The organism is Ottowia sp. (genome assembly GCF_035444425.1).
Classification (GTDB): domain Bacteria; phylum Pseudomonadota; class Gammaproteobacteria; order Burkholderiales; family Burkholderiaceae_C; genus Ottowia.
On sequence record NZ_DAOMOQ010000016.1, the window covers coordinates 1 to 54308 of the forward strand.

The 54308-nt window shown below is 70.0% G+C and carries 56 protein-coding genes and 1 pseudogene (1 of these 57 running past the window's edge); 32 read left to right on the forward strand and 25 right to left on the reverse strand.

What is annotated here, in order from left to right:
• Positions 1–150: 150 nt before the first annotated feature.
• The 3 genes from PK606_RS08165 to PK606_RS08175 form a co-directional block, all read right to left on the reverse strand.
• Positions 151–780: an SCO family protein gene (locus PK606_RS08165; RefSeq protein WP_324562618.1), complete on the reverse strand. Its 630-nt coding sequence runs from the start codon at positions 778–780 to the stop codon at positions 151–153.
• 75 nt (positions 781–855) lie between these two features.
• Entirely contained in the window at positions 856–1212 is a 357-nt protein-coding gene (locus PK606_RS08170; protein WP_324562620.1) for a DUF2946 family protein, read from the reverse strand.
• Between the two features lie 94 nt (positions 1213–1306).
• Positions 1307–2101 carry an enoyl-CoA hydratase/isomerase family protein gene (locus PK606_RS08175; protein ID WP_324562760.1) on the reverse strand — a complete coding sequence of 265 codons (795 nt, stop codon included), beginning with the start codon at positions 2099–2101 and terminating at the stop codon, positions 1307–1309.
• Between the two features lie 86 nt (positions 2102–2187).
• On the opposite strand from PK606_RS08175, the gene PK606_RS08180 reads away from it, so the two are divergent.
• The 4 genes from PK606_RS08180 (at position 2188) to PK606_RS08195 (ending at position 4360) form a co-directional block, all read left to right on the forward strand.
• Entirely contained in the window at positions 2188–2949 is a 762-nt protein-coding gene (locus PK606_RS08180; RefSeq protein ID WP_324562622.1) for an enoyl-CoA hydratase/isomerase family protein, read from the forward strand.
• A gap of 7 nt (positions 2950–2956) precedes the next feature.
• Positions 2957–3628, forward strand: a complete 672-nt coding sequence (locus PK606_RS08185; RefSeq protein ID WP_324562624.1) for a glutathione S-transferase family protein — start codon at positions 2957–2959, stop codon at positions 3626–3628.
• Positions 3629–3660: 32 nt separating this feature from the next.
• Complete coding sequence (locus PK606_RS08190; protein WP_324562626.1) at positions 3661–4074, forward strand: VOC family protein; 414 nt, start codon at positions 3661–3663, stop codon at positions 4072–4074.
• Positions 4075–4219: 145 nt separating this feature from the next.
• On the forward strand, positions 4220–4360 hold the full coding sequence (locus PK606_RS08195; protein WP_502920807.1) for a MarC family protein: 141 nt from the start codon (positions 4220–4222) through the stop codon (positions 4358–4360).
• Between the two features lie 64 nt (positions 4361–4424).
• Here the strand turns inward: PK606_RS08195 and PK606_RS08200 are convergent.
• Positions 4425–4883 (reverse strand): annotated as a pseudogene (locus tag PK606_RS08200) (EamA family transporter); the annotation flags it as partial.
• 281 nt (positions 4884–5164) lie between these two features.
• Here PK606_RS08200 and PK606_RS08205 point away from each other — a divergent pair.
• Entirely contained in the window at positions 5165–5371 is a 207-nt protein-coding gene (locus tag PK606_RS08205) for a dodecin (protein WP_324562629.1), read from the forward strand.
• A gap of 20 nt (positions 5372–5391) precedes the next feature.
• Here the strand turns inward: PK606_RS08205 and PK606_RS08210 are convergent, their stop codons facing one another.
• Positions 5392–6441, reverse strand: a complete 1050-nt coding sequence (locus PK606_RS08210; RefSeq protein WP_324562631.1) for a fumarylacetoacetate hydrolase family protein — start codon at positions 6439–6441, stop codon at positions 5392–5394.
• Between the two features lie 182 nt (positions 6442–6623).
• Between PK606_RS08210 and PK606_RS08215 the strand changes: the two genes are divergently transcribed.
• Positions 6624–6905, forward strand: coding sequence for a BTH_I0359 family protein (locus tag PK606_RS08215; protein WP_324562632.1), 282 nt, complete (start codon positions 6624–6626; stop codon positions 6903–6905).
• Positions 6906–7030: 125 nt separating this feature from the next.
• Here the strand turns inward: PK606_RS08215 and PK606_RS08220 are convergent, their stop codons facing one another.
• Entirely contained in the window at positions 7031–8122 is a 1092-nt protein-coding gene (locus PK606_RS08220; RefSeq protein ID WP_324562634.1) for an AbrB family transcriptional regulator, read from the reverse strand.
• 61 nt (positions 8123–8183) lie between these two features.
• On the opposite strand from PK606_RS08220, the gene PK606_RS08225 reads away from it, so the two are divergent.
• Complete coding sequence (locus PK606_RS08225) at positions 8184–9038, forward strand: ChaN family lipoprotein (RefSeq protein WP_324562636.1); 855 nt, start codon at positions 8184–8186, stop codon at positions 9036–9038.
• Here PK606_RS08225 and PK606_RS08230 read toward each other — a convergent pair.
• Complete coding sequence (locus PK606_RS08230) at positions 9032–9517, reverse strand: YXWGXW repeat-containing protein (RefSeq protein ID WP_324562639.1); 486 nt, start codon at positions 9515–9517, stop codon at positions 9032–9034. The genes PK606_RS08225 and PK606_RS08230 overlap by 7 nt on opposite strands.
• 172 nt (positions 9518–9689) lie before the next feature.
• Positions 9690–11300, reverse strand: coding sequence for an AMP-binding protein (locus PK606_RS08235; RefSeq protein ID WP_324562641.1), 1611 nt, complete (start codon positions 11298–11300; stop codon positions 9690–9692).
• Positions 11301–11413: 113 nt separating this feature from the next.
• Here PK606_RS08235 and purU point away from each other — a divergent pair, with 113 nt between their 5' ends.
• Positions 11414–12265: a formyltetrahydrofolate deformylase gene (gene purU / locus PK606_RS08240; protein ID WP_324562643.1), complete on the forward strand. Its 852-nt coding sequence runs from the start codon at positions 11414–11416 to the stop codon at positions 12263–12265.
• Positions 12266–12406: 141 nt separating this feature from the next.
• Here the strand turns inward: purU and PK606_RS08245 are convergent, their stop codons facing one another.
• Positions 12407–13108, reverse strand: coding sequence for a YggS family pyridoxal phosphate-dependent enzyme (locus tag PK606_RS08245; protein WP_324562645.1), 702 nt, complete (start codon positions 13106–13108; stop codon positions 12407–12409).
• Positions 13109–13199: 91 nt separating this feature from the next.
• On the opposite strand from PK606_RS08245, the gene PK606_RS08250 reads away from it, so the two are divergent.
• Genes PK606_RS08250 through PK606_RS08260 form a run of 3 tightly spaced genes read left to right on the forward strand, consistent with a single transcriptional unit; the run spans position 13200 to position 16370 of the window.
• Positions 13200–14243, forward strand: a complete 1044-nt coding sequence (locus PK606_RS08250; RefSeq protein ID WP_324562648.1) for a type IV pilus twitching motility protein PilT — start codon at positions 13200–13202, stop codon at positions 14241–14243.
• A gap of 44 nt (positions 14244–14287) precedes the next feature.
• Positions 14288–15424: a PilT/PilU family type 4a pilus ATPase gene (locus tag PK606_RS08255; RefSeq protein ID WP_324562650.1), complete on the forward strand. Its 1137-nt coding sequence runs from the start codon at positions 14288–14290 to the stop codon at positions 15422–15424.
• A gap of 28 nt (positions 15425–15452) precedes the next feature.
• Positions 15453–16370: an NAD(P)-dependent oxidoreductase gene (locus PK606_RS08260; protein WP_324562651.1), complete on the forward strand. Its 918-nt coding sequence runs from the start codon at positions 15453–15455 to the stop codon at positions 16368–16370.
• 36 nt (positions 16371–16406) lie between these two features.
• On the opposite strand, the gene PK606_RS08265 is transcribed toward PK606_RS08260, so the two are convergent.
• The 3 genes from PK606_RS08265 to PK606_RS08275 form a co-directional block, all read right to left on the reverse strand.
• Positions 16407–17153 carry a BON domain-containing protein gene (locus PK606_RS08265; RefSeq protein ID WP_324562653.1) on the reverse strand — a complete coding sequence of 249 codons (747 nt, stop codon included), beginning with the start codon at positions 17151–17153 and terminating at the stop codon, positions 16407–16409.
• Positions 17150–17749: an SIS domain-containing protein gene (locus PK606_RS08270; RefSeq protein WP_324562655.1), complete on the reverse strand. Its 600-nt coding sequence runs from the start codon at positions 17747–17749 to the stop codon at positions 17150–17152. The genes PK606_RS08265 and PK606_RS08270 overlap by 4 nt, the downstream gene beginning before the upstream one ends.
• A gap of 109 nt (positions 17750–17858) precedes the next feature.
• Complete coding sequence (locus PK606_RS08275; protein WP_324562762.1) at positions 17859–18236, reverse strand: YraN family protein; 378 nt, start codon at positions 18234–18236, stop codon at positions 17859–17861.
• A 30-nt stretch (positions 18237–18266) separates the two neighbouring features.
• On the opposite strand from PK606_RS08275, the gene rsmI reads away from it, so the two are divergent.
• Positions 18267–19190: a 16S rRNA (cytidine(1402)-2'-O)-methyltransferase gene (gene rsmI, locus PK606_RS08280; RefSeq protein WP_324562658.1), complete on the forward strand. Its 924-nt coding sequence runs from the start codon at positions 18267–18269 to the stop codon at positions 19188–19190.
• A gap of 150 nt (positions 19191–19340) precedes the next feature.
• Here the strand turns inward: rsmI and PK606_RS08285 are convergent, their stop codons facing one another.
• Together PK606_RS08285 and PK606_RS08290 are read right to left on the reverse strand one after the other, a co-directional pair.
• A complete protein-coding gene (locus PK606_RS08285; RefSeq protein WP_324562660.1) occupies positions 19341–19772 on the reverse strand; it encodes a carboxymuconolactone decarboxylase family protein in 432 nt (143 codons plus the stop codon).
• A 34-nt stretch (positions 19773–19806) separates the two neighbouring features.
• On the reverse strand, positions 19807–21021 hold the full coding sequence (locus tag PK606_RS08290; protein WP_324562662.1) for a YbfB/YjiJ family MFS transporter: 1215 nt from the start codon (positions 21019–21021) through the stop codon (positions 19807–19809).
• Positions 21022–21093: 72 nt separating this feature from the next.
• On the opposite strand from PK606_RS08290, the gene PK606_RS08295 reads away from it, so the two are divergent.
• The 4 genes from PK606_RS08295 (at position 21094) to PK606_RS08310 (ending at position 26377) form a co-directional block, all read left to right on the forward strand.
• Positions 21094–21999, forward strand: coding sequence for a LysR family transcriptional regulator (locus PK606_RS08295; protein ID WP_324562664.1), 906 nt, complete (start codon positions 21094–21096; stop codon positions 21997–21999).
• 213 nt (positions 22000–22212) lie between these two features.
• Positions 22213–22890 (forward strand): response regulator transcription factor, encoded by a 678-nt coding sequence (locus PK606_RS08300; RefSeq protein WP_324562666.1) that lies wholly within the window; start codon positions 22213–22215, stop codon positions 22888–22890.
• Positions 22891–22913: 23 nt separating this feature from the next.
• Positions 22914–24686, forward strand: a complete 1773-nt coding sequence (locus PK606_RS08305) for a hybrid sensor histidine kinase/response regulator (protein ID WP_324562667.1) — start codon at positions 22914–22916, stop codon at positions 24684–24686.
• Between the two features lie 299 nt (positions 24687–24985).
• Entirely contained in the window at positions 24986–26377 is a 1392-nt protein-coding gene (locus PK606_RS08310) for a hypothetical protein (protein ID WP_324562669.1), read from the forward strand.
• A 63-nt stretch (positions 26378–26440) separates the two neighbouring features.
• Here the strand turns inward: PK606_RS08310 and PK606_RS08315 are convergent, their stop codons facing one another.
• The 3 genes from PK606_RS08315 to PK606_RS08325 are packed head-to-tail and all read right to left on the reverse strand — an operon-like array spanning position 26441 to position 29478.
• On the reverse strand, positions 26441–27688 hold the full coding sequence (locus PK606_RS08315) for a spore maturation protein (RefSeq protein ID WP_324562671.1): 1248 nt from the start codon (positions 27686–27688) through the stop codon (positions 26441–26443).
• Positions 27689–27709: 21 nt separating this feature from the next.
• Positions 27710–28519: a YecA/YgfB family protein gene (locus PK606_RS08320; protein WP_324562673.1), complete on the reverse strand. Its 810-nt coding sequence runs from the start codon at positions 28517–28519 to the stop codon at positions 27710–27712.
• A gap of 47 nt (positions 28520–28566) precedes the next feature.
• On the reverse strand, positions 28567–29478 hold the full coding sequence (locus PK606_RS08325) for a DMT family transporter (protein WP_324562675.1): 912 nt from the start codon (positions 29476–29478) through the stop codon (positions 28567–28569).
• Between the two features lie 95 nt (positions 29479–29573).
• Here PK606_RS08325 and PK606_RS08330 point away from each other — a divergent pair, with 95 nt between their 5' ends.
• Positions 29574–31661 (forward strand): acetoacetate--CoA ligase, encoded by a 2088-nt coding sequence (locus tag PK606_RS08330; protein WP_324562677.1) that lies wholly within the window; start codon positions 29574–29576, stop codon positions 31659–31661.
• 139 nt (positions 31662–31800) lie between these two features.
• The gene (locus tag PK606_RS08335) at positions 31801–32667 is read left to right on the forward strand and encodes a glycine zipper 2TM domain-containing protein (RefSeq protein ID WP_324562679.1); all 867 of its coding nucleotides are present in this window, start codon (positions 31801–31803) and stop codon (positions 32665–32667) included.
• An 8-nt stretch (positions 32668–32675) separates the two neighbouring features.
• Here the strand turns inward: PK606_RS08335 and PK606_RS08340 are convergent, their stop codons facing one another.
• The 4 genes from PK606_RS08340 to PK606_RS08355 all read right to left on the reverse strand — a co-directional run bounded on the left by PK606_RS08340 (position 32676) and on the right by PK606_RS08355 (position 35547).
• A complete protein-coding gene (locus PK606_RS08340; protein ID WP_324562681.1) occupies positions 32676–32999 on the reverse strand; it encodes a chaperone modulator CbpM in 324 nt (107 codons plus the stop codon).
• A gap of 17 nt (positions 33000–33016) precedes the next feature.
• Positions 33017–33979 carry a DnaJ C-terminal domain-containing protein gene (locus PK606_RS08345; RefSeq protein ID WP_324562683.1) on the reverse strand — a complete coding sequence of 321 codons (963 nt, stop codon included), beginning with the start codon at positions 33977–33979 and terminating at the stop codon, positions 33017–33019.
• A 118-nt stretch (positions 33980–34097) separates the two neighbouring features.
• The gene (locus PK606_RS08350) at positions 34098–35003 is read right to left on the reverse strand and encodes a DMT family transporter (protein ID WP_324562685.1); all 906 of its coding nucleotides are present in this window, start codon (positions 35001–35003) and stop codon (positions 34098–34100) included.
• A gap of 34 nt (positions 35004–35037) precedes the next feature.
• Positions 35038–35547: a flavin reductase family protein gene (locus PK606_RS08355; RefSeq protein WP_324562689.1), complete on the reverse strand. Its 510-nt coding sequence runs from the start codon at positions 35545–35547 to the stop codon at positions 35038–35040.
• A gap of 144 nt (positions 35548–35691) precedes the next feature.
• On the opposite strand from PK606_RS08355, the gene PK606_RS08360 reads away from it, so the two are divergent.
• Positions 35692–36486 carry an alpha/beta fold hydrolase gene (locus PK606_RS08360; protein ID WP_324562691.1) on the forward strand — a complete coding sequence of 265 codons (795 nt, stop codon included), beginning with the start codon at positions 35692–35694 and terminating at the stop codon, positions 36484–36486.
• 18 nt (positions 36487–36504) lie between these two features.
• Here the strand turns inward: PK606_RS08360 and PK606_RS08365 are convergent, their stop codons facing one another.
• Together PK606_RS08365 and PK606_RS08370 are read right to left on the reverse strand one after the other, a co-directional pair.
• Complete coding sequence (locus PK606_RS08365) at positions 36505–36927, reverse strand: universal stress protein (protein WP_324562693.1); 423 nt, start codon at positions 36925–36927, stop codon at positions 36505–36507.
• Positions 36928–36996: 69 nt separating this feature from the next.
• Positions 36997–37845 (reverse strand): metallophosphoesterase, encoded by an 849-nt coding sequence (locus PK606_RS08370; protein ID WP_324562695.1) that lies wholly within the window; start codon positions 37843–37845, stop codon positions 36997–36999.
• A gap of 162 nt (positions 37846–38007) precedes the next feature.
• On the opposite strand from PK606_RS08370, the gene PK606_RS08375 reads away from it, so the two are divergent.
• The 5 genes from PK606_RS08375 (at position 38008) to PK606_RS08395 (ending at position 42341) form a co-directional block, all read left to right on the forward strand.
• Positions 38008–38595, forward strand: a complete 588-nt coding sequence (locus PK606_RS08375) for a bactofilin family protein (RefSeq protein WP_324562697.1) — start codon at positions 38008–38010, stop codon at positions 38593–38595.
• Between the two features lie 22 nt (positions 38596–38617).
• Positions 38618–39367, forward strand: a complete 750-nt coding sequence (locus PK606_RS08380) for a hypothetical protein (RefSeq protein ID WP_324562700.1) — start codon at positions 38618–38620, stop codon at positions 39365–39367.
• A 6-nt stretch (positions 39368–39373) separates the two neighbouring features.
• Positions 39374–41062: a GMC family oxidoreductase gene (locus PK606_RS08385; RefSeq protein WP_324562703.1), complete on the forward strand. Its 1689-nt coding sequence runs from the start codon at positions 39374–39376 to the stop codon at positions 41060–41062.
• A 104-nt stretch (positions 41063–41166) separates the two neighbouring features.
• Entirely contained in the window at positions 41167–41865 is a 699-nt protein-coding gene (locus PK606_RS08390; protein ID WP_324562705.1) for a tellurite resistance TerB family protein, read from the forward strand.
• Positions 41866–41933: 68 nt separating this feature from the next.
• Positions 41934–42341 carry an MliC family protein gene (locus tag PK606_RS08395; protein WP_324562708.1) on the forward strand — a complete coding sequence of 136 codons (408 nt, stop codon included), beginning with the start codon at positions 41934–41936 and terminating at the stop codon, positions 42339–42341.
• A gap of 99 nt (positions 42342–42440) precedes the next feature.
• Here PK606_RS08395 and PK606_RS08400 read toward each other — a convergent pair whose 3' ends face one another.
• A complete protein-coding gene (locus PK606_RS08400) occupies positions 42441–43538 on the reverse strand; it encodes an NAD(P)-dependent alcohol dehydrogenase (protein ID WP_324562713.1) in 1098 nt (365 codons plus the stop codon).
• A 141-nt stretch (positions 43539–43679) separates the two neighbouring features.
• Between PK606_RS08400 and PK606_RS08405 the strand changes: the two genes are divergently transcribed.
• From PK606_RS08405 to badI, 5 genes are all read left to right on the forward strand, one after another.
• Positions 43680–45155, forward strand: coding sequence for an NAD-dependent succinate-semialdehyde dehydrogenase (locus tag PK606_RS08405; RefSeq protein WP_324562715.1), 1476 nt, complete (start codon positions 43680–43682; stop codon positions 45153–45155).
• 282 nt (positions 45156–45437) lie between these two features.
• Entirely contained in the window at positions 45438–46499 is a 1062-nt protein-coding gene (locus PK606_RS08410) for a universal stress protein (RefSeq protein WP_324562716.1), read from the forward strand.
• Between the two features lie 268 nt (positions 46500–46767).
• The gene (argG, locus tag PK606_RS08415; RefSeq protein ID WP_324562718.1) at positions 46768–48120 is read left to right on the forward strand and encodes an argininosuccinate synthase; all 1353 of its coding nucleotides are present in this window, start codon (positions 46768–46770) and stop codon (positions 48118–48120) included.
• A gap of 269 nt (positions 48121–48389) precedes the next feature.
• Positions 48390–49148 carry a TSUP family transporter gene (locus PK606_RS08420; protein ID WP_324562720.1) on the forward strand — a complete coding sequence of 253 codons (759 nt, stop codon included), beginning with the start codon at positions 48390–48392 and terminating at the stop codon, positions 49146–49148.
• An 84-nt stretch (positions 49149–49232) separates the two neighbouring features.
• Positions 49233–50015, forward strand: coding sequence for a 2-ketocyclohexanecarboxyl-CoA hydrolase (gene badI / locus PK606_RS08425; RefSeq protein ID WP_324562722.1), 783 nt, complete (start codon positions 49233–49235; stop codon positions 50013–50015).
• A 447-nt stretch (positions 50016–50462) separates the two neighbouring features.
• On the opposite strand, the gene alr is transcribed toward badI, so the two are convergent.
• Positions 50463–51560 carry an alanine racemase gene (gene alr, locus PK606_RS08430; RefSeq protein ID WP_324562724.1) on the reverse strand — a complete coding sequence of 366 codons (1098 nt, stop codon included), beginning with the start codon at positions 51558–51560 and terminating at the stop codon, positions 50463–50465.
• Between the two features lie 277 nt (positions 51561–51837).
• Here alr and lplT point away from each other — a divergent pair, with 277 nt between their 5' ends.
• The 3 genes from lplT to PK606_RS08445 all read left to right on the forward strand — a co-directional run.
• A complete protein-coding gene (lplT, locus tag PK606_RS08435; protein ID WP_324562726.1) occupies positions 51838–53109 on the forward strand; it encodes a lysophospholipid transporter LplT in 1272 nt (423 codons plus the stop codon).
• Positions 53110–53111: 2 nt separating this feature from the next.
• On the forward strand, positions 53112–53972 hold the full coding sequence (locus tag PK606_RS08440) for a DMT family transporter (protein WP_324562728.1): 861 nt from the start codon (positions 53112–53114) through the stop codon (positions 53970–53972).
• Positions 53973–54078: 106 nt separating this feature from the next.
• Positions 54079–54308, forward strand: the beginning of a protein-coding gene (locus PK606_RS08445) for a glutathione peroxidase (RefSeq protein WP_324562731.1). It continues 256 nt past the right edge of the window; only the first 230 of its 486 coding nucleotides appear in the window; it begins with the start codon at positions 54079–54081; the stop codon falls past the right edge of the window.

Sequence of the window (54308 nt, forward strand, 5' to 3'; positions counted from 1 at the left end):
TTTGCTGCGCCACGGTGGCACGCACCCAGGCGTCGGTGACGCTGACCTGGGCATGTGCCGCCGCCGTGAGGGCGATGGCGGTGAGGGCGAAAGCAATGCGTTTCATGATGAACTCCTTGAGAAAGAAAAAACGAGCGAAGAACCAGCTGGTCAGGGTTGGGGAATCAGTTGCGCGATGTCGTGCGCGTAGTCCTCGGCGGTCTGGTCGTGCCGCAGCACCAGGCGCAGGCGCCCGGACGGATCGAACACGTAGGACTGGGTCGAGTGGTCCATGGTGTAGCTGCTGCCGGTCGGCACCGCCTTGTAGAACACCTTGAACTCGGCGGCGGTGGCCTGCAGCGCCTCGGCATCGCCGCGCAGCGCGACGAAGCTGGGGTCGAACGAGGTCACGTAGTCACGCAGGACCTGGGCGGTGTCGCGCTCGGGATCGACGGTGACGAAGATCATCTGCAGGTGCTCACCGTTGGCGCCCAGCAGGCGCTTGACCTCGGCCGCACGCGCCAGCGCGGTGGGGCAGATGTCGGGGCATTGCACGAAGCCGAAGAACAGCATCACCACCTTGCCGCGAAAGTCGGCCAGCGTGCGCACCTGCCCGTAGACATCCGGCAGGCTGAAGTCGCGGCCGTAGTCGGCGCCGGTGAGGTCGAAGCCGCGAAAGCTGGGCTGCTTTGCGGCCGGACTCAGGCGGTCGCAAGCCGTGATGGCCGCGCCGCCCAGCGCGGCCAGGGTGATGGCGGACAGGCGCACCAAGGCGGTGCGGCGGCCCCTGGTCTGGTCCATGGTGATCTCCTGAAAGCAAGAAAGCGACGCTGAATCAGGCGCCACGGGCGCCGTCAGCTACGAAACCGGGAGCAATCAGGAGAAGGACGGCGGCGCGCGCGCTTGCCAGGGCAGCGCGGCCGCAGAGGGCAGCGGCGCCAGCGCCAGCACGGTCCAGCCACGTGCCGGCAGGCGCGGCGGCTGCGGTGCCACGAAAGGCAGCGGCGGCGGTGCGGAAGCCACCAGACACAGCGGGCAATCCAGGTGGCTGGCGCCCAGTTCGACTGCGCCGTCGTCGCCGAGCACCATGAGCTTGACCTGGCCATCGCTGGCACAGACCAGTTCCATGGCCTGCGGCTGGATCAACGGCGACGCAGCCGCCACGCCCAGCGCCAGCACGAACCACGCCAGCACGAAGCGGACGAGGTGGCGGGCGCGGCGCAGGGATTCCATCGCGCGGCCATTATGGACGACTTGCCGCACGGGTAATTGCCCGAGATCAATTCCGCCAGGCCCGAGCGGCGATGGCGGGTTCGTTCACACCTTCTCAGTACTTCGGCGTGCGGCGCTCCCGCAACGAGGCCACGCCTTCCTGCACGTCGGGGCCGGCGAAGCCCATGAATTCGAGCGCCAACGAGGTGTCGAACGAGGGCCCGGCCTGGCGGTACCAGTTGTTGAGCGAGTACTTGGTCCAGCGGATCGCGGTGGTGCTGCCGGCAGCGAGCTTGTCGGCCACCTCGTAGGCCTTGTCGAGCAGTTGTTCGTCGTCGACGGCAAGCGACACCAGGCCGATGCGCTCGGCTTCCTCGCCGGTCACGGCCTCGCACAGCATCAGGTAGTACTTGGCCTTGGCCATGCCGCACAGGATCGGCCAGCAGATCGCGGCGTGGTCACCCGCCGCCACGCCCAGGCGCGTGTGGCCGTCGACGATCTTGGCCGACTTGGCCGCGATCGAGATGTCGGCCAGCAGCCCCGCCACCAGCCCGGCCCCCACGGCCGGACCGTGCATCGCGCTGACGATCGGCTTGTCGCAGTTGATGACGTTGTAGACCAGGTCGCGCGCCTCCTTCCACACGCGCGAGCGCACGCCGAAGTCGGCCGCCATGTCCTGCACCAGCGCCAGGTCGCCACCGCCGGAAAAGCCCATGCCTTCGCCGCGCAGCACCACGGCGCGAACGCTGTCGTCCTTGTCGACGTCACGCCAGATTTCCGACAGCTCCCAGTGGCCGTCATGGCCGGCGGTGGGCAGCTTGCCGTTCTTGGCCTTCATCTGCAGATCCAGCACGTCGCCATTGGCGCCGCGGCGACTGATGTTGAAGGTCTGGTAGCGGCTGTAGTCGATGGCGGGGGCGCGCATGCGGGTCTCCTCGGTATGTCAAGATGGCTGATCGTAGCCGCACGCCGGCGCACGTTCCGCACACCCCGAGCATGAGTTTCGCCACCCTGCACCGCGACGGCAGCGTCAGCGTCGTCACCCTGAACCGCCCCGAGCGCCTGAACGCCGTCGGCCTGGCGCTGCTGCAGGATCTGCACGCCGTGCTGCGCACCGCGCAGGACGATGCCGACACGCGCGCCATCGTGCTGACCGGCACCGGCCGCGCCTTCTGCGCCGGCGCCGACCTCAAGGACACCGCCTCGGCGGACAGCGCCGCCGGCCTGGGCGCTCGGATGGCCGAGGCGACCCAGCGCATCACCCAGGCCATCACCGGCGGACCCCGGCTGGTGATCGGCGCCATCCACGGCTACGCGGTCGGCGCCGGGCTGGAATGGCTGCTGAACTGCGACCTGGTGGTGGCCAGCGAGGACCTGATCGCCTTCTTCCCCGAGATGCAGCTCGGCCACTTCGTCACCGGCGGCGTCACGCACCTGCTGCCGCAGGCCCTGGGTCACCAGCGCGCGATGGAACTGCTGGTGCTGGGCGAGAGGCTCTCGGCCGAGCGCCTGCGCGCGCTGGGCCTGGTCAATCGCGTGGTGCCACCCGACCGGGTGCTGCCGACGGCGATGGATCTGGCGCGCAGCGTGGCCGAGCGCTCGCCGCTGGCCACGGGCCTGCTCAAGCAGGCGCTCATCGGCGCGTCGGGTGCACTGGCTGCGGCGCTGCAAGTCGAGCAGGTGGGCGCCACGCGCTGCTTCGACGATCCCGACACCGTGCGGCGCAGCGCGGCCTCGTCGAAGCCCGACCGTGCCTGATCCGCACATGAACTACACGCTGCACCACTGCGTCGATGCGCGCTCGTTCCGCACACTGTGGATGCTGGAGGAACTGGGCCTGCCCTATGAGCTGCGCATGCTGCCGTTTCCGCCGCGCGCATCGGCGAAAGACTACCTGGCGCTCAACCCGCTGGGCACCGTGCCGCTATTGACAACGGCCGAGGGCGTGCGCTTGACCGAGTCGGCCGCCAGCTGCCAGTACCTGGCCGCGCGCCACAGCCCCGGCGTGCTCGACGTGGCCGTACACGAAACCGGGTACGCCGCCTACCTGAACTGGCTGCACATGAGCGACGCCACGCTCACCTTCCCACAGACGCTGGTGCTGCGCTATGCGCGTTTCGAGCCGCCCGAGCGCCGACAGCCGCAGGTGGCGCACGACTACGCACGCTGGTTTCTCGGCCGCCTGCGGGCGCTGGAGGCCGCGCTGGCCGACGGCCGCCCGCACCTGTGCGCCGGCCGCTTCACCGCCGCCGACGTGGCGATCGGCTATGCGGTGATGCTGGCGACCTTCATCGAGCTGCCGCAGCCGCTGCCCGCCAGCGTTCTGGCCTACTGGCACGGGCTGGCCGGGCGCCCCGCCTACACCCGCGCGCAGGCGGCGCAGCGCGAAGCCGCCATCGCCCAAGGCGTTTCGACCCGGCCGTCGCCGCTCGGCTGAGCCGCGAGCACCAGCCGCGCTATCCTGCCGCCATGCAAGCCCTGTTCCATCTCGCCTACCACGTCACCGACCTGGACGCGGCGCGCCGCTTCTACGGCGGCGTGCTCGGCTGCCGCGAAGGCCGCAGCACCGACACCTGGGTCGATTTCGACTTCTTCGGCCACCAGCTTTCGCTGCACCTGGGCCAGCCGTTCCAGACCACCGACACCGGCAAGGTCGGCGATCACTGGGTGCCGATGCCGCACCTGGGCCTGATCCTGCAGCGCGCCGACTGGGATGCGATGGCCGAGCGGCTGCGCAAGGCGGGCACCGAATTCGTCATCGAGCCGCAGCTGCGCTTTGCCGGCCAGCCGGGCGAGCAGTGGACCATGTTCTTCCGCGACCCGTTCGGCAACCCGATCGAGGTCAAGGGCTTCGACGATCTGGCAGCCGTGTACGACGCCTGATACCGATTGGCGCGCGGCAGCATAGGAACCCGTCCGCGCTGAGCCGTTCGGCAAGCTGGCGACAGGCTTTGTAGAAGTGCAGGCGTCTGGCAGAGCTTCGACGTGCTCACCCCGAACGGTTCCATGTTCTCGAACGCGACTCCGCGTGATCCTGCGCGAGGTGCCGATCGCCTTCACGCTGCTGCCGGTTTTCGTGTTCCTGGGTGACGGCTTTCTGCGCGTGATGAACCTGTCGCCGCTGTCGCTGCAGATGGCCGGCAGTGTGGTGCTGTTGCTGATCGCGTAGCGCATGGTGTTTCCGCCGCCATGCAGCGCGCTCAGCGCGCCGGCCGCGCCCGGAACACCAGCACCAGCGCCGCCAGCGCCCAGCCCACACCGGCCACCGACACGCGGGCGCGCAGCAGGCTGTCGAGCACCACCAGCACCAGGCCGGCCAGCGCCACCGCCAGCCCAAGCCAGCGCAGGGCAGGCGCGCGCCGCTCCTGGATCAGGAGCGTGGCGATGGGCTGCACGCCCAGGATGGTAGCCAGCGCGCCGGGCGTCAGCCCCTGGTCGAGCGCCAGGAAGTAGGCGCACGAGTAGCCGCCGACCAGCAGCAGCCCGGTGGCGGCCACCTGCGCGCGCATGCCGGGCGCCGGCAGCCACGCGCGCCCGCGCCAGCCGAGCAGTCCGAGAAACACCAGCGCCACGCCGAAGCGCAGCGCCAGCAGCACGAAGGGCGAGGCGTAATCGAGCCCCCAGCGGGAGAAGATGGCGCCGCTGCTCCACAGCAGCACGAACAGCGCCGTCGGCCATACGTTCATGGGAATAACCTGAGATAAGTGCGTTGCCTTCTGGACGGTGCGCGCGGCCGCGCACCGCAGGCGCCGGTCGCGGCGCCAGCCCGTGACAAGGTCAGGCGACGGGCGTCAGCCGGTCGCCCGTGCGCCCGGCGGAGGGGCGGCCACGGAGGGCGGGCTCAGGTGATGGAACGACATGCCGCGCATCATAAGAGCGGAGCGCGCGACGCCACCGCCTCGATGACCCCTGGCGACGCTGCCATGCCGGCCGCGCACTACCATGGCCGTTCACCCCGCACCGGAGACAAGCCATGGACGATCACATCTACAAGCACCTTCACCTCACCGGCTCGTCGACCGAGAGCATCGAGCGGGCCGTGCAAGCCGCGCTCGCCAAGGCGCACGAGTCGGTGCGCAACATCAACTGGTTCAAGGTGGTCGAGACGCGCGGCCACGTGGTGGACGGCCAGGTCGGCCACTGGCAGGTGACGATCGAGGTCGGATTCAGGCTCGACTGAGTCGGCGCCAGCCCGGGCAGCTATCCTTTGCATAGCTGCGCATGCGCGATGAAAGGACGCTGGACCCCGAACTCGGTCACTTGCTGCTCGATGGCGCCGAACAGCGATTCGCCGCCGCGGCCCTTCATCTCGATGCGCACGCTGTCGCCGAAGCGCATGTATCCGGTCTTGGGCGCGCCGTCCTGCAGTGTTTCCATGGCGCGCTTTTCGGCGATGCACGCGTAGCCCTTGGGCCATTCGCGCCGGCCATGCTTCTCCACACCGGCGTTGCTGACGGTGCCGCTGCCGATGATGCTGCCGGCGCGCAGGCGGCGCGTGCGGGCGGCGTGGGCGATCAGCTGGCCGAAGTGGAAGTGCATCTCGGGACCGGCCTCGCACAGGCCGACCTTGCGGCCGTTCCAGCTCACCTGCAGGCTCAGGTGCACGCGGCCGCCCTGCCAGGCGTCGCCAAGTTCATCGGGCGTGACGGCCACCGGGCCGAAGGCGGTCGATGGCTTGCTGTGGAAGAAGCCGAAGCCCTTGGCCAGCTCATCGGGCACCAGGCCGCGCAGGCTGACGTCGTTGGCCAGCATCAGCAAGCGCACGGCATCCAGCCCCTGCTCCGGCGTGGCCGCCATCGGCACATCGCCGGTGATCACCGCCAGCTCGGCCTCGAAGTCGATGCCGAAATCCTCGCTGGCGACGCGGATGTCGTCCTGCGGCCCCAGGAAGTCGTCGCTGCCGCCCTGGTACATCAGCGGATCGGTCAACAGGCTTTCGGGCATTTCGGCGCCGCGCGCGGTGCGCAGCAGCTCGACATGATTGAGGTAGGCCGAGCCATCGGCCCACTGGTAGGCACGCGGCAGCGGCGCCATGCACTGGGCCGGCTCGAACGCGAATGCGTGCCGCGCCTTGCCGCTGTTGAGCGCGTCGTACAGGTCCTGCAGCTGCGGCGAGATGAAGTTCCAGTCGTCCAGCGCCTGCTGCAGGCGGCTGGCGATGCCGGTCGCGTAGTGCGCCGTCGTCAGGTCGCGCGAGACGACCAGCAATTGCCCGTCGCGCGAGCCGTCCTTGTAGCTTGCCAGTTTCATCGATGCTGCCCGGCGACGCTCGGATGGGCCGGGTGCGGGCGATTCTAGGCGCAAGGCATCGGCTTTCCCTGACAGCTCATCAGGGACAACGCGTACACCTTGAATAGCTGTGCTGCGTTCTTATCTATGAGGTGTAGGCAATTTCGCCTGCATGTACCGTCCTGAAGAGGTTCGACGCATTGATGAACACGCTCTACCACTCCGACAGCTTCGCGGTCGTGCATCTGTTGCCGGATCCGCCTGCGGGCACCGACACCACGGAGGGCAAGCCGGTGCTGGCACGCCACGGTTTCGAGATCGTGGACAAGCGCTCCGGCAAGGAGGTCTACCTCGATGGTTTGTGGGCCGAACTGTTCCAGCAGCGCATTGCCGCCTGGCAGGAGAACACGCCGACGCAGGAAGAAGTCGAGAACACGCTGGAAGGCTACGCTGAACTGGCGCAGAACCCGGTCGTCGTGCACTGACACGGCCTTTCCGATCACCTTGACAGCCAAGGCCCGCGCATCGCGTCGGGCCTTTGTTTTCTCCGGCACGTGAAACCTGCGGCCCAGGCACCTTGCGCCAGCGGCGCCGAGAGTGCCGCAGCGCTTCAGCCTCGATCCGGCAGCGCGGTCTGACGCGGCGCCACCCAGCGCCGGTACAGGGGCTCCGCCAGCAGCAGCACCGCCACCAGCCGGCACACCTGGAACGCCGTCACCACCGGCACGCCGAGTTGCAGCACCTTGGCGGTGATCGTCATCTCGGCGATGCCGCCGGGCGCGGTGGCCAGCATCAGCGTCACCGGATGCAGGCCGGTGCCCCACGCCAGCGCCAGGACAAACAGCGCGCAGGCGCCGATCATGCCCACGGTGCCGAGCGCCGCCGCCAGCAGCCAGCGCGGCGCCGCATGCATGAACTGGCGCGTGAAGCGTACGCCCAGGCTGACGCCGATCACCAGTTGCGCCGCGTTGATCAGCGCCGTCGGCACCACGGACAAGTGCACGCCGGCCATGGTCAGACCCATCGCCGCCAGCAGCGCGCCGATGAACCACGGGTTGGCGCGGCCGGTCAGCCGCATCAGCGCCGCCCCCGCGCCAGTGGCCAGCACCAGCCACAGCAGGCCCGGCCACTCGGCCACGCGCGGGCCGGGCGGCATCATGTCGAGCGCCTCGAGCTGCCAGTGCTGGCGCGCCCACTGCATGGCGAACGGCACGCTCAGCACCACCACCGCGATGCGCACGCTGTGGGCGGCCGCCACCAGGTCGGTGCGGCCGCCGCAGCGCTCGGCCAGCAGCGTCATCTCCGAGGCGCCGCCGACGGCGCCGGAGAAGTGGGTCGTCGCCCGCAGTTCCGCCATCGACAGGCCCTGCCGGCCCGGCACCAGGGCGTGCCGCATCCAGGCGCCGAAGCCGACGCCCAGCAGCAGCGCCCACGCGACGCCGAGCAGCGCCGCCCACCACAGGCCCAGCACCAGCGTCGTCACCTCGGGCGTGAAGTACAGGCCCAGCGCGCCGCCGATGGTCCATTGCCCGGCGTTGCGCAGCTCGTTGGCGCTGTGCGTCGGCGCCCCCGCCATGGTGGCGAACGCGGTCGCCAGCAGCGGACCGATCATCCAGGGGATCGGCGTGTTCAGCGCCACGCACAGCAGCGCCGCGACCCACGCCAGCAGCAGGGTGAACAGGGTGCGCAGAAGCTGGCGCATGAGGGCAGGAGAAAACTGCGGCATGGCGGGTGCGATCACGCTTAGCGCTTAGTATGGCGCGATGCGTCCATCGCTCATTCACACGTTGCCGCTGCTCGCGGCTTGGCTGCTCGGCGCCTGCGCGACGCCGGCAACGCCGCTGGGCGCGCCGGAGCAGGCGCGGCTGCAGGCCCTGCTGCCGACCGAGGTGCTGCTGCTGGGCGAGCAGCACGACGCGCCGACCCACCAGCAATTGCAGCGCCAGACGGTCGAATGGCTGGCGGCGCGCGAAAGCTTGGCGGCACTGGCGCTGGAGATGGCCGAGCGCGGCCACAGCACCGCCGGCCTGCCGACCGACGCCAGCGAAGCCCAGGTGCGCGCCGCCCTGGCCTGGCGCCAGCCCGGCGGCTGGCCCTGGGCCAGCTACGGCCCGGTGGTGATGGCCGCGGTGCGCGCCGGCGTGCCGGTGCTGGGCGCCAACCTCCCGAACGCGCGCCAGCGCGAGGTGATGCGCGACGCCACGCTCGACGCGCGCCTGCCACCACCCGCGCTGGCCGAACAGCAGCAGCGCATCCGCGACGGCCATTGCAACGCGCTGCCCGAGTCGCAGATCCTGCCGATGACGCGGGTGCAGATCGCACGCGACATCAGCATGGCCGAAACCGTCAGCGCGGCGCGCCAGCCCGGACGCACGGTGCTGCTGGTGGCCGGCAACGGCCATGTGCACCGCGCACTGGGTGTGCCGGCGCAGTTGCCGGCGGAAGTATCGTACAAGGTGCTGTCAGCGCGCTCGGAGCCGCATGCCGGCGACAGCGCGGCGCCGGACGCGGAGGCCGGCGGCGCCGACCTGGTCTGGGCGACGCCGGCGCTGCCGCCGCGCGACTACTGCGCCGAGTTCCGACGCGCCGCGCCAGCGGCAGCGCGGCCGGCTCAGTGACGACGCGGGTTCCTGGGGTAGCGGTCGGTGCGATCCGGCACGCCATCACGGTCGCGGTCGGTGCGGTAGCGCGGGCGATTGTCATGGCGACCTCCGCGGTAACTGTCGTCGTCGCGCCAGTGGCGTGAACGGCTCGATGCCGGCAGCGGCCGCGCGTCCCAGCGCGGCGGTTGGTAGAGCCAGCGACTGCCTTGCGCGCGCCACGCGGCCGGCACGTAGACATGGCCCGGCCGCGCCTGCACCCAGTGACCGCGGCGCCAGATGTAGTTGCCGTGCCGCCATTCGTAGTGCCCCGCTGCCCACACGTAACCGGGCCGCGCCGCGGGCACCACCTCGTAGCGCGGCGGCGGCGGTGGCGTGCCGATCTGCACCGAGATGATGGCCTGCGCCCGCGCCGTCGTGGGCAGCGCGGCACCGGCCAGGCCAATCACGGCCACGCTGGCGGCCAGCACCAGGGATTTGATCGAGATGGCTTTCATGACTCGCTTCCTTCATGGTCGATGGACAACGAACCCATGGTCGACTGTGCGTGTCAAGCACCTGCAAAGCGACGGAAAAGTAATGCGGTCGCGTGGTATCCAGGTGGGCGACACGCCATCGCCAGGCCGCGGCGAAGGCCCGCAGCGCCAGCCGAGTGGCTTCATCCGGCGATCAGGCCGGGTCTACCAACAAGCGCCTGAGCACCTTGCCCGAGCCCGTGGCCGGCAAGGCATCGATGAAGACCACGTGGCGCGGCGCCTTGTAGGTCGCCATGTTCTCCCGGCTCCAGGCGATCAGCTCGTCGGCCGACACGGCGGCACCCGGCTGCTTGACGATGAAGGCCTTGACCACCTCGCCCTTCTCGGGATCCGGCTCGGCCCGCACCGCCGCCTGCGCCACGGCAGGGTGCCGGATCAGGATGCTTTCCACCTCCTCCGGGAACACGCTGTAGCCCGAGACCTTGATCATCTCCTTGGTGCGGCCGATGAAAGTCAGGTAGCCGTCCTCGTCCATTCGGCCCTGGTCGCCGGTCCAGACCCAGCCGTCCTTCAGCGTCGTCGCCGTGGCCTCCGGCTTGTTCCAGTAGCCCTTGAAGTTGCCGGGCGACATCAGCGTGATCTCGCCCACCGCGCCGACTGGCTGCTCGGCGCCAGTCTCCGGATCGACGATGCGGATCGTGACCCCCGGCATCGCTCGGCCGTGCGTGCCCCAGCGGATCGCGTCCGGCGGCATGCCGGTGTCCATGGTGTGCGTTTCGCTCAGGCCATAGGCGGCCTCGTAGCTGATGCATGGGCCGCGCGTGAAGTCCTGCCACTGCCGCGCCAGCGCTTCGGTGAAGGTGATACCGAAGCTGGTGACCGGGTTGCGCCGCAGGCTGCGCAGCTCGAAGCGCTGGCCATCCGCCACCTGCATGCAGGCGACGTTCATCGGGGCAATCGAATACCAGTGCGTGACCCGGTAGGCCTGAATGGCCTGCAGCACCGCCAGCGGATCGAAGCGCAGCAGCAGCACCTGCGTGGCGCCCGCGAGGATCGGCACGTTGACCCCCATCAGCATGCCGGCGATGTGGTAGAGCGGCGCCACTGACAGCGCCACGTCCTGCGCGCCAACCTCGTTCGCCTGCATCGTCACGCGAGCCTTGAACAGCGCATTGCCGTAGCTCAGCATGGCGCCCTTGGGCAGGCCGGTGGTGCCGCTGGTGTAGGTCATCAGCGCCACGTCGTCGAGCGAAACGCGCGTCGGCGCCGGGCGTCGGCCCGCCTGTGCGCCCTGCCTGGCGATCTGCAGCATGTCGCCGCAGTCCTCGGGCAGCGGCGCGGTCGCACCGCGCAGCTCGGCGGGCAGCTCGATGCCGGGCCGATCCGGCAGCAGATCGCCATAGCGCAGCGCCAGCACGTGTTCCAGCCGGGTCTGCGCGCGCACCTGCTCGACGATGGGCAGCAAGCCGTCGGCGGCGATGATCACGCGCGCGCCCAGGTCGTCCAACTGGTACTGCAGCTCGTGCGCCTTGTTCAGCGGCCCGCAGGGGCAGACGATGGCGCCGATCTTCTGGATCGCGTAATGCGCCAGGATGTACTGCGGACAGTTGTTCATGAACAACGCCACCGGCGCGCCCTTGCCGACGCCGATGGCCTGCAGGTACGCGCCCAGCGCATCGCTCCAGTCATCCAGTTCACGCCAATTGATGGCGCGGCCGTACCAGACGATGGCCGCATCATCGGGACGCTCGCGCGCATGGCGGCGCAGGTGTTCGTGCAAGGGCTGTCCGGTGCGGCTGGGCATGGTGACTCCTGGGTTTGGCGCGCGGATCAATATAGCGAGCCCGGCGCCCGCCCGCGTCCACCCGGCATCGCCTGCGCGACAGCGCCGGTGGCGCGCTGCGACAATCGCGCCCGATGCAAGACACCACCTATATCCTGACCCTGTCCTGCCCGGACCAGCGCGGCATCGTGCACGCCGTGTCGGGCTTTCTGCTGGAGCGCAGCGGCAACATCGAGGAAGCGGCGCAGTACAACGACGCCGACACCGGCCTGTTCTTCATGCGCGTGCGCTTCGCCTGCCCGGAGCCGCTTGCCGAGGCGCTGCGCGGGCAGATCGGCGCGCTGGCCGAACGCTTCGGCATGCGCTGGCAGCTGCACGAAGCGGCGCAACCAGTGCGCACCGTGATCTTCGTCAGCCGCGAAGGCCACTGCCTGAACGACCTGCTGTTCCGCTGGAAGTCGGGCCTGCTGCCGCTCGACATCCGCGCCATCGTCAGCAACCACCGCGACTTCTACCAGCTCGCGGCCAGCTACAACGTGCCGTTCCACCACATCGCGGTGAGCAAGGCGAACAAGGCGCTGGCCGAGGCGCGGCAACTCGAGGTCATCGATGGCGAAGGCGCCGAGCTGGTGGTGCTGGCACGCTACATGCAGGTGCTGTCGGACGCCATGTGCCAGCGCCTGGCCGGGCGCGCCATCAACATCCACCACAGCTTCCTGCCCAGCTTCAAGGGCGCCAAGCCCTACTACCAGGCGCACGACCGCGGCGTGAAGCTGATCGGCGCCACCGCGCACTACGTGACGGCCGACCTGGACGAGGGCCCGATCATCGAGCAGGACGTGGCGCGCGTGGACCACAGCCTGACCGTCGACGACCTGACCGCGATCGGGCGCGACACCGAAAGCCAGGTGCTGGCGCGCGCGGTGCAGTGGCACAGCGAGCACCGTGTGCTGCTGAACGGGCAGCGTACGGTGGTGTTCAGGTAACTATCCCCCCTGAGTCGGCCTGCGGCCGCCTTCCCCCCAGGGGGCAACGCTGGCGGCCGGGGGAACCCCGGCCACGGCGTTCTGGCATGGCCTGCTCCGCGGCCCTCTTGGCGGGCTGGCTGACGCAGTCCGCCCACCGATTCAGACAGCTTTGTAGGAGGCCGGCCGTGCGCCAAAGATTGCCGTGCCCACCCGCACTATGGTCGAGCCGGCGGCGATCGCCGCCTCGAGGTCGGCGCTCATGCCCATCGACAGCGTGTCCAGCCCCAGGCCGTGCGCGTTCAGCTGATCGAACAAGGCCTTGGTGCGGGCATGGACGGCGCGCGCCGATTCGAAATCGGGGCTGGGCTCGGGAATCGTCATCAGGCCGCGCACACGCAGGCGTGGCAGCACGGCAACCGCCTGCGCCAGCGCCAGCGCGTCTGCCGGCGCCACACCCGACTTGGTAGCGCCGCCGTCGATGTTGACCTGGATGCAGACGTTCAGCGGCGCCAGCGCATCCGGCCGCTGGGCCGACAGGCGCTCGGCGATCTTCAGCCGGTCCAGCGTGTGCACCCAGTCGAACTGCTCGGCCACCGGCCGCGTCTTGTTGCTCTGGATCGGGCCGATGCAGTGCCACTCGAGCGGCAGATCGCGCAGGGCGCCGAGCTTGTCGCCCGCCTCCTGGATGTAGTTCTCGCCGAAGGCGCGCTGGCCAGCGGCATGCGCCGCCCGCACCGCGTCGGCGCCGAAGGTCTTGGATACCGCCAGCAGGGCGACCCCGGCCTCGTCCCGTCCGGCGGCGCGGCAGGCCGCTGCGATGCGGGCGCGGACTTCCTGGAGATTGCTGGCGATGGTCGTCATAATGGCTGCAGCGTATCAAAGTGAAAATGAAGTTTCATCCGATGAAGCTTCACAAGAACAAGCTCGCATCGCACATCAGGGAAGGCGGATCGTGGACATCACCCAGCTGCTGGCTTTCAGCGTCAAGAACCAGGCCTCGGACCTGCACCTGTCGGCCGGCCTGCCGCCGATGATCCGCGTGCACGGCGACGTGCGCCGGCTCAACGTCGAACCGCTCGACCACAAGCAGGTGTTCGGCATGCTCTACGACATCATGAGCGATGCCCAGCGCAAGGCCTACGAGGAGCATCTGGAGGTCGACTTTTCCTTCGAGGTGGAAGGCCTGGCGCGCTTTCGCGTCAACGCCTTCAACCAGGCGCGCGGCGCGGCTGGCGCGCTGCGCACCATTCCAAGCCGCATTCTGACGCTCGATGAACTGGGCACGCCGAAGATTTTCGCCGACCTGGCGCTCAAGCCGCGCGGGCTGGTGCTGGTGACCGGACCCGCCGGCTCGGGCAAGTCGACCACGCTGGCGGCCATGCTGAACCACCTGAACGAATCGCGCCATGCGCACGTGATCACGGTCGAGGACCCGATCGAGTTCGTGCACGAGTCGAAGAAGTGCCTGATCAACCAGCGCGAGGTCGGCGCCCACACGCTCAGCTTCGCCAACGCCCTGCGCTCGGGCCTGCGCGAGGACCCGGACGCGGTGCAGGTCGGCGAGATGCGCGACCTGGAGACGATCCGCCTGGCACTGACCGCCGCCGAGACCGGCCACCTGGTGTTCAGCACCCTGCACACCTCGTCGGCAGCCAAGACCATCGACCGCATCATCGACGTCTTCCCGGCCGAGGAAAAGGAGATGGTGCGCGCCATGCTGTCGGAGTCGCTGGTGGCGGTGATCTCGCAGACCCTGTGCAAGCGCAAGGACGGCAGCGGCCGCGTGGCGGCGCACGAGATCATGATCGGCACCCCGGCGATCCGCAACCTGATCCGCGAAGGCAAGGTGGCGCAGATGTACTCGACCATGCAGACCGGCCACAGCTTCGGTATGCAGACGCTGGACCAGTGCCTCACCGACCTGGTGCGGCGCAACGTGATCAGCGCGGCCGAGGCGCGCATCCGCGCCAAGATCCCCGAGAACTTTCCTGACTGACAACCCCTGCTTGCGGGCACCCCGGCCCGCGGAGTGCACACGCCATGGAACAAGACCAGGCCAGCCAGTTCATCACCGATCTGCTGCAGCTGCTGCTGGCGCGCAAGGGCAGCGATCTGTTCATCACCGCCGGCTTTCCGCCGGCGATCAAGGTCGACGGCATCATCCACAAGGCGTCGGCGCAGAACCTGAGCGCCGCGCACACGCTGACCCTGGTACGCGCCGTCATGAACGACCGCCAGGCGACCGAGTTCGAGCGCAGCAAGGAATGCAACTTCGCCATCGCGCCGGCCGGCATCGGGCGCTTCCGCTGCAACGCCTTCGTGCAGCAGGGCCAGGTCGGCATGGTGCTGCGGGTGATTCCGCAGCAGCTGCCGACCATCGACGGCCTCGGCATGCCGCAGATCCTGAAGGAGATCGCCATGTCCAAGCGCGGGCTGGCGATCCTGGTCGGCGCCACCGGCTCGGGCAAGTCGACCACGCTGGCGGCGATGATCGACTGGCGCAACCAGCACACGCAGGGCCACATCGTCACGGTGGAGGATCCGATCGAGTTCGTGCATGCGCACAAGAACTGCATCGTCACGCAGCGCGAGATCGGCATCGACACCGACGGCTGGGAAGTGGCGCTGAAGAACTCGCTGCGTCAGGCGCCCGACGTGATCCTGATGGGCGAGATCCGCGACCGCGAGACCATGGAGCACGCGGTCGCCTTCGCCGAGACCGGCCACCTGTGCCTGGCCACGCTGCACGCCAGCAACGCCAACCAGGCGCTCGACCGCATCATCAACTTCTTCCCCGAGGAGCGGCGCCAGCAGCTGCTGATGGACCTGTCGCTGAACCTGCGTGCGCTGGTCTCGCAGCGGCTCATCATGCGCCAGGACGGCAAGGGCCGCACCGCCGTGGTCGAGATCATGCTGAACTCGCCGCTGATCAGCGACCTGATCTTCAAGGGCGATGTCACCGAGATCCGCGAGATCATGAAGAAGAGCGGCGAACTCGGCATGCGCACCTTCGACCAGTCGCTGTTCGAGGCCTTCGAGGCCGGCCTGATCAGCTACCAGGACGCGCTGCGCAACGCCGATTCGGCCAACGACCTGCGCCTGCGCATCAAGCTCAGCAGCGAGCGCGCCAAGTCGCCCGACCTGGCGGCCGGCACCGAGCATCTGGAGATCATGTGAGCCCGGTGCACGGCCTAGAATCCGCCGCATGAACACCCAGATCGGCACCAAGGCCTACGAAACCACCCCGCCGCGCCGCGTCGCCTTCCTCGGCCTCGGCGTCATGGGCTACCCGATGGCCGGCCATCTGGCGCTGGCCGGGCACGAGCTGACGGCCTACAACCGCAACGCAGCCAAGGCCGATGCCCTGGTGGCGCAACTGGGCGGCCAGGCCAGGGTTGCGCGCGCCGACACGCCGGCGCAGGCGGCCGCCCGGGCCGACATCGTGTTCTGCTGCGTCGGCAACGACGACGACCTGCGCTCGGTGGTGCTGGGCGAGACCGGCGCCCTGGCCGGCATGAAGCCGGGCGCCGTCTTCGTCGACCACACCACGGCCTCGGCCAACGTGGCGCGCGAGCTCGACGCGGCGGCGCGCGCCAGGGGGCTGCATTTCGTCGACGCGCCGGTTTCCGGCGGCCAGGCCGGCGCGCAGAACGGCCAGCTGACGGTGATGTGCGGCGGCGAGCAGGCCGCCTTCGACACCATCCGGCCGGTGGCGATGGCGTTCGCGCGCGCCGTCACCCTGCTCGGCCCCAGCGGCGCCGGGCAGCTGACCAAGATGGTCAACCAGATCTCGATCGCCGGGCTGATCCAGGGCCTGTCGGAGGCGATCGCCTTCGGCCAGCGCGCCGGGCTCGACATGAACCAGGTGCTCGACGTCATCAGCAAGGGTGCGGCGCAGAGCTGGCAGCTGGACAACCGCGGCCCGACCATGGTGCAGGACCGGTTCGACTTCGGCTTCGCCGTCGACTGGATGCGCAAGGACCTCGGCCTGTGCCTGGACGAGGCCAAGCGCAACGGCGCCCGCCTGCCGGTGACCGCGCTGGTGGATCAGTTTTACGCCGATGTGCAGCAGCTCGGCGGCAGCCGCTGGGACACCTCCAGCCTGATCAAGCGCCTGAAATAGGCCCGGCGGCATCCGCCGCGCGGGCAAACGCCGCCGTTATTTCACCGGCGGCAGTTGCTGCACCTGCACCGGCTGACGCGCCGGTTCGATCACCGGCTGCGTCACCGGATGCGTCACGGCGCCGATCGGCTCGGGGTCCGTGGCGGGCGCCTGCGGGGCGGCACTACCGGCCGGATCACGTGGCGTCACCGACTGGTCGCTGATGTAGTCGATCACGCGCACCACGCGCCGCACGCCGGGGGTGGTGCGCGCCGCTTCGGTCGTCAGTTCGGTCTCGCTGCGCGTCAGGCGCCCCATCAGGTACACGGTGCCGCGCTCGCTGACGACCTTGATGCTGTTGGCCGGCACGCCGTTGGTGCTCAGCAGCTTGCTCTTGACACGGCCGGTCAGGATGGTGTCATCCGACTGCTGGTTCATGCTGGCGACTGGCATCACCGCCAACTCGTTGACCACGCCCGCCACCTCGGGCACCGCGGCCACCGCCGCCTGCACCTTGCGGCGCTCGTCCTCGCCCGGCACCTCGCCGGTCAGCAGCACCTTGCGGTAGTAGCTGACCACGTTCACGCGGCCGCGCTCGCCGACCAGTTCGTTGGCCCGATTGGTGGCGCGCACCTCGATCGCCTGGTCGGCCACCCGGGTCTGCGCGCTACGGCGCTCGACCGTGGCCAGCGTGCCGACTGCGGCCGCGCCGCCGATCACCGCCGCCGCGCAGCCGGCCAGGCCGCCTGCCACCAGCACCATCGCCAAACCGGCACCCATCAGCCGGGTTGCACCTGAATTCATGCAGGAATCTCCTCATCGCCAAGCAGTTGCTGATCGAGCCCGTCGCACAGGCAGTGCAGCACCAGCTGGTGCGCCTCGTGGATGCGCGGCGTGCGCTCGTGCGGCACGCTGACGTGCACGTCGGTCTCGCGCAGCAGCCGGCCCAGCTCGCCGCCGCCGCGGCCGGTGAGCGCGATCACGCTCATCTCGCGCTCGTGGGCAGCCTGCGCGGCGCGCACCAGGTTGGCGGCATTGCCGTCCGGCGACACGATCAGCAGCACGTCGCCGGCGCTGCCGAGTGCGCGCACCTGGGCCGCGAAAGCATCGGCGTAGTCACCACGCCGCGCCAGCGCGGTCAGCGTCGCGCCGTCGGAGCCCAGCGCCAGCGCCGGCAACTCGGGCCGCTGGCGCTCGAATCCGCCCACCATCAGCGCCGCCAGGTACTGCGCCAGCGCAGCCGAGACGCCGTTGCCGCACACCAGCAGCTTGCCGCCGTCGGTGACGCAGGCCAGCAGCGCCTGCACCGCATCGGCGATCGGCCGTGCTGACGCCTGCGCCCACTGGTACTGCAGGTCGGCGCTGTCGATGAAGTGGCGCTGGATCCGTTGCTCGAGCATCGGCGCCGATCATAACGCCGGAACTGCAGCACGGTGCAAATTTAGGAGCAGACCGCCACGCTGGCCGGACAGGCCACGGCAACGGCGTTCCGATCACCGGCGCGGCCGCTCAGCCGGCGTCGAAGGCCGCCTTGAGCCACTCGATGCGCTCGCCGTCGATCGCCACCACATCGAAGCGGCACGGCGGCGGGCTGCGGTGGCGCAGCAGGTAGTGCCGCGCCGCCAGCACGATGCGGCCCTGCTTGATCGCACCGATGCTGGCGGCGGCACCGCCGCGCGAAGCGTCGATGCGCGCCCGCACCTCGACGAACACCAGGGTGCCATCGGGCTCGCGCAGGATCAGGTCGATCTCGCCACCGCCGCGGCCGGGCGTCCGATAATTGCGCTCGACCAGGCGCAGGCCCTGGGCCCGCAAATGCGCCAGGGCCGCCTGCTCGGCCGCGCTGCCGCGCGTGCGCGTGTTGCCGCCGCCCAGCCAGCCGGGCATCAGTGCCACGGCGAATCCGAAAGAGCCCGCATGACCACCTCCCCGCCCGTCGGCAAATCCCGCTTCCATGCCGCGCTCGAAGCCGCGCGCCTGGCCGCCGGGCCGCAGCATTATCCGGCCGGCGCGCTGTACGTGGTGGCGACGCCGATCGGCAACCTGGCCGACATCACGCTGCGCGCGCTGCACGTGCTGGCGCTGGTGGATGCGATCGCCTGCGAGGACACCCGCCACACGCAACAATTGCTGCGCGCCTACGAGATCGACGCCGGGGCCTTGATTGCACTGCATGAGCACAACGAGGCCGAAGCCGCGCAGGCCGTCATCGCGCGCCTGCAGGCCGGCCAGCGCGTGGCCTACGTCAGCGATGCCGGCACGCCGGCGGTCAGCGATCCGGGCGCGCGCCTGGCCGCTGCCTGCGCCGCCGCCGGCCTGCGCGTGGTGCCGCTGCCGGGCGCCAGCAGCGTGACGACGGCACTCAGCGCCGCCGGCCTGGCGGGCGACGGCCAGTTCGTGTTCACCGGCTTCCTGCCGGCCAAGGCGAGCGAACGGGCCGCTGCCGTGCAGGCGCTGGGTGCCGAGCCGCGCGCCCAGGTGCTGCTGGAAGCACCGCACCGCATCGGTGCGCTGGCGCAAGACCTGGCCACGCTGGGCGCCCGCGCCATCACCGTGGCGCGCGAACTGAGCAAGCAGTTCGAGCAGATCGTTACCATGACCTGTGCCGAACTGCCCGCCTGGCTGGCGACCGACGCGCAGCGCCAGCGCGGCGAGTTCGTGCTGGTGCTGCACCCCGACACCGGCGCCGCGCCGGCGGATGACGGCGAAAAGCTGCTGCGTCTGCTGCTGGCCGAGCTGCCGCTGAAGACTGCCGTCAGGCTGGCGGCCGAGATCAGCGGCCAGCCGCGCAACGCGCTGTACCAGCGTGCCCTGGCCTCGCGTGAGACACCCGCCGCCTGACTGCGGCAGCGCGCTCCGGTCCGCTCAGCGGCTGGCTTGCGGCCCCGGCGTGCGCGCCACGTTCATCAGCCAGCAGACCATGGCAAAGTAGCCGATCAGGCTGAGCAGCTCGACCAGCGTCGCCTCGCCCCATTCGGCACGTGCACTGGCTCAGGTCTCATCGCCAAGCCGGTGCTGACCAATGATTTCGCGCGCCACCTGTTGCGCCAGCACCAGCGCGCCGGACGTGCCGTCCGGCAGCGGCCGATGCGCCTCGAGGGCATCGAGCGCCGCCACCGGCACGCCGGCCGCCGCGGCCAGCGGTCGGTGCATGTCCCACTCGAACACGTTGGAAAGATCGCGCGCCACCACGCAGATCGTCCACTCGCGCAACGCCGGTTCCAGCGTGCCCTGGTAGCGCAGCGTTTCCCCGACCTTGCCGACCGCACGCAGCAGCGACGGGCGATGCAGCAAGGGCCGGAACGGCCCATAGACGCCGCCGCGCGGTCCCTCAATGAGTTCCTGGGCCGCCTGTTGCTGATCCGGGCTCAGGCTTGCCGGCGGGCCGATGCGCTCAGGCAGGCCGCGCTCGGGGAACGCCACGGCGGGATGATCGGAATGTGTCGATGCCATGTTTTCACTCCACTTGTCTTTCAGCCGCTGGCGCCGCGCGCCACAGCCACCACGCGGTCAGCAACAGCAGCTGGGTGGCGACCAGATGACTCCAGGCCAGCGCGTCGAGCCCGCCGTGCAGGCCGGTACCCAGCGCACGCACCAGCAGCGGCCCGAGGATCTGACCGGCAGCGAAGGCGGCGGTCATGCGCGCCAGCAGCGGCGTCGGGTTGTCCGGTGCGGCCTCGCGCGCCAGCTGCAGGCCGGCCATGGTCGCGACCATGAAGGTGCCGCCGACCAGCACGGCGGAGCCGGCCAGCGACCACAGCGAGGGGCTGATCAGCGGCAGCGCGGTGCCCAGCGCCATCGCGGCGTGCGCCACCGCCCAGATGCGCAGCCGCTGCCAGCCACCCAGCCAGCGCGCGGCGGCGGCCACCGAGCCGGCCGCCGCCAGGCCGAACAGCGGCCAGGTCAGCCCGAACACCAGCGGGTCGGCCACCTGCTGGCGCGCCATCATCGGCAGGAAGGTGGCCGGCACGATGTAGCCCAGCCCCATGATGCCGTAGCACATCACCAGGCCCAGGTGGCCGGTGGCCGCACGTGCCGGCCCGACGGCGGCGCGTGCCGCCACCGGCGGCGGCAGCGGCACGCTGGCCGTGCGGCGCCGCACGAACACCGCGCCGACCAGGGCCAGCGCGCCCAGCTCCAGCCACAGCCAGTCGGCCGGCTGCTGCCCGCCGAGCCAGGTCATCACGCCGGCCAGCGCTATGCCCAGGCCGACGCCGGTGTAAATCCAGGCGCCCAGCTTCGGCGCCTGGCGGCGCGCCAGCTCGGCCAGGCACCAGCTGCTGGCGCACACCAGTGCCCAGGCGCTGAACACGCCGGCCAGCGCCCGCAGCGCCACGCCGCCGACATGGGCGACACGCGGCTCCAGGAAGCCCAGCAGGGCGATCGCCAGCGTCGTCAGCCCGACGCCGACCAGCGCCAGGTTGAGACCGCGCCGCGGGTCGGCCGAGAAGCGCGCCGCCGTCATGGCGCCGACCAGGTAGCCGGCGTAGTTGGCCGCCGCCCATTCAGCGCCACCGATGGCGCTCAGGCTGCCGTCGCGCTGCATCAGGGGCAAGAGCGGCGTGAAGGCGAAACGGCCGATGCCCATGGCCATGGCGAGCGCCACGATGCCGGCCGCGACGATCGACCCATGCGGGCGCGCCGCGGAAACAGATTCATGAAGTACCGCCATGGGTCCGCATTGGATCGCAATTGCGTTGTTTTGACTACTGAATTATCTTGAACTAATATTCTCAATATGAGAATGATGGATCTTGACGATCTGCAGATCTTCCGCTCGGTGGTGCACGAAGGCGGCGTGACGCGCGCGGCCCGGCGCCTGCACCGGGTGCCGTCCAACGTCACCACGCGCATCAAGCAGCTCGAGGAACGGCTCGGCGTGCCGCTGTTCCAGCGCCGCGGCCGTGGCCTGGTGCTGACCGATTCCGGCCGCGTGCTGATGGGCCACGCCGAGCGGCTGCTGCAGATGGCCGACACCGCCGAACGGGAGCTGCGCAGCGGCACGGTGCGCGGCGTACTGCGGCTCGGTTCGCTGGAGAGCGCTGCCGGCGTGCGGCTGCCGCCGCTGCTTTCGGGCTTCCACGCCGAGTACCCGGAAGTGTCGATCGAGCTGCAGACCGGCACCACCCAGGCCCTGCTGGCCAAGCTGGAACGCTTCGAGATCGAGGCCGCCTTCGTGTCCGAACCGTTCGAGCCGGCGCGCCTCGCCAGCGTGCCGGCGTTCCAGGAAGAGCTGGTGCTGATCAGCGCGCGCGGCGAGCCGCGGCCTCGGCGCGCCGCCGACCTGGACGGGCGCACCCTGGTCACGTTCCCGAATGGCTGCTCCTACCGCCAGCGCCTGCTCGAATGGCTGGCGGCCGACGGCGTCACGCCGGGCAGGCTGCTCGACCTGGCCTCGTACCACGCCATCGTGGCCTGCGTGGCGGCCGGCATCGGCGTCGGCATCGTGCCAGCCGAACTGCTCGAGCAGGCGGTGATGGCGACCGAGGTCGAGCAGCACCCGCTGCCGGCGCGGCTGCGCGTCAACCGCACCCACCTGGTGTGGTCTGGCGAGCCGAGCGAGCCGCTGAAGGCATTGATCGGGATGATGCCCAGGCAAGGCGCCGCAGCGGCATCGAAGAAGACATCTGAGCGGCGGCGTCGAGCTTGACCGACGATCGCTGGTTGCTGGCACATGCGCCGTGCGAACCGGTGCCGGCACCGGGTTCAGAGCCGGTTCGCGGGGTACGCGACGCCGCCGATGCACGCCGACTCGGAACCGTCGGTGACCGGTTGCACGCTCGCTCACGAAGGGCAACGGCGGTCGACCGCAGCATGACTTTGGTCACTTCACGGCCCGGCTCAACCTGCCTACCATGCAGGCATGATTGCCCCTGCGAAAGCCGCGCCCGGCATCCTGATCGTGGACGACCACGAACTGGTACGGCTCGGCCTGTGCGCGCTGATCGCCTCGCACACCGGCAGCGGCACCGAACCGGTCGCAACGCTGGAGGCCAGCACGCTCGCCGATGCGATCCATCTGTACGCGCGGCATGCGGGCAGCATCGTCCTGGTGCTGCTGGACCTGCACCTGCCCGACACGCATGGCCTGTCGGGCCTGCGCGAGTTCCTGGCGCGTTTCCCGGCCGCTCCGATCGTCGTGCTGTCGGGTGACGCCGATCCGGCGCTGAAGCGGCAGGCGCGCGAGGCCGGGGCGCACGCGTTCCTGCCCAAGGCGGGGCAACTGACCGACGTGATCGACTACCTGGCGGCGCGCGGTCTGCTCGATCCGGCGCGTCCCGGCGCCGCAACCGTCACGGGACAAGGCACGGAATCGCACGACGCGCAGGTGGCGCGCGAGGTGCGTACCCACGACGGCGAGCGCCTGCACCTGACCCGGCGGCAGGCCGAGATGCTCGACTGGCTGCTGGCCGGACGGTCCAACCGCGAGATTGCCGAGCACGTGCACCTGGCCGAAGGCACCGTGAAGAACCATGTCTCGGCCCTGCTGCTGATGTTCGGCGTGCGCTCGCGCGCCGAACTGATCAGTCGCCTGCGCTGAGCGCGCCGACCCAGCTGCTGGCCATGACGCTCGACCACGGCTCCCGCGCCAGCACCGCGGTGGATGACCGCGTGCTGCACGCGCAGGTGAAGGCCCTGCTCGGCGGCTATCGGGGCGCCTTCGTCGCCAGCCTGCTGGCGTCGGCCGGCTATGCCGCGCTGTACGGCTGGCTGCTGCGCGATCCGCGCCTGCTCGGCTGGTTCGCGCTGCGTCTGGTGTCGCTGGCGTTCTACCGGCGCCTCACTGTGCAGGCCCCCGCGGCGGGGCCGGCAAGCCGGCAATGGCTGCGCTGGTACCTCGGCGCCTACCTGTACCACGGCATGGTCTGGGCCGCCGTGCCCTGGCTGTTCATGCCGGCCGACGCCTTCGCGCTCAACATCTTCACGGTGCTGCTGCTGGTGCTGCTGTGCGCCGGTGGTCTGCCGGCCGTGGTGCCGCGCTGGTCGGCGGTGCTGGCCTTCCTGCTGCCGATCCTGCTGAGCCTGATCGGCGCGCTGCTGTGGCGCGCCGCCGACCTGCGCTACCTGTTCCTGGCCCTGAGCGTGCTGCTGTATCTGGTGATGGCGCTGCGCATCGCGCGCCAGCACCATCGGCTGCTGACCGAGTCACTGATCATGCGCTTCGAGAACCAGGCCCTGACCGAGCAGCTGTCCGAACAGGTGCAGCTGGCCCGCCACGCGAGCGAGGAGAAGACGCGCTTCCTGGCCGCCGCCAGTCACGACCTGCGCCAGCCGGTGCATGCGATCGGCCTGTTCGGCGCCGTGCTCGAGCGCGAACTGCACGGCCAGCCGCAGCACGCCAACGCGCTGCGCCTGATGCGCGCGGTGGACGCGCTCGGCCAGTCGCTGGACACCATGCTCGACATCTCGCGCCTGGACGCCGGCGTGGTCGCGCCCAGCCCGGCTGATCTGGCCCTCAACCCGATCCTGCAGGCGCTCGGGCAGATGTTCGCCGGCGAGGCCGAGCAGCGCCAGCTGCAGCTGCGCGTGCGTGCGACGCCGCTGTGGGTGCGCTCCGACGCCGAACTGCTGCAGCGCCTGCTGGCCAACCTGATCGACAACGCGCTCACGTACAGCAGACGCGGCGGCGTGCTGGTGGTGGCCCGTGCACGCGGCCCCCAGGTGTGGATCGACGTGGTCGATACCGGCATCGGCATCGCCACCGAGCACCGCGAGCAGGTGTTCGCCGACTTCTTCCAGGTCGGCAACCCCGGGCGCGACCGATCACGCGGGCTGGGCATGGGCCTGTCCATCGTGCGGCGCCTGTCGGACCTGCTGGCCCACCCGGTGCAACTGCACTCGCGACCTGGGCGGGGCAGCCGCCTGCGGGTGGTGCTGCCTGCGGCACCGCGCGGCCTGGCGCCGGCGCCGGCCGATGAGCCGACGGCGCCGGCCGTGCCGACGGCCGCGCCCGGCCTGCGGCTGCTGCTGGTCGAGGACGAGGACGACGTCGCCGTCGCCATGGCGGCCTGGCTGCACGCGCACGGCATCGAGCTGGTGCATGCGGCGACGCCGGCCGCGGCCAGGCAGTGCCTGGCCCAGGCCGACGCGGCCAAGCGGCCGTTCGACGCCCTGATCTGCGACCTGCGTCTCGCCGAAGGTGCCGACGGGCTGGCGCTTGCCCAGCAATTGCGCGACCAGCGTGGGGCTGCGCTGCCGACCCTGCTGATCACGGGCGAAACCGCGCCGGAGCCGCTGCAGCGCGTCGGCGAAGCCGGTCTGCCGGTGCTGTTCAAACCCGTGACCGCATCAGCACTGCTGGCGGCACTGGCGCGCCTGCTGCAGCGCACCTCATAGGGCCTGTTCACACCGCCGGCAGCGCCGCATCCGTGCCCGGTTGACCGTCATCGCGAGACGGCGCCGTGCGTCCGTGGTGTGTGCGAATGTGACTTTTGGCACTGTTGCCGCATCGACCGCACGCGCACAGTGCTGCCAGCACCCGAGGCCCCGCGCCGCAGATGCCCCCGTGCAGTCGCCTGCGAACCGTGCACCGATGCTGGCCCGAACACCCGAGACGGGACGCCGCGAAGCACCGGGCCGAGCGACCTTGCATGGAGTCACGCAACCCCTGTTTTCTCATCGTGAGGAGGTCAGCCATGAACAACACCCCCAAGCATCGCCTCGTGTGGCTCACGCCGCTGTTGCTGGCACTGTCGGCCTGTGGCGGCAGCGATCCGGCGCCGTCGCCCGCGCCGACACCGACACCCGCACCGGCGCCAGCACCCGCGCCTGCACCCGCACCGGCGCCCGCGCCGAGTGGGCCGCAGCCGCTCGTCACGCCGCCTGGCGCCGACCAGGGGGCGCCGGCCAGCGCCAGCCTGAACCAGGCCGGCGGCACGCTGTCCAGCGCCGACGGCAGGCTGCGGCTCGTCGTTCCGGAAGGCGCCCTCGCCACGCCGACCACGCTCGTCATCCAGCCCATCGCCAATGGTGCGCCGGGGCGCGCCGGCGCAGGCTACCGGCTGACGCCGGAGGGTGTCGCCTTCGCCAGGCCGGTGCAGCTCAGCTTCAGCTACGCCGATGCCGACACCGCCGGCAGCAGCGCCGACACACTGGGCATCGCCACCCGGCAGGCCGACGGCACCTGGCGCATGGCCGAGGCCACGCTGGATGAGAACAGCCGCACCGTCACGGCGACGACCACCCACTTCAGCGACTGGTCATTGGTCAAGGGCTTCCAACTCCATCCGGCCAGCGCCAAGGTCAAGACCCGCGCCAGCCTGCCGCTGACGCTGGTGTACTGCTACGCACCCGTGGCGGGCAGCAGCGACCCGACGCCAATCGGCTTCGACTGCGACAACAGCAACGACGAGCTCGCGCCGATCGTGCCCCTGAACCAGGTCACCAACTGGGCCGTCAACGCCACGCCGGGCGGCAATGCCACAGTGGGCACGGTGGCCGGTGGCGGGCGCGGCGCCACCTATACGGCGCCGCCCAGCGTGCCCTCATCGAATCCGGTGGCCGTTTCAGCCGAGGTGCAAGGCACCAGGCGCAAGCTGCGGGTGATGTCCAACATCGAGATTCTCGGGGACACCACGGCCTACCGCGGCACGGTGTCAGGCACGGTGACGAGTGGTGGCTGGCAGGCCAGCCTGGAGGGCAAGGACATCCGTTTCACGCCGGTCGAGGTGCTGCCGAGCGACCTGACCAAGTACCGCGCCTTCGGTACCGTATCGCTCACGGTCAAGCTCGGCGACGATTACACCCAGTCCGGCACGGTGGAGATCGACAGCGGCAGCAGCATGGTGGTGTTCGACCCCGCGCGTGCTGGCTCCGCGCCCACCAGCCGCTACTGGTACGCCATCTCGGCCACACTGCCGAACAGCCCGTTCCCGGTGATGATCACCAACCACTGCTCCGAGAACGCTGCCGACCTGGCGAGCATGCCGGCCTACACCGACATCGAGGATCTGAGCGGATCGAACAGCATCAACTGCGCCATGGGCACGATGCAGATTTCGTCGACGTGGTCGTTCAAGGCCGAGTGAGCGGCGCGGCCAGGCCACGCGCGGGGCGGCGCCCCCGGCCACCCCGACTCGGGCCGAGGCGCCTCACTTGAAGAACGCGTAGCCGACCAGGATCGCCGCCACCAGGCCGACTAGGTCGGCGAACAGCGCGCAGGGCAGCGCGTGGCGCGTCTGCTTGACGCCGACGCTGCCGAAGTACACCGCCAGCACGTACAGCGTGGTCTCGGTCGAGCCCTGGATGATGGCCGCCAGCTTGGCCGGAAACGAATCGACGCCGTGCACCTGCATCACGTCGACCATCAACCCGCGCGCGCCCGAGCCCGACAGGATCTTCATCAGCCCCACCGGCAGCGCCGGCAGGAAGTCGGTCGGCAGCCCGAGCGCCGCCACCGCGGCGGCGATCCAGCCCATCACGATGTCCATCAGCCCGGCAGCGCGGAACACCCCGATCGCCACCAGCATGGCGACCAGGTAGGGAATGATCTGCACCGCGACGCCGAAGCCGTCCTTGGCACCGTCGATGAAGGCTTCGTACACGTTGACGCGGCGCCACGCGCCGGCCACCAGGAAGGCCACCACCACCGTCAGGATGAAGCCGGCGCCGATGACGCTCATCCACTGCGCCGCCTGCTCGGGCGGAAAGCGCGCCAGCCAGGCCACCAGCAGGCCGACGATGGCGGCAAAACCCAGCATCGGCAGCAGCAGCCCGGCGCGCCACAGCCGGATGCGCTGCGCCAGCGACACCGCCACCAGCGCCGACAGCAGGCCGCAGGCGGTGGCCACCAGCGTCGGCAGGAAGATGTCGGCGGCATTGAAGTTCAGCAGCCCCTGCTTGACGGCCATGGTCTGGCGGATCGCGATCACCGACGTCGGGATCAACGTCAACCCGGCCGTGTTCAGCACCAGGAACATGATCTGCGCGTTGGTGGCGGTGTCGGGCTTCGGGTTCAGCGCCTGCAGCTCCTGCATCGCCTTCAGCCCCAGCGGCGTGGCGGCGTTGTCGAGGCCCAGCAGGTTGGCGCTGATGTTCATGGTCATCGCACCCTGCGCCGGATGGCCGCGCGGCACGCCCGGAAACAGGTGCCTGAACACCGGGTTGACGGCGCGCGCGAAGCCATCGACCACCCCCGCGCGCTCGCCGATTTTCATCAGGCCCAGCCACAGCGCCATGATGCCGACCAGGCCGATGGAGATGTCGAAGCCGGTCCTGGCGGCATCGAACATGCCCGTCATCAGCTTCGGGAACACCGTCATGTCGCCCTGCGCCAGCGCCACCAGCGCGGCCACGAAGGCGCTCAGGAAGAAGCCGAGCCAGACGAGGTTCAGGACCACCTCAGGCTCCCGCCGCCACGCTCACTGGCCGCAGCACTTCTTGTATTTCTTCCCGCTGCCGCAGGGGCAGGGATCGTTGCGGCCCACCTTGCTGCTCTGCGCCGGCGCCGTGCGCGGACCCAGGCTTTGCGCGATGTCGAACAGGTCGTAGACCGCCCACAGCGCCTCGCCAAAGAGTTCGAAACGCTCCTGGCTGACGCTGGGCGGCGCGCTTTCCTCGTGCAGGTTCAGCACCGGGTCGCCGCGGTCGTCTTCCAGCAGTTCGGCGATGCAGTCGAGCGCGTCGGCCATCATCTCGGCGATCTCCGGATCGCGCGGCGGCGCCCAGTCGTCAGCCCAGTGCTCGACCGCGAACAGGAAGCCCTGCGCCCAGCCCTGCGCCAGCGCCGGCGGCGCGCCGTCCTGCTCGTCGGCGACGGCCTGGCGCTCGGCCTCCGGCAGGCTGGCCAGCAGCCCGCGCCAGTCGATCACCGCCGGGCTGAGTGCGCGCTCGTCCTCCAGCGACTCAACCGGCGCCTGCAGGGCAGCACGCAGCTGCGCGCCGCGCTCCAGCCAGCCCATGACGAAGCGCGTACGCTCGCCGGCGCTGGCGAACACCGCATCGGCATCACCACCAAACAGCGCTGGCAGCCATTCGTCGTCGCCGATCTCGCGCCGCGTGCACAGCAGCGCCGTCAGCAGGCCTTCGCAGAATTCCCAGGGCGGCGCCTCCGGCTGGCGTTCGCGCACAGCGTCGAGCACGTCTTCCAGCGTGTCGAGCGTGGCGGAAGTGGCGTCGTCGAAGTCGGTGCCCGGTGCGGGTGTTTCAGGTGATTCGGATGGCATCGTCATGTGGGCTTCCTGGCTTTGGCCACGCATGGTAGCGTCCTGCGGACGCGCTAACGCCGCTTGCGCATCCCGAGCCAGACCACGGCGCCAACCACGATCAGCGCGCCCAGCACCTGCACCGGCGCGATCGCCTGGCCCAGGATGACCCAGGCCAGCACCAGCGCGAACACCGGCTCGACGTTCATGATGGCCGAGTTGCCGACCACGCCCAGGCGCGGCAGCAGCGTGAACAGGACGGTGATGCCGGTGCCGTAGAACAGCGTCAGCAGCCCCAGCCCCCACCAGCCCGGCGGCGCGTCGGGCAGCGCGAAGCCGCCGCGCGCCAGCGACACCGAGCCGGCCAGCACGCCGACCATGGCCATGGTGCCGAAGGTGCGCAGCCGCCCGTCGAGCGCACCGGCCTCGTGCTGCGTCAGCACCAGCGCCAGCCCGAACACCACCGCGGCACCGACGGCAAACGCCACGCCGGCGCCGATCTGCTGCCACTGCCCGGCGGCGCCCAGGCCGGAGGCGGCGCCGAAAACGTCGAGCGCCAGCACCAGCCCGAACAGGATCAGCGGCATCGCGATCATCAGCGCGCGTTCGGCCCGGTGCCCGTACAGCACGCGCGCCCACAGCGCCGTCATCAGCGGGAACAGGTTGAAGGCCAGCAGCGCCAGCGCCACCGGCAGCCGAGCCACCGCCGAGTACAGCCAGACGCTCTGGATCGCGACCAGCACGCCGATGGCCGGCAGCGCCTTGCGTTCGCGCGCGTTCAGCCGCGTCGGCACCTTCTGGATGATCAGCAGCAGGCCCACCGCCAGCGCGGTGCCGAGGCTGCGCACCGTCACCGCGGTCGGCACGTCGACGCCGTGGTCGAACGCCAACCGCGCCGCCACGTGGTTGGCGCCGAACACGAAGGCGATGGACAGCAGCGTGGCAAATGCCAGGCCGCTCAGGGCGCGGGCGGGTGGTTCGGGCATCAGCGGGCAATCATGGCGGCGAAGCACGCATTGTGCTGACGCCGCGGCGACCTTGCCGGCGGGCAGGGGTTGATGCGAAGGCCAATAATTGCGCCATGAACCAAGCCGTCACCCCCGCCCGCACTTCGCTGATGCAACGCTACCAGGACTGGCTGCGCGAAACGCGCGGCTTGAGCTTCGCCGACTACCGCGCGCTGTGGACCTGGTCGACCACGGATCTCGACGCCTTCTGGCAAAGCATCTGGGACTACTTCGACATCCAGTCGCCGACGCCGCACAACGCGGTGCTGGCGAAGAACGTGATGCCGGGCGCGGTGTGGTTTCCCGGCGCGCAGCTCAACTACGCGCGCCAGGTGCTGCGCCACGTCGAGCCGGCGCACGCGGCGGGCCAGCCGGCCATCATCAGCGAGAACGAGAAGGGCCAGGTGTGCGAATTGAGCTGGCCCGAACTCGAGCGCCAGGTCGCCTCGCTGGCGCTGCACCTGCGGGCGCAGGGCGTGCAGCCGGGTGATCGCGTGGCGGCCTACATGCCGAACATCCCGCAGACCATCGTCGCCTTCCTGGCCACCGCCAGCATCGGCGCCGTGTGGAGCGTGTGCGCGCCCGACATGGGCACCAACGCCGTGCTGGACCGCTTCAGGCAGATCGAGCCCAAGGTGCTGATCGCCGTCGATGGCGTCACCTGGGCCGGGCGCGACATCGATCGCCTGGGCGTGGTGCAGGAGTTGCGCGCGGCACTGCCGAGCGTGCGGCACCTCATCATGCTGCGCAACCTGGGCAACTCGACCCCGATCGAGGGCAGCACCGACTGGGCCGCCACGGTTGCCCAGGACGATGCCGAGACCGCCGCCTTCGAGCCGCTCTGGTTGCCGTTCGACCACCCGATCTGGGTCGTCTATTCGAGCGGCACCACCGGCCTGCCGAAGCCGATCGTGCATGGCCACGGCGGCATGATCCTGGTGATGATGATGCTCGGTCACCTGCACAACGACATCGGCTGCAGCTACGCGCCCGAGACCCTGGGCGAGCGCTACCATTGGTACAGTTCGACCGGCTGGGTGATGTGGAACGCGCAGATCGCGGGGCTGATGAGCGGCACCACCTGCGTCATTTTTGACGGCAGCCCCGGTGGCAGCAAGGATGCGCCCGACTGGAGCGTGCTGTGGCGCTTCGCCGCGCGCCACCGGGTGAGCTTCTTCGGCGCCGGCGCCGCCTTCTACGCCAACTGCATGAAGGCCGGCGTCGATTTGGCCGCTTGCGGCGACCTGTCGCGCATTCGGGCCATCGGCACCACCGGCTCACCGCTGGCGGCGGACGTGCAGCAGTGGGGTACGGAGCAGTTCAGACGCATCGCCAAGACGCCCGAACAGAGGGACATCTGGTGGTGCAACATTTCCGGCGGCACCGATTTCTGCGGCGCCTTCATCGGCGGCGTGCGCGACCTGCCGCAGCAGCCGGGCGTGATGCAGTGCCGCATGCTTGGCGCCGCAGTCGAGACCTGGAACGACGCCGGCGAACCGGTGCTGGGCCAGGTCGGCGAGCTGGTCTGCACGCAGCCGATCCCGTCGATGCCGCTGTACCTGGTGAACGACCCCGACGGCGCGCGCTACCGTGCCAGCTATTTCGAGATGTACCCGCCTGGGCACGGCCGCAAGCCGGGTGGCGGCGACCTCCCCACCGAGGCGGGAAGCGTCTGGCGTCACGGCGATTGGCTGCGCATCGGCGACGAGCACGGCGACGGCGAGTGGTGCGTGATCTACGGCCGCAGCGACGCCACCATCAACCGCCACGGCCTGCGCATGGGCACCAGCGAGATCTACAGCGCGGTCGAAGGCATCCCCGAGGTGCTGGATTCGATGGTGGTCGACCTCGAATACTTGGGCCGCGAAAGCTACATGCCGCTGTTCGTGGTGCTGCGGCCGGGCGTCGAGCTGGACGAGGGCCTGCGCAAGCGCCTGCAGGATGCCATCCGCAGCAGCTTGAGCCCGCGCTTCGTGCCGGACGACGTCTTCCAGGTCGCCGAGATTCCGCGCACCCTGTCGGGCAAGAAGCAGGAACTGCCGATCAAGAAGCTGCTGCTCGGTCAGCCGCTGGACAAGGTGGTCAACCGCGAAGCCATGGCCAACCCGGCCAGCCTGGCCTGGTACGAGGAGTTTGCGCGCCGGCGCCAGGGTGCGGCCTGAAGCCGCCCCGAACGCCAGCACGGCGGCGGAAGCCCGCGTGTCTCCCGCGTGTAAAGCCTGTCGGCGCTCCGCCGCCGGTGCGCGTTGGAGGAATGTCCACGGCAGGCGCGCCCGCGCGCCGATTCCGGAGCTTTCGAACATGAGTCAGGTCACTGCTGTCACCACCCGCTCCCTCGTCGTCGCCGCGCTTGCGCTGCTGGCGGCCGGCGCCGCCAACGCACAGCCGATGGTGACCGCGCGCGTGCTGTCCTCGCAACCGATCTGGGAGCAGGTGCCGGTGTCGGACTGCTATCCGGGCGCCTACGGCGGCCAGCCCTCGGGCGCCGGTGCCGGCGTCGGCGCCGTGATGGGCGGGCTGATCGGCAGCCAGATGGGTAAGGGCTCGGGTCACATCGCCGGCGCCATCCTGGGCGCGCTGGGCGGCGCCATGCTGGGCAACGCCGCCGAGGCGACGCAGCGTGGCTATTACGGCGGCTATCCGGGCGGTTGCGGCACGCGCTACGAGAACCGCCTGACCGGCTACGACGTCAGCTATGAAGTCGGCGGCCGCGCTTACCGCACCCGCACGGCGCAGGACCCGGGGCCCTGGCTGCAGGTACCGGCATCCGGCCTGCCCGGCGATCCGTACTACGGCCAGGGCTCCCATGACGGCATGCCCGGCGTACAGAGCTACCCGGTCCTGCCGCCGCCGGTGGTCGGCGGTTATCCGCTGCCCTCGTACCCGGCCGCCGGCGAATCATCCGGCGTGGTGACGGCACCGGCCGGTGGGGTGTACGGCGGCGCCTACCCCTATGCATACCCGCCGGCCGGCTATCCGCCGCCGGCGTACCCGGCACCGGTGTACCGCCAAGCCTATCCGCAACCGGTGTACCCGGCCGCGCCGGTGTACATGCGCCCGGCGCCGGCCTATGTAGCGCCAGTGGGGATCAACCTGTCGATCGGCGGCGGCTATGGCCACCGTGGGCGCAGCGGCGGCTGGAGCGTCGGCGTCGGCACCGGTTTCTGACTGACTATTCAGTCCTGATCCAGGCGCGCCAGCTGCCGGCGCAGCCACGCCACCTCTTCCATCAGGTCGGCGGCCAGCGCAGCCAGCTGCGGGTCGGCGTCGTAGGTGTGCTCCAGCTCGGCGATGCGGCGCGCGCGCAGCAGCGTGGCGCTGGCGAAACGCCACTCGGCAGCCACGCCGCCGCGCAGCGGCTGCAGCACGCCGGCCTCGACGTGGGTGTGCACCCATTCGGGCGGCATGGCGCAGGCGCGCGCCAGCTGCTGCAGGCTGAGCGCCGCGTCATCGAGCAGCTCGACCAGATCGGCGGGAACTGAGATGGGCTTGAGGCTCATGGCGTTGCTCTCCGAAATCAGCGCGGGTCGAAGCCCGGATAGGCCTTGCCCAGCGCTTCCCAGGCCGCCTTCTGCTCGGGCGTGACGGCGCCGGGCACGGCGATGTCGAGTTCCAGGAACAGATCCCCCGACGTGGCGGACGAGGGGATGCCGCGCCCTTTCAGGCGCAGCTTGCGCCCGCTGCCGGAGCCGGGCGGCACCGTGACTTCGACCGTCTTGCCGTCCGGCGTCGTCACCTGCACGCCGGCGCCGATGGCGGCTTCCCAGGGCGTCACGCGCAGCTTCTGTGTCACGTCGCGGCCGTCGATGCGCCAGCGTGCGTCGGCGCGGAAATGCACTTCCAGGAACAGGTCGCCCGCCGGCCCGCCACCGAAGCCCGGGCTGCCCTGGCCGGCCAGGCGGATCAGCTGGCCTTCCTTGACGCCCTGCGGGATCTTGACCTGCAGCGTGCGCTCCTCGGGCACCACGTGGCCGCCGTCGTCGATGCGCGCCCCGCGCAGCGTGATGTGGCGCTCGGCGCCGCGGTAGGCGTCGATCAGCTCCAGTTCGACGCGCGCATGGTGGTCCTCGCCGCGCATCTGCGCCTGCGCGCCAGCGCCGGCGTGGGCGCGGCCGAACATCTGCTCGAAGAACTCGCTGAAGTCCTGGCCGTCGCCGCTGAAGTGGGCCCGAAAGCCCTCCGGCCCGCCTTCGGAGAATTCGTAGCCGGTGTTCCAGCCCGGCGGTGGCCGCACGTCGTCGCCCGAGCGCGCGCCGCGCGCCCAGGCCTGCGCGCCGACGGTGTCGTAGGCGGCGCGCTTCTCGGGGTCCGACAGCACGGTGTTGGCCTCGTTGACCTCGGCCATGCGCGCGGCGGCATCGGCCTCCTTGCTGACGTCCGGGTGGTACTTGCGCGCCAGCTTGCGGTAGGCCTTCTTGATGTCGTCCTGGCTGGCGCCCTTGTCGACGCCGAGGATCTTGTAGTAGTCCTTGAATTCCATGGAGCTTGTCTGCCTTCCTTGCACCGGGCCGGCCGGCCTGTGCGCGGCTCGGTCACGCAGTTGGGGATGCAGCGCGCGCTTTGCAACTTTAGCCCAGTGCGGGTTCGTCCACACCCTCTCAGTCGCGCCGCGCCCTGCCCCGGTTGACCAGCACGATGCCCGCCGCCACCAGCGCCAGCGAGGCCAGCAGGCTGGGCGTAACCGGTTCGTGCAGCCACAGGGCGCCGAAGATCAGGGCGAAGATCGGCGTCAGGAACACGAAGGCCGAGATCCGCGTGGCCGGGTAGTGCGCCAGCAGCCACATCCAGACCAGGTAGCTCAGGAAGGCGCCGACCACCGTCTGCAGCGCGATCGAGGTGGCGGCAAAGGCGCTCCAGTGCCAGTTCCAGTGCTCGCCCAGCGCCAGCGACAGCAGCGGCAGCACGGCCGCGCTCACCGCCACCTGGTAGAACAGCATCTTCTCCGGCGCGATGCGCACCAGCTTGCTGGCGCGGATGGTCACCGTGGTCAGTCCCCACAGCGCACCGGCGGCCAGGCCGAGCAGGTCGCCCTGCCAGGTCAGGCCGGCACCGCCCTCGGTGAAGCCCTCGCGCAGCGCGAACGCGACCGCCGCGAAGGCGCACAGCAGGCCCAGCCACTGCAGCGGCCACAGCCGCTCGGCCGGCACCAGCAGCGGCAGCACCACCGCGACCCAGAACGGCGAGGTGTAGAGAAACACCGTCAGCCGCGACGCCGTGGTGTGCTCCAGGCCGGCATAGATGGCGGCGAACTCGATGGCGAACAGCGTGCCCGCCAGCAACCCCGGCCACAGCGTGCCGTCGCGCTCGAACAGCGCCACGCCGCGCCAGCGGCACCACAGCCACAGGATCAGGGTGGCGCCGACGAAGCGCACCGCGGCCTGGAACACCGGCGCCAGCTCCGGCAGCGTGGCCTTGACCAGCACCTGCTGGAAGCCCCAGAACAGGCAGCAGGCCAGCAGGAGGGCGGCGGCGCGACCGTCGAGCTGCTCCTTGCGCTCGCTCATGCGGACGGTGCGCGGCCGCGCCCGGGGGCGGGGTTCACAGCGGCAGCTCGGTGTAGAAGCGGCCGCCGTGGAACAGCAGCGGCGCGGCCCCGGCCCGGTGGTCGCAGTGCACCACCTGGCCGATGAAGATGGTGTGGTCGCCCTCGTCGTGGCGGCTCTGGTTGCGGCACTCGAAGTGCGCCACCGTGCCCTCGATCAGCGGCGCCCCGGTGACGCCCGGCTGCCACGCCACGCCAGCCCAGCGATCGCCCACCGGAGCGGCAAAGCGAAGCGCCAGCTCGCGCTGGTCGGCCGCCAGCACGTTGACCGCGTAGTGCGAGGCGGACTGGAAGAACGGCGCCGACATCGAGTGCTGGCCCAGACTCCACAGCACCAGCGGCGGCTCCAGCGACACCGAGTTGAACGAGTTCACCGTCAACCCGACCAGTTCGCCGGCCGGCGTGCGCGTGCTGACGATGGTCACCCCGGTCGCGAACATGCCCAGCGCGGCGCGGAACTCGAGCGCGGAGAAGTCGGGGCGGGGAACCGGGATCGGGGCAAGCATGCGGGTCGGGGCGGCGAGCGGACATGATAGCGATTGCCGCCGAAGCCGGCTGTCGCCTGGGTGGCGAACCCATCCACGGCCGACGCCGCAACCGCCGCGTCGAATCGCACCGGCACCGCCGTGCGGCCGCGTACCATCGCCGCCATGCCGCTGATTCCCACCTTCACCACGCTCGGCGATGGCCCGCCGGTGCTGCTGCTGCACGGCTCGGGCGGCGGCTACCGCGCCTTCGCGCCGCAGGTCGAGTCGCTGGCCAGCCTCGGCTTTCGGGCGCTGGCCTGGGACATGCCGGGCTACGGCCACAGCGCGCCGATCGAACCCTACGGCCGGATGGGGCTGGCGGCCAGCTGCGTGGCGCTGATCGAGGCGCTGGCGCCGCTCACCGGCGGCGCGCCGTTGGCGGTGGTCGGCCAGGGCCTGGGCGGCCTGCTGGCGCAGGAGCTGGCGCTGCGCCGGCCCGACCTGGTGCGGCAACTGGTGCTGGTGGCGACCGCCGCGCAGGTGCAGGATGACGACGCCTACGGTCGCCACATCGCGCAAGGCCTGGCCTGGCTGGACCAGGGCAAGGATATGCAAGCCGTCGCCGACCTGCTGCTGCCGCGGCTGGCCAGTCCGCTGGCGCTGCCGGCCGGCCTGCAACTGGCCCGCTGGTGCCAGTCGCAGGTGCCAGCACCGACCTGGCGCCGCGCGCTCGAGGCCATGCGCGGCTTCGACCGCCGCGCGGCACTGGCCGGCATCCATGTGCCGGTGCTGGTGCTGGCCGGCGAGCACGACCGCGTGACCCCGCCGGACACGGCGCGCATGCTGGCCGAGGCGATCGTCGGCAGCCGCTGCGTCATCCTGCGCGGCGCCGGACACCTGCCGCAGCTGGAGCAGCCCGAGGCCTTCGACGCCGCGCTGATCGAGTTCCTGCGCCAGGCGCCGCCGCCGCTGCACTGACGGCCGGCGCCGCCGGCTTCAGCGCACCAGCAGCACCGGCACGTCGCAGTTGGCCAGCACCTTGGTCGCGACCGAGCCCATCACCAGGCTCCCGAGCGCGCCGTGGCCGCGCGAGCCCATGACGACCATGTCGAACTTGCCGCTGTCGGCGGTCTTGGCGATGACCTCGCCGGCGTTGCCGACCTTGGCCTGGCTCTTGACCTTGAGGTTGTGGCGGCTGAGGTACTTGATCACCGGGTCGAGCACCTTGGCGCCTTCCTCGGCGTAGTAGGCGTCCACCACCTCCTTGCCGACGGCGGCGCGCGCCCGCGGCGGCAGCACGCCCTGCACCGTGAGCACGGTGAATTCATGCTCGCCGGAGAACATGTCCAGGTTCGTGGTCAAGTAGGCCAGCATCTTCTTGGTGTAGGCGCTGCCGTCGACGGCGAGAAGAATCTTCATGGGGGTTCCTCGGCTGTGGATGGAAATGGTGAAGCGCTCCGAGTCTAAGGCCTGGCGCCACGCGCGGCCTCAGTTTGTTGACGCCGGTGCGACGGCGGCGCGCTCCAGCGCGATGCCCAGCAGCGGCTGAAACGCCACCTGCTCGCCCTTGTCCTCGTAGCCGAGCGGATTGGCCACCACGCGGCAGCGCCCGCTGGCGTCACGGTAGTCGATGGCGCAGTGCAGGTGGCCGTGCAGCCACAGGTCGGCCTGCGCCAGCCAGTCGTCCAGTGCATTGCAGAAACCGGCCGAGCCCGGCGTCAGGCCGTAGCGCGGGTCGCAGCTTTGCAGGCTGGGCGCGAAGTGCGTGACGACCACCGTGGGGCCGTCGAAGGGTTCGGCCAGTGCACGCCGCAGCCAGTCCTGGCAGATGAGCGCCTGGGCGCGGATCTGCTCGGCCAGCATCAGCTCGCCATCGCGTCGGGCGGCAGCGAAGCGCAGGTAATGGTTGGCGGCGCGGTAGGCCTTCTCGCGCGCCGCCAGCTGCTCGGCCAGCGTGGTGGTCGGCGCGTCGGGTGTCAGCGCGTCGAAGTCGCTCCACAGCGTGGTGCCGATGAAGCGCACCCCGCGCAGCACCAGGGTCTCGCGCTCCAACCAGATGAAGCCCAGGCGTTCGCAGGTGGCGCGCAGGCGCGCGTGCGTGGCGTCGAAGTCGAGGCCGTCGTACTCATGGTTGCCCGGCACGAACAAAACCGGCACCGGCCAGTCGGCAAAGCGCCCGAGCCCGAAATCCTCGTCGCCCACCACCGCCAAGCGCGAACCGCGCTGGTACGAACCGATGTCGCCGGCGAGCACCAGCAGGTCGGCGTCCGGCGCCGGCCGGGGCACGAAGCCGATGTTCTGCTCCAGGTGCAGATCGGACAGCAGCTGTATCTTCATCGGCGAGTCGGGAGTTCGTGCGAGCCGCGAGCGCACGCGGCAAACCGCGTCATTTGGCATCGAATGACCATCAAGTTACCTTTTTTTCCTTCTTTCGCCGGCATGAGCGCCGAATGCCCGTTAGGATGCTTGATTGTCACCAAGAGCACTCCAGGAGCAGACATGGCACTACAAGGACCGTTTTTCGGCAAGCGCGAGGAACCCACCGCCGGCCCGACCCGCAATCTCCCCGGCACCTCGTCGCTGGGCAGTGCCAGCTCACTCGCATCGGCCGGCAGCGCCGGCGGCATCCAGCCCCCGGTGACGGCAGCCCCCAGCCCGCTGCCACCCAGCGCCACCGCATCGGGCGAGAGCGAGGCCCGGCTGATCGTCGGCCCCAACATCAAGCTCAAGGGCGTCGAGATCACCGATTGCGACACCGTGGTCATCGAGGGAACTGTGGAGGCGACGATCCATTCGCGCGTGCTCGAAATCGCCGAACCGGGCATCTTCAAGGGCGACGCCGAGATCGACGTTGCCGAGATCCACGGCCAGTTCGACGGCAACCTGACGGCACGCCAGAAGCTGGTCATCCACGCCAGCGGCAAGGTGACCGGCAAGGTGCGCTATGGCAAGATCGTGATCGAGGAAGGAGGCCAGATCTCCGGTGAGGTCACGACCAACACGGCAGCCGCCGCTGCAACCAGCACCCCCGCGGCAGCGCCCGCCAGCGCCAAGGGCGCCAAGGGCGAGCAACTCGCGGTCGCCTGACGTCTGCCGCGCCGGCGCGCCGATGCGCGCGGCGCCCGCATTGCTTGCAAGGGCCGTTTCGACGGCCCTTGTGCTGTGCGCCGGCCTGCTGGCGGCCGGCTGCGCCAGCGACGCGCCGCGCACCCACGGCGAAGTGCACGGCGCCGATTTCTGGCCGACCGAGCTGCTGCAAAGCGAAGGCAACCGCCTGACGCAGGCCGCCATGCAGGCCAACCTGCGCAGCCTGCTGCTGCTGGCCGACAAGCTGTACCGCCGCAACCCGGCCGAATGGCGCAAGACCGCCGCCTCGCGCGAAGCCGCGCTGTCGCAGCTCGAACACCTGATGCTGAGCGGCCAGGCCTGGGCGCCGCTGGCCGGCCGCCGCGACGTCGCGGCGCTGTCGCTGGCGCTGGCGCCCGAATTCCAGGGCGACCGCGTGGCGGCCTTCGTGATCGCCTGCCACGACACCATCGTCACCGCGCACGGCGGCAAGCAGGCGTTCTACTACCTCGACGGCGTCGACCCACAGCACGTCTACAACGCCGCGCGCAACATGGAGATCGCGCTGTGGATCCTCAACACGCGGCAAGGCGCCGGCGGCCGGCCGCTGCTTCTGGCCAACGAGATCGCCGGCGAGAACCGCAACCTCAGCTTCGAGCGCGAGTTCGGCAAGATCATCGGCCGCCTCGACCTGCTGGCCAGCTACATGACCGAGCGCTACCGCCGCGCCGTGATCGGCTACGTGCAGGGGCTGGTGGCAGCGCCCTTTCTGGTCTTCCTGCCGGTGCGATGAAGGTGCATGAACATGCTGGACTTTGATTTCGTCATCGTCGGCGCCGGCACCGCCGGCTGCCTGCTGGCCAACCGCCTGTCGCGCGACGCGGCCGCACGCGTACTGCTGATCGAGGCCGGCGGCAAGGACGACTACCACTGGGTGCACATCCCGGTGGGCTACCTGTACTGCATCGGCAACCCGCGCACCGACTGGCTGTACCAGACCGAACCGGCGGCCGGGCTGAACGGCCGCACGCTGCGCTACCCGCGCGGCAAGGTGCTGGGCGGCTGCAGCAGCATCAACGGCATGCTCTACCTGCGCGGGCAGTCGCGCGACTACGACCAGTGGGCGGCGCTGACGGGCGAGGACGAGTGGCGCTGGGAGCGCTGCCTACCCGACTTCCGGGCGCACGAGGATCATTACAGGCTCGATGCGTACCTGCCCGGACAGCGTGGCGGCCCCGGCGTCGACTTCGCTGCCCTGCACGGCAACTTCAGCACCGGCTCCAGTGCCGAATGGCGCATCGAGAAGCAGCGCCTGCGCTGGGACGTACTGGATGCCTTCGCACAGGCCGCGCAACAAGCCGGCATCCCCGCCACCGACGACTTCAACCGCGGCAACAACGAGGGCGTGGGCTACTTCGAGGTCAACCAGCGCGGCGGCTGGCGCTGGAACACCGCCAAGGCCTTCCTGCGCCCTGCCCTGCGCCGCCCCAACCTGACCGTGTGGACCAGCGCGCAGGTGAAGCGGGTGCTGGTCGAGCGAAGCGAAGCCGGCCTGCGCTGCACCGGCGTCGAACTGGTGCGCGGCGGTGAGCTGGTGACGGTGCGCGCCGCGCGCGAGGTGGTGCTCAGCGCCGGCAGCATCGGCTCGCCGCAGATCCTGCAACTGTCCGGCATCGGCCCTGCGGCGCTGCTGCGGCAGCACGGCATCGCGGTGCTGGCCGACCTGCCCGGCGTCGGCGCCAACCTGCAGGACCACCTGCAGATCCGTAGCGTCTACAAGGTCACGGGCGGCAAGACGCTGAACCAGCTCGCCAGCACACCCTGGGGCAAGGGCCTGATCGGGCTCGACTACGCGCTGCGCCGGCGCGGACCGATGAGCATGGCGCCCAGCCAGCTCGGCGCCTTCACCCGCTCGTCGCCCGAATTCGAGTGGCCCAACATCGAATACCACGTGCAGCCGCTCAGCCTGGACGCCTTCGGCGAGCCGCTGCACACGTTCCCGGCCATCACGGCCAGCGTCTGCAACCTCAACCCGACCAGCCGCGGCAGCGTGCAGATCAGGAGCCCGCGCTTCGAGGACGCGCCCGCGATCGCGCCCAACTACCTGGCCACGCCGGAAGACCGCCAGGTCGCCGCCGACAGCCTGCGCGTCACGCGCCGCATCATGGCGCAGCCGGCCATGGCGCGCTTCAAGCCGGAGGAATTCAAGCCCGGCGCGCAGTACCAGAGCGACGAGGAGCTGGCGCGCCTGGCCGGCGACATCGCCAGCACCATCTTCCATCCGGTCGGCACCACCAGGATGGGGCGGGGCGACGACCCGATGGCGGTGCTGACGCCGCGCCTTGAAGTGCGCGACGGCGCCGGCGGCCTCATCACCGGCCTGCGCGTGGTCGACGCCGGCGCTATGCCCACCATCACCAGCGGCAACACCAACAGCCCGACGCTGATGATGGCAGAGAAGGCGGCGCGATGGATCACGGGTGGCTGACCAGCGCATCGCTTAACCAGGGCTGAAGCACGGCGCGCCATCGGTTGAGATCGGGGGCGGCGGCCTCAGCTGGAAGACTCAACCCTTCTCACACGCCACGCTCCATGAACAACCTCACCGGCTTCCTCGACCACCTGCTCAAGTCCGCCGGCGCCACCGTCAGCGGCGCCAACCAGACCAACCGCGGCAGCGGCATCGGCGGCGCGATCAACAGCGACTTCGGGCGCGGCACGCTCACCGGCGGCGCGCTCGGCCTGCTGCTGGGCAAGAACAAGAAGACCCGCAAGCTGGCCAGCTACGGCGGCCTGGCGGCGCTGGGCATGATGGTCTACAACACCTACACCGAGTACCAGCGCCAGCAGGCCGGCACGGCCGGCTTGCCGCCACAGGCGTCCACGCTGCCCGCGCCGCAGACGATCGACCGCCTGCCCGCACCGCAGGCCAGCGCGCACAGCCAGGCGATCCTGCAGGCCATCGTCGCCGCAGCCAAGGCCGACGGGCACATCGATGCGCGCGAGCGCGGGCTGATCGAGGGCGAGCTGGCCCGTCAGGGACTGGCCACCGACGTGCAGCAATGGCTGCGCGCCGAACTGGAAAAACCGCTCGATCCGGCCGAAGTCGCCCGTGCCGCCACCACGCCCGAGATGGCCGGAGAGATGTACCTGGCCAGCCTGCTGGTGGCCGACGAGCAGAGCTTCATGGAGCGCGCCTACCTGGACGAGCTGGCCCGGCAGCTGAAGCTGGAGCCGGCGCTGCAACAGCGCCTGCAGAGCCAGCTGGCACAAGTCTCAGCCGGCACCTGACCAGCGCGTATGGTCACCGCCGCGCTAAGCTTGCGCCATCGCGTTCGATCGATGCCGGAGCCCCCGCCATGAAGCTACTTGCCCTCGCCCTGCTGTCCGCCAGCCTGCTGCTGCCCGTGGCCAGCCAGGCCGAGGACACCGCAGCGTCGCCATTGAAACTCAAGCAGAGCACCCTGCGCTACGACTGCGCCAAGGGCCCGGCACGCACGCTGGCCGTCACGCGCATCACCACCGGCGCGAGCGGCGGCGGCGCGCCGGAGTTCGTCGTCGTCAACCTGCAGGGGCGGCGCTACGGCCTGGCGCCGGCGATCTCGGGCAGCGGCGTGCGCTACGTTGGCCTGCTGGGCACCGACCCCGGACACGGCATGGAGTGGTGGGAAAAGGGTGACGAAGGCACGCTCAGCAGCTTTGACAACAACGACCCGAAGGCCGAGCCGCAGGTACTGATGGGCGACTGCCGCATGCGCAGGCGCTGAGCCCGGCGCGCGGGGCCAGGCTGTCGCCCGTGGAAGAAAAAATGGCACCCGGCGCCCATCGACGGACGCCGGGTGCCGGGGTCTGCGCCGCCAGACGGATTACGGCTTGATGGCGATCTTCAGCACCCCGTCACGCTGGTTGGCGAACAGGTCGTAGGCCTCCACGATGTCGTCCAGCTTGCGCTGGTGCGTCACCAGCACCCCCAGGTCCAGCCGCTCGGACTCGATCACGTTCATGAGCCGCCGCATGCGCTCCTTGCCGCCGGGGCACAGCGCGGTGTTGATGCGGTGGTCGCCCAGGCCGGCGCCGAACGGGCCGACGGGAATGCGCAGGTCCTGCGAATAGACGCCCAGGCTCGACAGCGTGCCGCCGGGCCGGATGCAGCGCAGCGCCTGCTCGAAGGTGCTCTGCAGGCCCAGCGCCTCGATGGCGGAATCGGCGCCCTTGCCGCCAGTCAGCCTGAGCACCTCCTCCACCACGTCCACCTTGCTGAAGTTCAGCGCCACGTCGGCGCCCAGCTTCCTGCTGATCTCCAGCCGGTGGTCGTTGCCGTCCACCGCGATGATGGTGGTGGCGCCCTTGAGGCGCGCACCGGCCGTGGCGCACAAGCCGATCGGGCCCTGGGCGAACACCACCACCGTGTCGCCGATGCGGATGTTGGCGTTCTCGGCGCCGGCGAAGCCGGTCGACATGATGTCGGGGCACATCAGCACCTGCTCGTCCGTCAGGCCGTCGGGCACCGGGGCCAGGTTGCCTTCGGCGTCGGGCACCAGCACGTATTCGGCCTGGGTGCCGTCGATCAGGTTGCCGAAGCGCCAGCCGGCCGTCAGCTTGTAGCCGTGGCAGCCGCAGCGGCCGCTGGCGACCAGGTAGCTGCCATCCTGGCTGGGCGCGCCGTCCTGCGCCGCATAGCTGTTGAAGTTGGGGCAGATGGCGCCGGCGATAACGCGCTGACCCTCGCTGTAGCCCTTGACGGCGCTGCCCAGCTTGGCGATCACGCCGACCGGCTCGTGGCCGACGGTCAGGCCCTTCTCGACCGGGTACTCGCCCTTCAGGATGTGCACGTCGGTGCCGCAGATAGTGGTGGTGGTGATCCTGATCAGCGCGTCGTTCGGGCCGACGTCCGGAATCGGCTTGTCGGCGAGCTCGATGCGGCCGGGCTCGACGAAGATGGCGGCTTTCATCATCTGGGACATGGCGTGGCCTCCTTGGGCAAGTCAACAGGGCAGAAACCGGCACCCTAGCACAGGTTGATGACAGCACGGCGCCACTCGGATAAGCAGCAGCCGCTAGGATGGCTGGCTCCGATCAGGAACCGAAACCAGCAGGAAAACACCATGAGCACCGCCACCGCAAGCACCCCGACGCAAACCGCCTCCGACTATCCCGACACCCAGCTTTTCATCGACGGCCAGTGGTGCGACGCCGCCGATGGCAAGACCATGGCGGTGTTCAACCCCGCCAACGGTCAGGAGATCGGCCGCCTGGCGCACGCCGGCATCGCCGACCTCGACCGCGCGCTGGCCGCGGCGCAGAAGGGCTTCGAAACCTGGCGCGCCGTGCCGGCGCACGAGCGCCAGGCGCTGATGCGCAAGGCGGCGCAGATCTTCCGCGAGCGCGCCAATGAGACGGCGCGCCACCTGACCATGGAGCAGGGCAAGCCCCTGGCCGAAGCCAAGGGCGAGGCGCTGGCCGCCGCCGACGTGATCGACTGGATGGCCGACGAGGGCCGGCGCGTGTACGGCCGCATCGTGCCGCCGCGCGACCTGCGCGGCACGGCGCACGTCACCCGGCATCCGGTCGGCCCCGTGGCGGCCTTCACGCCCTGGAATTTCCCTATCAACCAGGTGGTGCGCAAGCTGTCGGCGGCGCTCGCCACCGGCAACTCGATCATCGTCAAGGCGCCGGAGGAAACCCCGGCCTCGCCGGCCGCGCTGATGCGCGCCTTCGTCGATGCCGGCGTGCCGGCCGGCGTGGTGCAGCTGGTCTACGGCGTGCCGTCGCAGATCTCCGAATACCTGATCCCGCACCCCATCATCCGCAAGATCACCTTCACCGGCTCGACGCCGGTGGGCAAGCAACTCGCGGCGCTGGCCGGCCAGCACATGAAGCGCGCCACCATGGAACTGGGCGGCCACGCGCCGGTGATTGTGTGCGAGGACGCCGACATCGACCTGGCTATCAAGACGGCAGGCGGCGCCAAGTTCCGCAATGCGGGACAGGTGTGCATCTCGCCGACGCGCTTCCTGGTCGCCAAGCCCATCGTCGAGGAGTTCACGCAGAAGTTCGTCGCCCAGGCGCAGCGCTTTGCCCCGGCCGACGGCCTGGTGGAAGGCACGCGCATGGGCCCGCTGGCCAACGAGCGGCGCATCAGCGCCATGCAGGCGCTGACCGCCGACGCGATCAAGCGCGGCGGCACCGTGGCCACCGGCGGCCGGAAGGTCGGCGAGGCCGGCAATTTCTGGGCCCCCACCATCCTGGCCCACGTGCCGCTGGAGGCCGACATCTTCAACCAGGAGCCCTTCGGCCCCATGGCCGTGGTGCACGGCTTCGACACCCTGGATCAGGCGCTGACCGAGGCCAACCGCCTGCCCTACGGCCTGGCCGGCTACGCCTACACGCAGTCGCTCAGGAACGCGCACCAGATCGCCGAACGGCTGGAAGTCGGCCTGCTGTGGATCAACCAGCCCGCCGCCGCCTGGCCCGAGCTGCCGTTCGGCGGCGTCAAGGATTCGGGCTACGGCTCCGAGGGCGGGCCGGAGGCGCTGGAGGCCTACCTGACGACCAAGTCGGTATCGACCTTCTGCGGGTGACGCGGAGACTGCACGCCGTTTCCTCGAACGCAAGACAGGCGGAAGTTGCGCTGAGGATCGCGTCAGCACCGCCGGGCGATCCGCAGGCCTCGGCCCCTTGTCGCGAACGCCTTGCGCCCAGTGCGCTCAGGTTCCGGAGGCCTGCAGGTTTCAAGAAAACCCCGACGGCGAGCTGTTACCCACTTACTATGGATCGAGCCGTTTCTTGAGTAGTCCGGACTCATAGCCGGTATTGCCAGGACAGATAGCGCAGGGCCTGCCCGTCAATAGAATGCCCGGTAATTGAGCAAGCTGCTCCCGGCTAGGGAACAGGCATCCATCTTCCAAGAACGCACAACCAGATCCAGAGAGGAAGACATGAGTACATGGACCAAGCCGGTCGTCGTCGGCTACGAGGCTTCCCCGGAAAGTCAGTTTGCACTGCAATGGGCGGTCCAGGTGGCCCAGCGGCGCGGCGTGCCGCTTGTCGTGGTGCACGCATCCGGCGCCGAGCCCTCCACCGCCGAACTGGCGCGTCCCGGCGTCCTCAAGATGTACCACGCGCGTGCGCAGCAGATTGCCGACGAAGGCGCGCAGCGCGCACGCGACCTCGGCGCGGTCGAGGTCACCGCCGTGGGCCTGCCGGGCGGCGCCGCGGCGGCGCTGGTGGAGCAGTCGGCCAACGCCTCCCTGCTGGTGCTGGGGCACCGCACGCGCGGCGTGCTGACGCAGGCGATCATGGGCAGCGTCGCCCTGGCAGTAGTCACCCATGCGGCCTGCCCGGTCGCGGTGGTGCGGTCGGCGCCGGCACCCCTGCCATCGATCGAGCACCCGATCGTCGTCGGCATCGACAGTTCCGAGCACAGCATGCGCGCGCTGGACGAGGCCGCCTTCCTGGCGGCCGATACCCGCTCGCTGCTGCGCATCGTGACGGCCTGGGAGCGCCCGGTCCAGGACGCCTGGTCGGCCTACCAGAACGTGCGCGAGGCACAGCGGAAAAAGTCCCAGGACCAACCGCGCCGTGAGGAGGACGACACGTGGTCGGCCTACCAGCGGGTCCGGGAGGAAATCGGGGGCGAGCGCGAGGTCGTCACCTATGAAACGCTGGTCGCCGAGATATCCCAGCAGGCGGCAAGCACTGTTGCCGAGGCCGCCGCGCGCGTGCAGGCGCGCTATCCGGACCTGAAGATCGAGACTGTCATCCGCGAAGGCAGCGCTGCGCAGAGCATCGTCAATGCCGCCGCCGGCGCCAGCCTAATCGTCGTCGGCGCGCGCGGACGCAGCGCCATGCAGGCCCTGCTGCTCGGCTCCGTGAGCCGCAAGGTCATGAATCAGGCCGAATGCGCGGTCTACGTGATCCGCTGATCGGCTAAAGGCCGCCCAGGCTCGCACGCGCGCCCGGAACGCGGCTGCCGGCACGCACCACCCCGCAGCCCAGCGTCACGCGCGCGCCGGCGCGCGCCGCCGAAGCGCTGCTGGGCCGGGCACCTGCAGCTCTGTGGTGAGCCCGTGGACACGCAAGCGCCGCTGGATCCGGCTTGAGCCCGGGTTGAAAGGCACAATAGCCGCTTTCCACCGCGCACGCCCGGCGAAGAGGCCTCTTCGCGCGGCGGCGCCCGCCAGACCGCACGCCATGTCCAACACCATCCTGCAATCGCTTCCCGCCGGCCACAAGGTCGGCATCGCCTTCTCGGGCGGCCTCGACACCAGCGCCGCGCTGCTGTGGATGCGCCAGAAGGGCGCCATCCCCTACGCCTACACCGCCAACCTGGGCCAGCCGGACGAGGACGACTACGAGGCGATCCCGCGCAAGGCGATGGAGTACGGCGCCGAGAAGGCGCGCCTGGTCGATTGCCGCACCCAGCTGGCCAACGAGGGCATCGCCGCGCTGCAGTGCGGCGCCTTCCACGTGCAGACCGCCGGCGCCACCTACTTCAACACCACGCCGCTCGGCCGGGCCGTTACCGGCACCATGCTGGTGAACGCAATGAAGGAAGATGACGTCAACATTTGGGGCGATGGCAGCACGTTCAAGGGAAATGACATCGAACGCTTCTACCGCTACGGCCTGCTGGCGAACCCGGCGCTGAAGATCTACAAGCCCTGGCTCGACCAGCAGTTCATCGACGAACTGGGCGGCCGCAAGGAAATGTCGGAATTCATGCAAAAGGCCGGATTTGACTACAAGATGTCGACAGAAAAGGCCTATTCGACCGATTCCAACATGCTGGGCGCGACCCACGAGGCCAAGGATCTGGAAGAACTCTCAAGCGGCATCCGCATCGTCAACCCGATCATGGGCGTGGCGTTCTGGAAGCCCGAGGTCGAGGTCAGGTCCGAGGAAGTGCGCGTGCGCTTTGACGAGGGCCGGCCGGTGGCGCTGAACGGGAACGAGTTCGCCGACCCGGTCGAGCTGTTCCTGGAAGCCAACCGCATCGGCGGCCGCCATGGCTTAGGGATGTGCGACCAGATCGAGAACCGCATCATCGAGGCCAAGAGCCGCGGCATCTACGAGGCGCCCGGCATGGCGCTGCTGCACATCGCCTACGAGCGCCTGCTGTCGGGCATCCACAACGAGGACACCATCGAACAGTACCGCATGAACGGCCTCAAGCTGGGCCGCCTGCTGTATCAGGGCCGATGGTTCGACCCGCAAGCGATCATGCTGCGCGAGACCGCCCAACGCTGGGTCGCGGGCGCCATCACCGGCGAGGTAACGCTGGAGCTGCGCCGCGGCAACGACTACAGCCTGCTGAACACCGAATCGCCCAACCTGACCTACGCGCCCGAGCGCCTCTCGATGGAAAAGGTCGAGAACGCACCGTTCTCGCCGCTCGACCGCATCGGCCAGCTCACCATGCGCAACCTGGACATCACCGACACCCGCGGCAAGCTCGCGGTGTACAGCCGCAGCGGCCTGCTGCAGCTCGGCGAGGGCTCGATGCTGCCGCAGCTCGGCCACGACAGCGAGGCAACACGCCGCTGAGCCGGTGGCATGGCGGCGCTTCAGCATGCCTAGGGCAAATCCCGATGCGTGTGCCGCCCACTGCTGTTACATTCCAAGCACTTTTGCGCTGCGGGCAGCCCCCGCGACGTCGAAGGGCCGAGGGGACAAACCAGAACACGACAAGGATAGAGAATCAAGCACAGTCATCGCTGTATCTGTATGGTTGTATTGAGGGCGCCCGAACGGGCGCTTTTTTCTTGTCCGCGCACCGCTGTTTCGGGCCACTGATCTCCTAGCTTCCTCGTCCGATGGATCTGTTTCTCATCTCGCTGGCCTCGCTGCTGGCCGGCGGCATCGACTCGATCGTCGGCGGCGGCGGGCTGATCCTGGTGCCGGCGCTGTTCGCGGTCTATCCCACGGCAGCGCCCGCCACGCTGTTCGGCACCAACAAGAGCGCTTCGGTCTGGGGCACCGCGATCGCCACCGTGCAGTACAGCCGTCGCGTGCGGATGCGCTGGGCGGTGCTGCTGCCGGCCGCCGGCGCGGCGCTGGCGGGCTCCTTTGTCGGCGCCTGGGTGGTGACGTTAATCGACCCGGACTTCCTGCGCCGGGCGCTGCCCTTCATCCTGCTGGCGGTGCTGCTCTACACGCTGGCCAGGAAGGATCTGGGCCGCACGCACGCGCCGCGGCACACGCAGCGGCGCGAAACGCTGCTGGCCTGCGCCATCGGCCTAGTCATCGGCTGGTACGACGGCTTCTTCGGGCCCGGCACCGGCAGCTTCTTCATCTTCCTGTTCGTGCGCCTGCTCGGCTACGACTTCCTCAACGCCTCCGCGGCGGCCAAGCTGCTGAACGTCGCGACCAACGTCTCGGCGCTGGCCCTGTTCGCCGCCAAGGGCCACATCTGGTGGCAGATCGGCCTGACCATGGCGGTCGCCAACGTGGCCGGCAGCCTGATCGGCACGCGCCTCGCGCTCAAGCACGGCGCCGGCTTCGTGCGCGTGGTGTTCATCGTGGTGGTGAGCGCGCTGATCCTGAAGACCGGCCATGACGCCTTCTTGCGCTGACGCAAGCCCGCGCCGCGGCGCTGGCCCAACAATGGCGCCTGGCGCGCCGCCGGCCGCCCCTTGTTCCACCGCACGCACCCCACCATGAAATTCGAAGACCTCCTGTACGACGTGAAGAACGGCGTGGCCTGGATCACCATCAACCGGCCCGACAAGATGAATGCCTTTCGCGGCACCACCTGCGACGAGCTGATCAAGGCGCTGAACAAGGCCGGCTACGACCGCGAGGTCGGCTGCATTGTGCTGGCCGGTGCCGGCGACAAGGCCTTCTGCACCGGCGGCGACCAGTCGGCGCACGACGGCAACTACGACGGCCGCGGCACCATCGGTCTGCCGATGGAGGAACTGCACACCGCCATCCGCGACGTGCCCAAGCCGGTCATCGCGCGCGTGCAGGGCTACGCCATCGGCGGCGGCAACGTGCTGGCCACCATCTGCGACCTGACCATCTGCTCTGAGAAGGCGATCTTTGGCCAGGTCGGCCCCAAGATGGGTTCGGTCGACCCCGGCTACGGCACCGCCTTCCTGGCGCGCGTGGTGGGCGAGAAGAAGGCACGCGAGATCTGGTACCTGAACAAACGCTACAGCGGCCAGGAAGGCGTCACCATGGGCCTGGCCAACATCTGCGTGCCGCATGAGCAGCTCGACGCGACAGTGCAGGAATGGGCCGAAACCATCTGCGCACGCAGCCCGACCGCGATTGCGATCGCCAAGCGCAGCTTCAACATGGACACCGCACACCAGGCCGGCATCGCCGGCATGGGCATGTACGCACTCAAGCTCTACTACGACACCGACGAGTCACGCGAGGGCGTCAACGCACTGAAGGAAAAGCGCCAGCCCGAGTTCCGCAAGTACGCCAAGTGAATGCCTGATCAGCGGACGCGAAGAACACAAGAGCGAAGATCGCGAAGCAGCTCTCCCACCCGAGCTCCCCAAGGCCGAGCGCAGCGACGGCCCGTGTGGACTTCACTCCCCTCTGGCCGTGCCGAGAAGCGCAGGGCGTGGGGCGGGCGCGGCAGCACAGCATGCCGCGCTTCGTAGTCTGACTCGCTGCGGTTGTCCGAACGGAGCGCTGCAAGCGCGCAGTGAGTTCCGCAGCGCCGCCCCATGACCGAGCATCGCAGGTTGCCCGCAGCGAAGCGAAGGGACACGGCCAGTGGGGTCGCTTTTGTGTTCGCATAACTTCGCTGCGCGAAGTGAGCGAACCCCGCTGCGCGAACTTTGGTTACTTTCTTTTTGGCGACGCAAAAAGAAAGTAACTGCGCCGCCGGGCGCACATCCCGGCCAGCCGCGCCTCCAACACCCAAAAACTCAGTCCACCACCACGACAGGCACCCGCTGCGCCAGCGCACACATCAGCTCGTAGCCCACCGTCCCGGCCGCATGCGCCACCTCGTCGATCGACAGCACGCTGCCATCGGCCGCCACGCCCCACAGCGTGGCGACGCTGCCCGGTCGCGCCTGCGGCACCGGCGTCAGGTCGACCACCAGCATGTCCATGCTGACCCGCCCCAGCGTCCGGGCGCGCACGCCGTCGACCAGCACCGGGGTGCCGGTGACGGCGTGGCGCGGATAGCCGTCGGCGTAGCCGCAGGCCACCACGCCGATGCGCATCGGCGCATCGGCGCGGAAGATCGAGCCGTAGCCCACGCAGTCGCCGGCCTGCAACTCGTTCACCGCGATCAGTTCGGCCGCCAGCGTCATGGTCGGGCGCAGGTCCCAGTGCGCGGCATCGTGCGCGGGGAAGTCGGGCGACGAGCCGTATGCCGCGATGCCCGGCCGCACCCAGTCGCCGCGCACCTCCGCGTCCTGGCCATGGCGCAGCGTGGCGGCGCTGTTGCACACGCTGCGCTCGCCTGCCAGGCCCTCGGTGGCCTGCTGGAACAGCGCCCACTGCGCGGCGATACCCTTGGCGCCATCGGCGTCGCTGAAGTGGGTCATGAGCGAGACATCGCCGGCCTGCGGCAGCGCCTGCAGGCGCGCATAGGCGGCGCGGAAGTGCCCGGGCGCGAAGCCGAGCCGGTTCATGCCCGAGTTGAGCTTCAGGAATACGTGCTGCGGATGCTGGGCCTTGTGCGCCGCCAGCCAGTCGATCTGGGCCTCGCGGTGGACCGTGTGCCACAGGTTCAGGCGCGAGCACAGCTCCAGGTCGCGCGGCTCGAACACGCCTTCCAGCAGCAGGATCGGGCCGCGCCAGCCGAGCGCGCGCACGCGCTCGGCCTCGGCCAGGTCGAGCAGGGCAAAGCCGTCGGCGCCGCGCAGGCCCTCGAACACGCGCTCGATGCCGTGGCCGTAGGCGTTGGCCTTGACGATGGCCCAGACGCGCGCGCCCGGCGCGGCGGCGCGCAGGCGCTGCAGGTTGTGGCGCAGCGCGCCGGTGTGGATGGTGGCTTGGATGGGGCGGGGCATGGCTGGTCCGGAAAGTTCGCACGCCGATGGCGGATGGCGAGGATTCTGGCACTGCGCGGCGCCGGGAAAGCTGCCAAGATGCGCCCACACCTGCGTGCTATAACCGCCGCACTTCAGTAGGCCGGCAGCTCTTGATCTCTCGCACCCGTCTTTTTGGGCGCGCCGCGTGGCGGTGCGCGCCGTGGCACCGACAGCCCTGCGGCCAGGCGCCGGCCAGCCGGCCGGCCTTGCCACGGCCATGGCCATGGCCGGCTGCATGGCATGCGGGGGCCGAGTCGTGAACCGCGGCTTCTACACCATCATGGCAGCGCAGTTCTTCAGCTCGCTGGCCGACAACGCCTTGTTCGTCGCGGCGGTGGAGTTGCTGCGCAGCACCGGCACACCCGAATGGCAGAGCGCGGCGCTGGTGCCGATGTTCGCGCTGTTCTACGTGATCCTGGCACCCTGGGTCGGCGCCTTCGCCGACTCGCGTCCCAAGGGCCACGTGATGTTCTACAGCAACGCGATCAAGATCGTCGGCTGCCTGGCGATGCTGTTCGGCGGCCACCCGCTGCTGGCCTACGCCATCGTCGGCCTCGGCGCCGCGGCCTACTCGCCGGCCAAGTACGGCATCCTGACCGAGCTGCTGCCGCCCTCGCAGCTGGTCAAGGCCAACGGCTGGATCGAGGGCCTGACCATCGCCTCGATCATCCTCGGCGTGCTGCTGGGCGGCCAGCTGGTCGGGCCGCACCTGTCGGCGCCGCTGCTGGCGCTCGAGCTGCCGCGCGTCGAGACCGCGCCCGAGGCGGCGATCGCGGCGCTGGTGCTGGTCTACGCGGTCGCGGCGGCCATCAACCTGCGCATTCCGCGCACCGGGGTCGAGATGCGGCCGCTGCCGGCGTCCAAGCTGTCGCTGCTGCCCGACTTCTGGCGCTGCAACGCGCGCCTGTGGGGCGACAAGCTGGGCCAGATCTCGCTCGCCACCACCACGCTGTTCTGGGGCGTGTCGGGCAACATGCGCTACATCGTGCTGGCCTGGGCGGCAGTGGCGCTGAACTACGGCACCACCGAAGCGGCCAACCTGGTCGGCGTCGTGGCCTTCGGCACCGCAGCTGGCGCCATCGCGGCGTCGGCGCGCATCCGGCTCGACCGCGCCACCACCGTGATGCCGCTGGGCATGCTGATGGGCGGCCTGGTGATCGCCATGATCTTCATCCATCAATTGTGGATCGCGGTGCCGTTCCTGATCGCCATGGGCGCGCTGGGCGGCTACATCGTGGTGCCGATGAACGCGCTGCTGCAGCACCGCGGCCACAACCTGATGGGCGCCGGCCGCTCGATCGCGGTGCAGAACTTCAACGAGCAGGCCTGCATCCTGGCGCTGGGCGCGCTGTACAGCGCCTCGACCGGGCTCGGCCTGTCGGCGCTCGGCGCCATCGCGCTGTTCGGCGCCGTGGTGGTGGCGGCGATGGCGCTGATCCAGCTCTGGTACCGCCACAACCTGCGCCACCACACGGCCGAGGTCAAGCAGCTGATGCGGGTCGCCCGTGGCGGCCATCGGCGGCGCTGAACGTGAGCGCTCCTTCACATGGGCCGGTGGCGGCCCTGCTGTTCAACGCGCTGGTCTGGGGCCTGTCGTGGATTCCGCTGCAGGCGCTGTACCGGCTCGGCCTGCATCCACTGATCAGCATCACACTGGTGTTCGGCGGCGCGCTGGCGACGCTGCTGCTGTCGCGGCCGGCCAGCCTGCGCGGCCTGGTGCGCGCGCCGCAGCTGCTGGCCGTGTCGCTGGCCGCCGGGTTGACCAACATCGGCTTCAACTGGGCGGTGACGATCGGCGACGTGGTGCGCGTGGTGCTGCTGTTCTACATGATGCCGGTGTGGTCGGTCGGCCTGGCCTGGCTGATGCTGGGCGAGCGTCCGACGCGCGCCGCGCTGCTGCGCCTGCTGCTGGCGCTGCTCGGGGTGACACTGGTGCTGCAGCGCCCGGGCCAGGCCTGGCCGCTGCCCTCGGGACTGGCCGACTGGCTGGCCCTGATGGGCGGATTCTGCTTCGCGCTGACCAACGTGCTGCTGCGCCGCTGGCGCGACACGCCCGGCGACGCGCGCGCGCTGGCCATGTTCGGTGGCGGCTTCGTCATGGCCGGCGCGCTGGCGCTGGGCAGCGGCGCATTGCAGACGCTGCCGACGGCGCCGGTCGGCGACTGGCTGGCCTGGGTGTCGCTGCTGGCGATCGCGGTGTTCGGCGGCAATCTCGCACTGCAATACGGCGCCGCGCGGCTGCCGGCACAGGTGACGGCGCTGATCATGTTGTCCGAAGTGCTGTTCGCCAGTGTGTCGGCGGTCTTGCTCGGCGCGGCCACGCTGACCAGCGCCACGCTGGTCGGCGGCGCGCTGATCGTGCTGGCCGCGCTGCTGGCGATCCGGCGCTGAAGCAGCCCGCCGCACGCCGAGCGTGAACCGGTTCGGCGCGCTATGCTGGCGTCCGCAGCGCCTTGCCGACCCATTTCCGACTCGTTGCCGACCAGGAGAACCCGCCATGCCCACGCTCGACAGCTTCCGCGTCACCACCCTCGACGGCCGCCAGACCACGCTGGCGGACTACCAGGACAAGGTGCTGCTGATCGTCAACACCGCCAGCCAATGCGGCCTGACGCCGCAGTTCGCCGGCCTGCAGGCGCTGCACGAGCAGTACGCGGCGCAGGGCTTCACGGTGCTGGGTTTTCCCTGCAACCAGTTCGCCGGCCAGGACCCCGGCAGCAACGAGGA

What these genes read in the sequence shown, in the direction of transcription:
- PK606_RS08165 (WP_324562618.1), bottom strand. Translation starts at nt 780, where the DNA reads ATGGACCAGACCAGGGGCCGCCGCACCGCCTTGGTGCGCCTGTCCGCC.
- PK606_RS08170 (WP_324562620.1), bottom strand. Translation starts at nt 1,212, where the DNA reads ATGGAATCCCTGCGCCGCGCCCGCCACCTCGTCCGCTTCGTGCTGGCG.
- PK606_RS08180 (WP_324562622.1), top strand. Translation starts at nt 2,188, where the DNA reads ATGAGTTTCGCCACCCTGCACCGCGACGGCAGCGTCAGCGTCGTCACC.
- PK606_RS08185 (WP_324562624.1), top strand. Translation starts at nt 2,957, where the DNA reads ATGAACTACACGCTGCACCACTGCGTCGATGCGCGCTCGTTCCGCACA.
- PK606_RS08190 (WP_324562626.1), top strand. Translation starts at nt 3,661, where the DNA reads ATGCAAGCCCTGTTCCATCTCGCCTACCACGTCACCGACCTGGACGCG.
- PK606_RS08205 (WP_324562629.1), top strand. Translation starts at nt 5,165, where the DNA reads ATGGACGATCACATCTACAAGCACCTTCACCTCACCGGCTCGTCGACC.
- PK606_RS08210 (WP_324562631.1), bottom strand. Translation starts at nt 6,441, where the DNA reads ATGAAACTGGCAAGCTACAAGGACGGCTCGCGCGACGGGCAATTGCTG.
- PK606_RS08215 (WP_324562632.1), top strand. Translation starts at nt 6,624, where the DNA reads ATGAACACGCTCTACCACTCCGACAGCTTCGCGGTCGTGCATCTGTTG.
- PK606_RS08220 (WP_324562634.1), bottom strand. Translation starts at nt 8,122, where the DNA reads ATGCGCCAGCTTCTGCGCACCCTGTTCACCCTGCTGCTGGCGTGGGTC.
- PK606_RS08225 (WP_324562636.1), top strand. Translation starts at nt 8,184, where the DNA reads ATGCGTCCATCGCTCATTCACACGTTGCCGCTGCTCGCGGCTTGGCTG.
- PK606_RS08230 (WP_324562639.1), bottom strand. Translation starts at nt 9,517, where the DNA reads ATGAAAGCCATCTCGATCAAATCCCTGGTGCTGGCCGCCAGCGTGGCC.
- PK606_RS08235 (WP_324562641.1), bottom strand. Translation starts at nt 11,300, where the DNA reads ATGCCCAGCCGCACCGGACAGCCCTTGCACGAACACCTGCGCCGCCAT.
- purU (WP_324562643.1), top strand. Translation starts at nt 11,414, where the DNA reads ATGCAAGACACCACCTATATCCTGACCCTGTCCTGCCCGGACCAGCGC.
- PK606_RS08245 (WP_324562645.1), bottom strand. Translation starts at nt 13,108, where the DNA reads ATGACGACCATCGCCAGCAATCTCCAGGAAGTCCGCGCCCGCATCGCA.
- PK606_RS08255 (WP_324562650.1), top strand. Translation starts at nt 14,288, where the DNA reads ATGGAACAAGACCAGGCCAGCCAGTTCATCACCGATCTGCTGCAGCTG.
- PK606_RS08260 (WP_324562651.1), top strand. Translation starts at nt 15,453, where the DNA reads ATGAACACCCAGATCGGCACCAAGGCCTACGAAACCACCCCGCCGCGC.
- PK606_RS08265 (WP_324562653.1), bottom strand. Translation starts at nt 17,153, where the DNA reads ATGAATTCAGGTGCAACCCGGCTGATGGGTGCCGGTTTGGCGATGGTG.
- PK606_RS08270 (WP_324562655.1), bottom strand. Translation starts at nt 17,749, where the DNA reads ATGCTCGAGCAACGGATCCAGCGCCACTTCATCGACAGCGCCGACCTG.
- PK606_RS08275 (WP_324562762.1), bottom strand. Translation starts at nt 18,236, where the DNA reads ATGCCCGGCTGGCTGGGCGGCGGCAACACGCGCACGCGCGGCAGCGCG.
- rsmI (WP_324562658.1), top strand. Translation starts at nt 18,267, where the DNA reads ATGACCACCTCCCCGCCCGTCGGCAAATCCCGCTTCCATGCCGCGCTC.
- PK606_RS08290 (WP_324562662.1), bottom strand. Translation starts at nt 21,021, where the DNA reads ATGGCGGTACTTCATGAATCTGTTTCCGCGGCGCGCCCGCATGGGTCG.
- PK606_RS08295 (WP_324562664.1), top strand. Translation starts at nt 21,094, where the DNA reads ATGATGGATCTTGACGATCTGCAGATCTTCCGCTCGGTGGTGCACGAA.
- PK606_RS08300 (WP_324562666.1), top strand. Translation starts at nt 22,213, where the DNA reads ATGATTGCCCCTGCGAAAGCCGCGCCCGGCATCCTGATCGTGGACGAC.
- PK606_RS08305 (WP_324562667.1), top strand. Translation starts at nt 22,914, where the DNA reads ATGACGCTCGACCACGGCTCCCGCGCCAGCACCGCGGTGGATGACCGC.
- PK606_RS08310 (WP_324562669.1), top strand. Translation starts at nt 24,986, where the DNA reads ATGAACAACACCCCCAAGCATCGCCTCGTGTGGCTCACGCCGCTGTTG.
- PK606_RS08320 (WP_324562673.1), bottom strand. Translation starts at nt 28,519, where the DNA reads ATGACGATGCCATCCGAATCACCTGAAACACCCGCACCGGGCACCGAC.
- PK606_RS08325 (WP_324562675.1), bottom strand. Translation starts at nt 29,478, where the DNA reads ATGCCCGAACCACCCGCCCGCGCCCTGAGCGGCCTGGCATTTGCCACG.
- PK606_RS08330 (WP_324562677.1), top strand. Translation starts at nt 29,574, where the DNA reads ATGAACCAAGCCGTCACCCCCGCCCGCACTTCGCTGATGCAACGCTAC.
- PK606_RS08335 (WP_324562679.1), top strand. Translation starts at nt 31,801, where the DNA reads ATGAGTCAGGTCACTGCTGTCACCACCCGCTCCCTCGTCGTCGCCGCG.
- PK606_RS08340 (WP_324562681.1), bottom strand. Translation starts at nt 32,999, where the DNA reads ATGAGCCTCAAGCCCATCTCAGTTCCCGCCGATCTGGTCGAGCTGCTC.
- PK606_RS08345 (WP_324562683.1), bottom strand. Translation starts at nt 33,979, where the DNA reads ATGGAATTCAAGGACTACTACAAGATCCTCGGCGTCGACAAGGGCGCC.
- PK606_RS08350 (WP_324562685.1), bottom strand. Translation starts at nt 35,003, where the DNA reads ATGAGCGAGCGCAAGGAGCAGCTCGACGGTCGCGCCGCCGCCCTCCTG.
- PK606_RS08355 (WP_324562689.1), bottom strand. Translation starts at nt 35,547, where the DNA reads ATGCTTGCCCCGATCCCGGTTCCCCGCCCCGACTTCTCCGCGCTCGAG.
- PK606_RS08360 (WP_324562691.1), top strand. Translation starts at nt 35,692, where the DNA reads ATGCCGCTGATTCCCACCTTCACCACGCTCGGCGATGGCCCGCCGGTG.
- PK606_RS08365 (WP_324562693.1), bottom strand. Translation starts at nt 36,927, where the DNA reads ATGAAGATTCTTCTCGCCGTCGACGGCAGCGCCTACACCAAGAAGATG.
- PK606_RS08370 (WP_324562695.1), bottom strand. Translation starts at nt 37,845, where the DNA reads ATGAAGATACAGCTGCTGTCCGATCTGCACCTGGAGCAGAACATCGGC.
- PK606_RS08375 (WP_324562697.1), top strand. Translation starts at nt 38,008, where the DNA reads ATGGCACTACAAGGACCGTTTTTCGGCAAGCGCGAGGAACCCACCGCC.
- PK606_RS08380 (WP_324562700.1), top strand. Translation starts at nt 38,618, where the DNA reads ATGCGCGCGGCGCCCGCATTGCTTGCAAGGGCCGTTTCGACGGCCCTT.
- PK606_RS08385 (WP_324562703.1), top strand. Translation starts at nt 39,374, where the DNA reads ATGAACATGCTGGACTTTGATTTCGTCATCGTCGGCGCCGGCACCGCC.
- PK606_RS08390 (WP_324562705.1), top strand. Translation starts at nt 41,167, where the DNA reads ATGAACAACCTCACCGGCTTCCTCGACCACCTGCTCAAGTCCGCCGGC.
- PK606_RS08395 (WP_324562708.1), top strand. Translation starts at nt 41,934, where the DNA reads ATGAAGCTACTTGCCCTCGCCCTGCTGTCCGCCAGCCTGCTGCTGCCC.
- PK606_RS08400 (WP_324562713.1), bottom strand. Translation starts at nt 43,538, where the DNA reads ATGTCCCAGATGATGAAAGCCGCCATCTTCGTCGAGCCCGGCCGCATC.
- PK606_RS08405 (WP_324562715.1), top strand. Translation starts at nt 43,680, where the DNA reads ATGAGCACCGCCACCGCAAGCACCCCGACGCAAACCGCCTCCGACTAT.
- argG (WP_324562718.1), top strand. Translation starts at nt 46,768, where the DNA reads ATGTCCAACACCATCCTGCAATCGCTTCCCGCCGGCCACAAGGTCGGC.
- PK606_RS08420 (WP_324562720.1), top strand. Translation starts at nt 48,390, where the DNA reads ATGGATCTGTTTCTCATCTCGCTGGCCTCGCTGCTGGCCGGCGGCATC.
- badI (WP_324562722.1), top strand. Translation starts at nt 49,233, where the DNA reads ATGAAATTCGAAGACCTCCTGTACGACGTGAAGAACGGCGTGGCCTGG.
- alr (WP_324562724.1), bottom strand. Translation starts at nt 51,560, where the DNA reads ATGCCCCGCCCCATCCAAGCCACCATCCACACCGGCGCGCTGCGCCAC.